The following is a 57,671-nucleotide window of genomic DNA, read 5'->3' as shown; positions in this document are numbered from 1 at the left end:
TTATGAATGCTGATAAAGAGTATATGGATATGTTTGGGTTGAAACTGAAAGAGGGAAGGGAGTGGAATGACAAGGATCGGTTTGCCCAGTATAAAATGATTATCAATGAAACAGCTATGAAGCTATTTCAGATAAAGAATATAAAGGAGGCTTTATTACAGCCGGAATCACGCTTATGGTGGAGTATGGGGATAAATGAAGGGGAAAATCCGCCTTTCGAGGTGGTAGGAGTGATAGAGGACTTTCGGACGGGACATTTGGCGAAAGGAGATGCTCCTTTGGCTATATTATATGATAAAGGAGATAATCCGACCAATCCATTGATAGCGACAATAGTAGAAGGGAAGCGTAAAGAAGCAATTGATTTTCTGAAAGAGTTGCATAGTGAAGTGCTGGGGCAGGGAGAATTTGATTACTCGTTTGTGGAAGATGAAGTTAAAAAGTTGTATGATGAAGACAAAAGAACTACCCGTATCTATGTAACCTTTGCCGGATTGGCAATCTGTGTTTCCTGTCTCGGACTGTTCGGATTGTCATTATATGATATTCGTCAACGATATCGGGAGATTGCGTTACGTAAAGTGAATGGTGCTACTGGCAGGCAAATCACTATGTTATTAGTAAAGAAGTATCTTTATATCTTGGGAGCGGCATTTGCGGTCGCGATACCTTTAGTCTATTATATTATTGATGACTATACTAAAGATTTTGCAGTGAAAGCTCCTATAAGCATAGAGCTTTTCGTGGCAGGCTTTATACTGACATTGGTTGTGTCATTGGGAACATTATTATGGCAGGTTCGTAAAGCCGTTCGTATTAATCCGGCATTGATAATGAAAAATGAGTAAATGATGGCAACCTCATATAGAAGTATAAGTATTCCTTAATACTATGAATTAATGCAATGATTTCACCGTTTTTACTTTAAAAGACAATTGAAAAAATTATCTTTGCACTATTCCAACTTTATTTCAAATAAGAGAATGTATATGAATAGAATGAAAGTTTTTTTATTGTTGGCTGTCGTGATTGGTTTTAGTGCGTGCCAATCGAGGAATAAGCAGAATACAGAACAGGAAATGGAAGCTGACAGCCCAGTTATTGCTGCTCCGACCGAAGAGGTGAAAACATTGACAGGAGTGGTAGGAGATGCTTCAATGCATAACTTTATGCTGGTCACCTCAAAAGGAGATACTATTTTTATCAGTACGATGGATCAGGAGCCTAGCGAAGTGGGCAACTTTGAGTTGGGTGATACAGTGAAAGTCGATTATATAGAAGAGGAAGAAGAGCCGGGAACCAGCAATATCCCTACCGCCCAAAAGGTAACTGTGATAGGAAAAGGAAATCGTTATAAATAAGGAGACAGACAGATTATAAAAGAAAAGCTACTCGCCCAAAATACAGAATGGGAGAGTAGCTTTACTTATTTTATTGCAGTGTGTATCTTCTATAAGATGTCCAAAGCCTTGAATGCTTTAACCAACTTTTCTACAGCACTATCAATTTGTTCTTTTGTATGAGTAGCCATTAATGCCACACGTACCAACGTATCTTGTGGAGCACATGCCGGCGGAATCACCGGATTAATGAATACACCTTCATCAAAAGCCAGTTTCGTAACCATGAAAGTCTTTTCCGTATCACGTACATAAAGAGGGATGATAGGCGATTCGGTAGCACCGATTTCAAAGCCAGCCTCACGGAAACGCTTCAACGCATAGTTGGTAGCTTCCCATAATGCTTCAAGTCTTTCCGGTTCGTTCTGGATGATATGGAGAGCTTCCAAAGCGGATGCAGTAGCAGCCGGAGTATTGGATGCACTGAATATATAAGTACGCGCATTGTGACGCAGCCAGTTGATGATTGAAGAATCTGCAGCAATAAAACCACCGATAGAAGCCAAAGACTTGCTGAAAGTACCCATAATCAAGTCAACCTCATGAGTCAAACCGAAATGGTCACAAACACCGCGTCCTTGTTTTCCGAATACACCCAAACCATGAGCTTCGTCTACCATGATAGTAGCATTGTATTTATGTTTCAAGCGTACGATTTCGGGCAAGTTTGCCAAGTCGCCTTCCATAGAGAACACACCGTCCACAATGATTAGCTTTACTGAATCCGGGTTGCACTTTTGAAGTTGCTTTTCCAGATCAGCCATGTCGTTGTGCTTGTATTTTAATTGCTGGGAGAAGGAGAGACGACGACCATCTACGATAGATGCGTGGTCGCGGTCGTCACAGATAATATAATCATTGCGGTCTGTCAGAGCAGGGATAACGCCGGAGTTTACTGTAAAACCGGTAGAGAAACAGAGAGCTTCATCTTTACCAACGAAAGCAGCTAATTCTTTTTCCAGTTGAACATGCAGGTCAAGCGTACCATTCAAGAAACGCGACCCTGCGCATCCGGAACCATATTTATGCATGGCTTGAACACCAGCTTCAATAACTCTTTCATCTCCTGTAAGGCCAGTGTATGCATTGGAACCGAACATCAACACTTCGTGTCCGCCCATTTCTACCTCTGTACCCTGTTTTCCTTCTATCTCACGGAAATATGGGTAAACGCCTTGTGCCATAAACTTTTGTGGCAGGTCGTACTTAGCTAACTTCTCTTGTAATAATCCCATGAATTATAATTTATTATACTCATACTCAGACCGTTCGCTGACGGTCTAATATCCTTTTATCTTAACAAGTGTTTAAAACAGGGGGCAAAGATAACAAATTTTGCTTTCATCTGTTCTTTTTAAGAGAAAAAAGTTGCTAGCTTAAGATTAGAAACCTCTAATAGATTAAAATTTAAGATATTTATATTACTTTTGTCGTCTACAATCGACAAGAATAGCATGAACGAAAGTATGAGAAAAATAAAATTCGTCGTCAATCCTATTTCAGGGACACAAAGTAAAGAATTGATTCTTAGCTTGCTGGATGAGAAAATAGACAAGACGAAATACTCTTGGGAAGTAGTATATACGGAGAGAGCCGGTCATGCAGTAGAGATAGCTGCCAAAGCTGCGGAAGAAAAAACGGACGTAGTAGTAGCTATCGGTGGAGACGGGACAATCAACGAAATAGCTCGTTCGCTGGTACATACTGATACCGCTTTGGGAATTATCCCTTGTGGGTCGGGCAATGGGCTGGCGCGGCATCTGCATATACCTATGGAACCGAAAAAAGCACTGGAAGTGCTTAATGAGGGATGCATGGATATAATAGATTATGGTAAGATCAACGGAACAGATTTCTTCTGCACCTGCGGAGTGGGATTTGATGCTTTTGTTAGTCTGAAGTTTGCGCATGCCGGTAAACGCGGATTGTTGACTTACCTGGAAAAAACACTGCAGGAAAGTCTTAAATATCAGCCGGAAACCTACGAACTGGAGACTGAAAACGGAGTATCCAAGTATAAAGCCTTCCTCATTGCCTGCGGAAACGCATCACAATACGGAAATAATGCCTATATTGCCCCACAAGCCACATTGACAGACGGTTTGCTGGACGTCACCATATTAGAACCATTCACTGTGTTGGATGTGCCTTCCCTTGCTTTTCAGTTATTTAATAAAACTATTGATCAGAATAGCCGTATCAAGACTTTCCGCTGCAAGCAATTGTGCATTCGCCGGGCTACTCCGGGTGTTGTGCATTTCGATGGTGACCCTATGGAGACAGATGCTCATGTAAATATTGAATTAATTCAAAGAGGGCTTCGGGTCGTAGTACCGCGTGCGGCGGAGAAAGATGCTGCAAACGTACTTCAGAGAGCACAGGAGTATATGAATGGTATTAAATTGATGAACGAAGCCATCGTTGACAATATAACAGACAGAAACAAGAAAATACTGAAAAAGCTGACTAAGAAAGTCTGATAAAATTACGGATAACTATCACGGATTACAAATTATTGCGTATTTTTGCGGAGTTTTGGTTCAGTCAAAATGAAAACGCGAGTGATAATCGTTTAAATAAAAAAAATATGTTCAGAACACACACATGTGGAGAACTGAGAATCTCTGATGCAAATAAGCAAGTAACGCTGTCCGGATGGGTACAGCGTAGTCGTAAAATGGGAGGGATGACCTTCGTTGACCTTCGCGACCGTTACGGAATAACTCAATTAGTTTTTAACGAAGAAATCAATGCAGAACTTTGTGAACGTGCCAATAAATTGGGACGTGAGTTTGTCATTCAAATCACAGGAACAGTGAGCGAACGTTTCAGTAAGAACGCTAACATTCCTACCGGAGACATTGAAATCATTGTTTCCGAATTGAACGTACTGAACACCGCCATGACTCCGCCGTTCACCATTGAAGACAATACAGATGGTGGTGACGATATTCGTATGAAATACCGCTACCTGGACTTGCGTCGTAATGCTGTTCGTTCTAACTTGGAACTGCGTCACAAAATGACAATCGAAGTGCGCAAATATCTCGATAGCCTTGGTTTTATCGAAGTAGAAACACCGGTTCTGATCGGCTCTACTCCGGAAGGTGCACGCGACTTTGTTGTTCCTTCACGTATGAATCCGGGACAGTTCTATGCACTCCCGCAATCCCCGCAAACATTGAAGCAATTATTGATGGTTTCCGGTTTCGACCGTTATTTCCAAATTGCCAAATGCTTCCGTGACGAGGACTTGCGTGCCGACCGTCAGCCGGAATTTACACAGATTGACTGTGAAATGAGTTTCGTAGAACAGGAAGATATTATCACCACCTTCGAAGGGATGGCTAAACATCTGTTCAAGACTCTTCGCGGTGTAGAACTGACCGAACCGTTCCAGCGGATGGCTTGGGCTGATGCTATGAAATATTATGGTAGCGATAAGCCGGACTTGCGTTTCGATATGAAATTCGTGGAGTTGATGGATATAATGAAAGGTCACGGATTCTCAGTATTTGATAACGCCGCTTATGTGGGTGGTATCTGCGTAGAAGGCGCTGCAACTTATACCCGTAAGCAACTGGACGCACTGACCGAGTTCGTGAAGAAACCTCAGATTGGCGCCAAAGGCATGGTCTATGCCCGCGTGGAAGCAGACGGTACAGTAAAATCAAGTGTAGATAAATTCTATACACAGGAAGTTCTTCAGCAAATGAAGGAAGCATTTGGTGCTAAACCGGGTGACTTGATTCTTATTTTGTCTGGTGACGATGTGATGAAAACACGTAAGCAGCTTTGTGAACTCCGTTTGGAAATGGGTTCTCAACTAGGTTTGCGTGACAAGAATAAGTTCGTTTGCCTTTGGGTTATCGACTTCCCGATGTTTGAATGGAGCGAAGAAGAAGGTCGTCTGATGGCTATGCACCATCCGTTCACGCACCCGAAAGAAGAAGATATTCCAATGTTGGATACTGATCCGGCAGCGGTACGTGCCGACGCTTACGATATGGTTGTCAACGGTGTTGAAGTAGGTGGCGGTTCTATCCGTATCCACGATGCACAGTTGCAGGCGAAGATGTTCGAGATTTTAGGATTTACTCCTGAAAAGGCAGAGGCACAGTTCGGATTCCTGATGAATGCATTTAAGTATGGTGCGCCGCCTCACGGTGGTTTGGCATACGGGCTTGACCGTTGGGTATCTTTGTTCGCCGGTTTGGATTCTATCCGCGACTGTATCGCATTCCCGAAGAACAACTCCGGTCGTGACGTGATGTTGGATGCGCCATCTGCAATTGACCAGACTCAACTTGACGAACTTAATCTGATTGTTGATATCAAAGAAGGCGAGTGAAAGAATCTGTACGCATATTCCGTTTTATAGTAATCGGTACGATGAATGCCATCATTATGGCATTGGTTGTATGGTTGATGATGAGAGAAATATCATTTGACGGTGACTATATGGTGGCTAATATAACAGCGTACCTGATAGCTCAGATTCATAACTTTATCTGGTGCAAATATTGGATATTCCCTGTAGAAAATAAAAAGAACAGTCTCTGGAAACAGATACTGCTCTTTTGTTCTGCTTTCGGATTGGCATATACAGCACAATTCTTATTTCTTATTTTATTAGTGGAAGGATTAGATGTAAATGAATATTTAGCGCAATTCTTGGGTTTATTTATCTATGGAGGCGCCAATTTCCTGGCTAATAAGAAACTGACATTTCAATAAGAAAGAATATATAAAGTATATAGAAAGGGCACAGAGTTTAAATTTATAGTTTACTCTGTGCCCTTTCTGTTGTTTATATCCGCGTGCTTTCTAGTCTAATCTAAAAAGCGTTTGGTCAGTCCTTCGTATTCGTCAATGCGACGGTCGCGCAAGAATGGCCACCAGCGGCGTACGTTTTCCGAGCGTTCCATATCAATTTCCACTACTATATTTTCCGGTCGGTTGTTTCCCGCCTGCGCCAGGAATTCTCCTTGTGGTCCTGCTACGAAACTATTTCCCCAGAATAAAATACCATTGGTTTGTCCTGACGGGTCAGGTTCGTGTCCTACACGGTTGACTGAGATAACTGGAAGTCCGTTTGCGACAGCATGGGCACGTTGTGAGATAATCCAGGCATTGAGCTGACGTGCTTTTTCATCGTCCGTGTCGCTGCTTTCCCAACCGATGGCAGTAGGGTAGATTAATAGTTCCGCACCTTTTAATGCCATTAAGCGGGCAGCTTCCGGATACCATTGATCCCAGCATACCAATACGCCCAGTTTTCCTAAAGAGGTCTGAATAGGCTCGAAGCCTATATCTCCGGGAGTAAAATAGAACTTCTCATAATAAGCAGGATCATCAGGAATATGCATCTTCCGGTATTTACCGGCAATACTTCCATCACGGTCGAAAACAACAGCAGTATTATGATAAAGTCCCGGCGCACGCTTCTCGAAAAGAGAAGCTACAAGAACTACTTTATTGGCTGCCGCCAGTTCAGAATAGAATCCGGTGGAGGGGCCGGGGATAGGTTCGGCAAGATCGAACAAGTTCGTGTTTTCAGTCTGGCAGAAATAAAGCGAGTTGTGCAGTTCTTGAAGCACAATCAGTTGCGCGCCATGTGCGGCACACGCTTCAATGCTTTTTGCCAGATTCATCAGGTTTACCCGAATATCAGAAGTGTTGGATTGCTGGATAAGTCCGACTTTTATCTTTCTCATGATGACTATTTTATTTTAATATACCAAATTATTTTAGAACTCCCATCGGATATTGCATGGTAACGCAGTGCAAAGAACCATGCTGTTTGATTAAGGCACGACAATCTATTCCGATTATTTGATGCTTTGGAAAAGCTTGTTGCAATACTTCTCCGGCTTTCCTGTCATTCTCCGGCTGGTTATAAGTCGGGTAAAGGACTGCTTCATTCAGAATCAGGAAATTGGCATATGTGGCAGGCAGACGCTCGCCGTCTTCTTCTATCTTATCCGCCATGGGTAAAGCCAATAATCGGTATGGCTCTCCTGCCAATGTACGGAACGTTTTCAATTGTTCTTCCATGGCAAGCAGTGCTTCGTAATGTTCGTCTGCTTCGTCCGTGCACTTCACATAAGCAATGGTGCCAGTGGAACAGAAGCGCGCTAAAGTGTCAATATGGCTGTCTGTATCATCCCCTGCGAGATAACCATAGTCCAGCCAAAGCACCTTTTGCAGATGGAAAGTCGATTTCAGATATTCTTCTATCTCTACCTGGTTCAGCTTTCCATTCCGTTTGGGCGAAAGCAGACATTCGGAAGTGGTAAGCAATGTGCCCATTCCGTCACTTTCTATGGAGCCGCCTTCAAGAACAAAGTCAAGACAATCTATGTATTGTCCTTTTAAAGCTTCGGCTTCTATGGCTTGTTTAGTGATTTTATTATCAAGTTCAGCGGCAAATTTCAATCCCCAGCCGTTGAAGGTAAAATCAAGTAGCGAGGGATTACCCGTATCTATCATGGTGATAGCTCCGTGGTCGCGTGCCCATGTATCATTGGTCGCGCATTTCAGAAAGCGGATGTTATCCATGTTGGCAACAGCACTTATCTGCTTCTTTACTTCTTCAGGTTCGGGAGTGACAATTAATAATAACTCGCGTTCCGCTATCTCTTTGGCTATCTTTAAGAAACATTCTTGTACTTCTTCCAACATATATGCCCAGTCTGTACCGGCATGCGGCCATGTCAACTGTATGCCGCTTTGCATATGCCACTCGGCAGGCAAATGAGGAGCTCTCATTTCTACTTGTACGGTCATGTTCTTGCCGAAGTTCAATTGCAAATCTTTCTCCGAGCCACTAGGGCTAGGCAGTCCAACCATAATTCCCATCAGACTATATTCTATTTAGTTATTTATATAAATCGGTTTATTCATTCGCCGACAACCGGCATTAATCTTTATTTTCCTGTTTCGGCTTCCGGTCGAAGAACGGATTTTTGGAAGATGCGCTGACAGGAATCGCCATTACCATTTTGCAGTCTTTCAGCCAGTTCAAGCGTTGTGCTGCCAGTCCGGCGGAGAACATCACGCGTGTGTCTACGCGCAAATCGGCTGCTGTGGCACAAGCCGAGCCTACTGCAATACCTACGTCAATGCTATTCAGTGCGCAGGGAACACCTTCTGCACGTCCGGCACAAGTTGCAAACCCGCAGTGACCGCAATTTAATCCTTGTATTTGTTCGCGCGTTCCTATTAATATAACACATTCGGCACTTAGTATGTTGTCGGCATCACGCAGAAAGAACTTCATTCCATGCTCTTCCACCATTGCTATCATAGTGTCCGATAATTGCTTAATCTCTTCGTCAGTTATTAAAGCCACTTCGATAATGTCTATCCCTTTTCCTTTGGGAGCAGTGCGTGCGGCAGTCATTATTTGACGTGCTACCTGCAATATATGCTCATGGCGAGCGTCTCTTTCGTTCAGTATCATAACTTTTCTTGAATTAATTAGTCAGGCAAAGATAAATGAAAATTGCTAAATCTGCACTAAATGATGAAATAAATAGGAATCTAAATATACCCCTCTATCCATCGTAAAACTTATTTTATTATCCAGAATTTTATAAAAACAGAGTGTAAGTAACGATAAGAATTATACTTTTTGTATATTTGTGGCGTTTTCCACGCCGATGCCTTTTTGGGTGGGGAGCGGGAAACTATTATATAAAGAAAGACGTTTACTTGACGTTTTGTCTTTGGCTTATCAAAACTTCGAACACTTTGAGCAGTAGTCAAAACAAAGCAACAGTAGGTGTCTACGGGATATGTGTCTATATTCGTTTAACATGCCTTTTTGTAGAAAGGTGTGTTGGACCTATACATATCGGCGTGGGCTTCTGCGTTGCTCGTTCAGATTACTGCGGGCAGTTCGAAGGCCTTGATAAGCGGGACGAGTAACAGGTACAGATTCCCGCGCTTTTTCTTTTGTAATAATAAATACTTTTCTAATTATGAATCGTTCGATTCGGGAATCTGCGGCGAAAACTAATAAACAAACACAGCTATGCCGAATCCAAAGAACAACAAATGGGCGGGTATTATGTTAATCGTAGTAACCGCTGTACTTATTATCATCATGATTATTCTTACAATTATAGCCAGTTCTAATTTGTAGAATACTTATCAAATTATTTGAGATACATGCACTTTTGATAAGTGCAACTAAAAAAAACGGTATAAATTGAACTGTGCACAGTTCAATTTATACCGTTTTTGAAAGAAAGTTCTTGTATTGTTTTATACGGAAGTAACTTTCAAGTTACCATTCCTCAATAATATATTTCAATGCTTTCTTGGTTTGTCCGCCCGGAAGGGTAAAATCCTTATCTTCATCAACTGCCATATTAGCATTGTCTAGCAGATACCACAACGCATAGTTTTCATTGCCGGTAGTTATCCACTGCACATAATTCGGAAATGCAGTAGCAAAACTTTGCTGCTCCGTAGCATGGCGAGTCAACACCGGTGTCTTAAAGCCCCATACATTGCCGTCTGCGGCACGATATGTTGTTGAAGCGTCTTTCTCTACTGCTACACCTGCGGCTTTATCATTTTTATCAGCATTATAAGTGGTATAGAAACCTGTCGGCTTATAACCGGCCAGATGAGTTTCATACTCTTTTCCTGCTTGTGTAGTAACGATGAAGAAATTCTGCTGACGAGTGTCTGCCACTGCATCGCGGAAATGCTTGACTACCTTATCATGATCAGCTTCCAGGTTTTCTCTAAAAGTCACTGTCAGCGTGAATAGTCCTTTGCCTGCATTCAAATCAGCGTCATTGACGGTGTTATAGAAAAGTTTATCAGTACCTGTTCCATAGGTACTAACATTTAAACCATAAGATGACATAAATGCCTTGTCTCTCAGCTTATTCAATTCTTTCACTAAGATTACCGGGTGATTGTCACTGTCCCATTTTACTTCTACGGGGAATGGTTGTTTTGCATCATTTTCTGTGATGCTCTCATGATTACTCATAGACCAATACATGGCGGGTGTTTCATCGCGGACAAATTCTTTAAGTAGATTCTCCAACTTTAATCCGAAGGTATGTGCATAAGCGCCACCTTTTGCGCGGAAGTGCAGAGTTACTTTTAAATCTCTCCACATTTCTACGCTTTCGATATTATTCTTAATATCATCCAAGCTGCCTTTTACATTCGTTTCCAAATCGTAATCTACTACCAAATCATTATAATCGCCAAAGAACAATCCACCTTCCTGGGCTTTGCCATCCGTATTGGATTTACTAGGCCAAGTATCCTCGAACATCACTACACCGCTTGAATGATAAGCAGTGAATGGTACTCCATTTTCATCTTTATGCTCTGTTACATACGCTGGTATAGCATCTTCCGGTTTGGTGATAATCAGTTCGACATATCTATGACCTTCTTGAAAATACTCATAAGTTCCAGGATCAGATGCTCTTGTCGTCGTCGTTGTAACAGGCATCTTTTTAGTTTTTACACCACTTTTTGTCGGGTAATTTACATACACTTCGTTTAGTCCATAAGCCAAAGGAAATCCAAGAGTAGAAGTTTCTGCTGTCAACGGAGCATTTTCTATAAGCGGCTGAGTTGCGCTTTCATCTGCGTAAACCGAAACATATGACAATACTTCAGTTTTACCATTAGTGGTATTGCCTGAATTCGCAGGTTCTTCCACTATACTTTCGGAGCATGCTGTCATCCCGAAAACCAATGCCATACTGATAATATACCAATACTTTTTCATTGTTTTTATGTTTTAAATGTTAATGAATTATTCAATGTTTATTTTGTTTTCGTTGGCAAATATACGATATATTCACCTGTCTTGCAATAAATATACAACTAATTTAAGCCTTTCGCTCGTAAAATATACAACTTTTATCTATTGGATGCTAGTTACTCGAATTTTATAGAGTATATACTTGCCTTTTTATATTTTCCCACTCTAATATCTATAAGTTTTATTTTTTGTGTACTTTTGACGGGAATATTAAGAAAACGAATCATGTTACATATCAATAACGCTTGTATTGCATTCGGGACAGAGGTGCTCTTCTCCGGTTTTAACCTGAAACTGGAACGGGGAGAAACAGCCTGCATCGTGGGGCAATCCGGCTGTGGAAAGACTTCGTTGCTAAATGCGATAATGGGTTTTGTCCCATTGAAAGAAGGCTCTATCCAAGTAGGAGAAACATTGCTTGATATATCTACCATTGATAACGTCCGGCATCAGATTGCGTGGATTCCGCAGGAATTAGCGTTACCTTTTGAATGGGTGAAAGAAATGGTTGCCCTGCCGTTTGATTTGAAAGTGAATCGCTCCGTGCCTTTCTCGGAAGAAAGGCTTTTCGCTTGCTTTGACGAATTGGGATTGGAACATGAATTATACACAAAAAGAGTGAATGAAGTTTCGGGCGGACAACGGCAACGCATCATGCTTGCAGTGGCTGCTATGCTTGATAAACCTCTCATTATCATAGATGAACCGACTTCTGCTTTGGATTCCGGATCGACCGATAAAGTGCTTTCTTTTTTCCGGCGACAGGCGGAAAAAGGGGCGGCTGTCCTTGCCGTGTCTCACGACAAGGATTTTGCATCGGGGTGTCATTATGTAATAGAACTATAATCCAAATCAAATAGAACAGTAAGAATATATACCGTGGGAACGATTGACATATCATATTATAACTTAGCCATAGGCTTGCTTCTGCTTGCCATTCCGTTCTTTTATCTATGGAAATTCAAGACGGGATTACTGAAACCTGCTGTGATCGGTACAGTACGGATGATTATCCAACTGTTTTTCATCGGCATGTATTTGAAATATCTTTTTTTATGGAATAATCCCTGGATTAATTTCCTTTGGGTGATTATTATGATATTCGTAGCCGGACAAACCGCATTGGTACGTACGCAGTTGAAACGCAGTATTTTGCTGATTCCGATTTCAGTCGGATTTTTTTGCAGTGTCGTGTTGGTGGGGTTGTATTTTATAGGCATCGTTCTTCAATTGGACAATATTTTCAGTGCCCAGTACTTTATTCCGATATTCGGTATTTTGATGGGGAATATGCTTTCGAGCAATGTTATCGCCTTGAATACTTATTATAGCAGATTGAAACGCGAACAACAGTTATATAGATATTTATTGGGTAATGGGGCTACCAGACAGGAAGCTCAGGCTCCGTTTATCCGGCAGGCGATTATTAAATCATTCAGCCCGTTGATTGCTAATATTGCGGTAATGGGACTGGTAGCCTTTCCGGGGACAATGATTGGACAGATTCTAGGCGGAAGTACTCCGAACGTTGCCATTAAATATCAGATGATGATAATGGTAATCACATTTGCTGCATCCATGCTATCGTTGATGATAACCATTTCATTGGCTTCGCGAAAATCATTTGATGCATATGGGAAGCTCCTGGAAGTATCGAAAGAAACTAAGAAATGACAGTAACCGACCATATATTCCAGAAAGTTGCCGAAATATCCATACCGTATTTCTTTGTTACAGTGGAATTTGCGGCGATGGGCAGTGAGATGCCCCAAGGCATTGAAACCTTTTTGCAGGAAAAGCATAAGGCAATTCTTCGAGGCGCGAACGGTCGTAAATTCATCTATCGGGAAGGAGAGTGGCGATTGGTTTTTACTTTTTTTCCTACGGATAGAGTAGTCGACGAACGGTATGCCTTGAAAAATAAAACCTCTATAAAGTTTGAGAAATAAAAAAGTATCTGCCATCTGCAACAAAACAGAGATAACGGTCTGGTATATAAAAGTTTATAGCGTTGCAGATACCGTTGCAGATAGGTGGCAGATAAAGATATCTGCAACACATACCGATGGCACAGTATCCTGCGTCGAAAACGCTTGTTTCTAGGCTGAGAATTCCAGTTTCCGCGGTGGGAAACTGGAGTTTCCAACTGTGGATACTGGAATTTCCTACTAGGGAAACTGTAGTTTCCATGGCGGGAAACGCCAGCAACTCCCGCATGAACAAATTTTCCCCTTATTTCCCCTTGAGTTTTTCATATAAGCAACGAAGCTGAACGAACTGTTCTCCCGGTTGCACATATCCGTTTTCAAACATTTTTTCTGAGACTTGAAATTTAGAGAGATGGTGACGTATATACTTCTCCGCGTCCGGCGATTGCTTTTTGACGAAAGCCTTTAGGGCAACCTTCCCGTTTTCGTAGATGAAAACTTTTGCCTTAACAGTACGAAAACCCCATTCCTTGCAGTTTTTCGTTTCCGCTTTATCAATCCAAAAGATAGCGGTAGCTTTTACTGTATCTGCAACGCATTCTTCTGTATCATCGTTACTCAAATCTTTAGCAACTGACTTTTCGGAGTTCTCATTTGGCTTCAATTGACAGGAAACAGTCAAAATGACTAATAGAAAATAGGATAGAATTGTTTTCATCGTATTCAATTATTATAGTATATGCAACAAAATTACTAAAAAAAGCGGGGCAATGAGCAGTTGTTCCCTTTTATTTTCTTATCTTTGCAACCAAATTTTCTACCAATAATGAAAATTAAGGAAATAGTAAGCGCCCTTGAACGATTCGCGCCTCTGCCATTGCAAGACGGATTTGATAATGCCGGCCTGCAAATCGGATTGACAGAAGCGGAAGCAACAGGGGCTTTGTTGTGTCTTGACGTTACCGAAGCTGTGTTGGATGAAGCTATCGCGCTAGGGTACAACCTCGTTATATCGCATCATCCGCTCATTTTCAAAGGTTATAAATCCATCACAGGCAAGGATTATGTGGAACGCTGCATATTGAAAGCAATAAAGAATGATATTGTAATCTATTCAGCACATACCAATCTCGATAATGCCCAGGGTGGAGTCAACTATAAGATAGCCGGGAAAATAGGATTGAAGAACTTGAAAGTGCTCGAACCGAAAGAGAATAGTTTGGTTAAGTTGGTGACTTTTGTTCCCAATGCACAGGCAGACGTGGTACGCGAAGCTTTGTTTGCCGCCGGATGCGGGAGCATAGGCAACTATGACTCATGCAGTTATAATCTGAAAGGAGAGGGAACTTTCCGGGCAAATGAAGGAGCACACCCTTTCTGCGGAACTGTTGGAGAACTGCACCGTGAAGATGAGGTGAGAATTGAAACCATTCTTCCTATATATAAGAAGGCGGAAGTTATTAAGGCATTATTGTCTGTCCACCCCTATGAGGAACCGGCATTTGACTTATATCCGTTGCAAAATGACTGGCCACAGGCAGGTTCGGGAATTGTAGGTGAACTGGATGAGCCGGAAACGGAACTCGAATTCTTGAAACGCATCAAGAAAATCTTTGAAGTAGGTTGTGTCCGTCATAACAAATTGACAGGCAGAGAAATACAGAAAGTGGCATTATGTGGCGGTGCCGGAGCTTTCCTGCTTCCGCAGGCAATCCGGACGGGTGCAGATGTCTTTATTACAGGAGAAATCAAGTATCATGATTATTTCGGCCATGAAGGTGATATTCTGATGGCGGAAATCGGTCATTACGAAAGCGAACAATATACAAAAGAAATTTTTTATTCTATAATCCGGGATTTATTTCCTAATTTTGCGCTCCAATTGAGTAAAATAAATACGAATCCCATAAAATATTTATAAGTAAAATGGCTAGAGAAGCAAAAAAAGATCCGAATGAGTTGACGGTGGAACAGAAAGTGAAGACTCTGTACCAACTGCAAACTATGTTGTCTAAGATTGACGAGATCAAGACATTGAGAGGTGAACTTCCGTTGGAAGTACAAGACCTTGAAGATGAGATTGCCGGTTTGAGTACTCGTATCGACAAGATTAAAGCTGAAGTAGATGAACTTAGAACAGCTATTTCCGGCAAGAAGGTAGAGATTGAAACGGCTAAAGCTTCGGTTGAAAAATATAAGTCACAACAAGACAATGTCCGCAACAACCGTGAATATGACTTCCTGACAAAAGAAATCGAGTTCCAGACACTGGAAATCGAACTTTGCGAGAAGAGAATCAAGGAATACTCTGCAGACAAAGAAGAAAAAGAGATTGAAGTAGAGAAGAACGAACTGATTCTGAACGAAAGAAAAAAAGACCTCGAACAGAAGAAGAGCGAACTGGACGAAATTATCTCTGAAACCAAGCAGGAAGAAGAGAAATTGAGAGACAAAGCCAAAGATTTGGAAACTAAGATTGAGCCGCGTCTGTTGCAGTCATTCAAACGTATCCGTAAGAACTCCCGCAACGGTTTGGGTATCGTGTACGTACAGCGTGATGCGTGTGGTGGTTGCTTTAACAAGATTCCGCCTCAGAGACAGTTGGATATCCGTTCTCGTAAAAAAGTGATCGTTTGCGAATATTGCGGACGTATCATGATTGACCCGGAATTGGCTGGTGTACAGCTCGAACACAAGGTAGAGGAAGCTCCGGCACCAACAACAAAAAGAGCAATCAGAAGAAAAACAGCAGAATAAGAGTTTGCATTTTTGCTATATTTTTCAAAGCTCCGCGTCATGGCGGAGCTTTTTTTATACTCCTTTCTTAACATTTCCGAAATAAACAAACCAAACCTTTAGTTGTTATCATATCATTTCAATAAAAACCTGAACTGATATGAATATACGAGTGTGGGGCACATCGCTCCTTATGTTTCTTTCGACTGTATCCGTGGTTGGGCAAACTGCCAACCGTTATCTGAAAGCGCCTCTCCCCGGCGAATGGGAAGAGAGCGGAGAAGTGTTCCAACAGACCCTTCCGGTGGACGATCATTGGTGGAAATCTTTCCAGGACAGCAAACTGGATTCTTTGATTGCCCTGGCTGTGGACAGAAATTTCTCTGTTGCGATGGCTATCAACCGTATATCCGCCGCCCGTGCCAATCTTTGGATGGAGCGCAGCAATTTCTTTCCTTCCATCGGGCTGAATGCCGGATGGACTCGCGAGGAAACAAGCGGAAATACAAGTGCCTTGCCCCAATCTACGGAACATTACTACGATGCTTCACTCAGCATGAGCTGGGAAATTGACATCTTCGGCAGTATCCGCAAACGGGTAAAAGCACAAAAAGAAAATTTTGCCGCAAGTAAAGAAGAATACACGGGAGTGATGATTTCTATGGCGGCGGAAGTAGCCTCAGCCTATATCAACCTGCGTGAATTGCAGCAGCAGCTTGAAGTGGTGGAAAAGAATGCCGCTTCTCAGGCGGAAGTGTTGAAAATCACGGAAGTACGTTATAACACCGGACTTGTCGCCAAACTGGACGTGGCGCAGGCGAAATCCGTTTTGTATAATACAAGGGCATCTATTCCGCAACTGGAAGCCGGTGTTAATCAGTATATTACGACGTTGGCAGTTTTGCTGGGCATGTATCCCCAGGAAATCCGCCCGGTTTTGGAAGTGGCAGGAACATTGCCCGATTATATGGAACCCATCGGAGTGGGTATGCCTGTTGATTTGTTGTTGAGAAGACCCGATGTGCGGAGTGCAGAACGGAATGTAAACGCACAGGCAGCATTGCTCGGAGCTTCCAAAGCCGATTGGCTGCCGAAAGTTTTTCTGAAAGGTTCATTTGGATATGCTGCCCGTGACTTAAAAGATTTGGTGAAAAGTAAAAGCATGACTTATGAGATTGCTCCGGCATTGAGTTGGACGATTTTCAGTGGCGGCCAACTGGTCAATGCGACAAGGTTGGCAAAAGCCCAATTGGATGAAACGGTTAATCAGTTTAATCAAACGGTGTTGACTGCCGTGCAGGAAACTGACAATGCGATGAATTCCTATCGAAATTCTATCAAACAGATTGTGGCGCTGAGAGAAGTGCGCAATCAAGGCGTCGAGACATTGAAGCTTTCCTTAGAACTTTACAAACAAGGGCTTTCTCCTTTCCAAAACGTGCTTGACGCACAACGTTCCCTATTATCTTACGAAAATCAACTGGTACAGGCAGAAGGGAGTTCATTGTTGCAACTTATAGCCCTTTACAAAGCCTTGGGCGGTGGCTGGCGAGAATAAAAAGAATTTATAATTAAAATATAACCTAACGGATATGAAAAAACTAATGTATATCTTTCTTGCGCTACCGATATTGACAGGATGCAAGGAGAAAAAAGGCGCAGGAGCGATGGGAGGGATGCCTACTCCTGAAATTAGCGTGACCAAACCAGTAGTAGAAGATATTACCTTGACGAAAGATTACCCGGGCTATCTGACAACGGAGCAAACGGTAAACTTGGTGGCGAGGGTTAACGGGACGTTGCAGTCCACTTCTTACACTCCGGGCGGGAGAGTAAAGAAAGGGCAGTTGCTATTTGTCATCGAGCCTACCTTATATAAAGATAAGGTGGAACAGGCGAAAGCGGATTTGCAAACTGCCCGGGCGCAACTGGAGTACGCACGCAGCAATTATAGCCGTATGAAAGAAGCTATAAAGAGTGATGCGGTAAGTCAGATACAGCTACTTCAATCGGAAGCTAATGTGACAGAAGGCGTTGCGGCGGTGAATAATGCGGAAGCTGCTTTGAGTACGGCACATACGAATTTGGGATATTGCTACGTCCGCGCTCCCTTCGACGGGACTATCACGAAGTCGACTGTGGATATAGGAAGTTATGTGGGCGGCTCGTTGCAGCCCGTTACCTTGGCCACTATTTATAAAGACGACCAGATGTACGCGTATTTTAATGTGGCGGATAATCAATGGCTGGGCATGGCGATGAACGATGAACAATCGGCAAAGAATCTGCCGCAGAAGATTATGGTGCAACTGGGCAAAGACGGGATGAAATCTTATCCTGCCGTATTGGATTATCTGTCTCCGAATGTAGATATGAGCACGGGAACATTGACCGTACGTGCCAATTTTGACAACCCGAAAGGTGTTTTGAAGAGCGGATTATATGTGAGCATTACCCTTCCTTATGGAGAAGCTGAAAATGCCATATTAGTGAAAGAAGCTTCAATAGGAACCGACCAGTTGGGTAAATATCTGTATGTTGTAAATGACTCGGATATAGTTCATTACCGTCATATTGAGGTGGGGCAGTTGATGGGTGATACTTTACGCCAGGTGATGAGCGGAATTTCCCCGCAAGAGCGTTATGTCACGGAAGCGCTGATGAAAGTCAGAGACGGAATGAAGATAAAACCTATACCATAAAGGGCGGGGAGTTCTTTCATTTTAAGTATTAATCCTAAACTCATAGATTTATGTTTTCTAAATTCTTTATAAACCGACCGATTTTTGCCACAGTGCTTGCCTTGCTCATTGTGGTAGCCGGTTTGGTGACACTAAATATATTGCCTGTAGCGCAATTCCCGGAAATTACACCGCCAACGGTGCAGGTATCTGCTGTTTATCCGGGAGCAAATGCCGAGACAGTGGCCCAGACGGTAGGTATTCCTATCGAACAGCAAGTGAATGGTGTAGATGGTATGCTCTATATGTCTTCCAATTCTTCTTCTTCGGGAGCATACTCTCTGACTATCACTTTCGCTGTCGGTACGGATATCGACATGGCAACCGTACAAGTACAAAACAGGGTAAGTATTGCACAGTCTTCGCTTCCCGAACCGGTAGTGGTGCAGGGGGTGACTGTACAGAAGCAATCTTCAAATATTGTTATGTTCCTGACGATGAGTTCGCAGGATTCTGTTTACAATAGCTTGTATCTGACAAACTACGCTAAACTGAATCTTGTTGACCAACTGACCCGTGTGCCGGGGGTAGGCGCGGTGAATGTTATGGGAGCGGGGGACTATTCCATGCGTGTCTGGCTGGATCCCGAAGCTATGCGGATTCGTAATATTTCACCACAACAAGTCTACCAGGCTATCCAGTCGCAGAATGTGGAAGTTTCTGCGGGATATATCGGGCAGCCTATCGGACAAGATAATAAGAATGCGTTTCAATATACTCTCAATGTGCAGGGAAGGCTTAATTCGCCGGAACAGTTCGGCAATATTGTCATCCGGACAGAGAAAGATGGAGCGATGCTTCGCTTGAAAGATATTGCACGGATTGATTTAGGCTCCGCTTCTTATAGTGTAGTATCGCGGCTGAACGGAAAACCTACGGCAGCTATCGCTATTTATCAGCAACCGGGTTCCAACTCTTTGGACGTTTCAAAAGGAGTGAAAGCCAAAATGGGAGAGTTGGCTGCCAATTTTCCATCAGGGGTTGCCTATAATGTGACATTGGATACAACGGACGTGATTCATGCTTCTATCGACGAAGTAATGGTAACGTTTCTGGAGACAACCTTATTGGTGGTACTTGTTATTTTCCTGTTCCTTCAGAACTGGAGGGCGGTTATTATTCCTTGTCTCACTATTCCGGTTTCTTTGATTGGTACGCTTGCTGTGATGGCGGCGTTTGGTTTCTCTATCAATACGCTGACATTGTTCGGATTGATTTTGGCAGTCGCCATCGTAGTGGATGATGCGATAGTGGTCGTGGAGAATGCTTCGAGACTGTTGGAAACCGGGCAGTATTCTCCTCGTGAGGCAGTGACGAGGGCAATGGGAGAGATTACGGGGCCGATTGTCGGGGTGGTGCTTGTATTGCTTGCCGTGTTTATTCCTACGATGTTGATTAGCGGCATCTCCGGTCAGTTATATAAGCAGTTTGCGTTGACTATTGCTGCGTCGACCGTATTGAGCGGTTTTAATTCATTGACATTGACGCCTGCGCTTTGTGCGTTGTTTCTTGAAAAGAGCAAGCCTTCCAAGTTCTTTATATACAGAGGATTCAACAAGGCTTATGATAAAACGCAAGGTGCGTATGACGGGATAGTGAAATGGTTGCTCAAACGTCCGGGCTTCAGCTTTGTTTCTTATGCCATTTTGACGGTTATTGCTGTTCTGCTCTTTATGCACTGGCCTTCTACGTTTGTTCCCGATGAGGACGACGGGTATTTTATAGCAGTGGTTCAGTTGCCGCCTGCTTCCAGTTTGGAACGTACACAAGCGGTGGGTGATAAGATTAATGCCATACTTGACTCGTATCCTGAAGTACAGAATTACATTGGCATTTCCGGTTTTTCTATTATGGGCGGCGGTGAACAGAGTAATTCGGCTACCTACTTTGTCGTATTGAAAAACTGGAGCAAGAGGAAAGGGAAGGAGCATACGGCTGCTGCCGTTGTCAACCGTTTCAATGGTGAAGCATATATGACGATTCAAGCCGGACAAGTGTTTGCCATGGTTCCGCCGGCAATTCCCGGCTTGGGAGCTTCGGGCGGTTTGCAGCTTCAGGTGGAAGACCGGAACAACTTAGGGCCGACAGAGATGCAGCAGGCTGTCAATGCTCTGTTGGCTTCTTATCGTACCAAACCTGCTTTGGCTTCTATATCCAGCCAGTATCAGGCGAATGTGCCACAATATTTCCTCAATATAGACCGTGATAAAGTCCAGTTCATGGGAATTGCCCTGAATGATGTCTTTTCGACATTAGGATATTATATGGGAGCGGCATACGTGAATGATTTTGTAGAATTCGGGCGGATTTATCAAGTGAAAATTGAGGCACGTGACCAAGCCCAACGGGTGATTGATGATGTGCTGAAGTTGAGTGTGCCGAATTCGGCAGGAGAGATGGTTCCTTTCTCTTCCTTTACCAAAGTGGAAGAGCAGTTGGGACAGGATCAGATTAACCGGTATAATATGTATTCTACTGCGGCTTTGACTTGTAATGTTGCGCCCGGAAGTAGTACGGGACAGGCTATTCAAGAAGTGGAAGCACTGTTTAAGGAGCAATTGGGAGATGAGTTCGGTTACGAATGGACTTCTGTTGCTTATCAGGAAACTCAGGCGGGAAATACGACGACTATCGTCCTGATTATGGCTTTGATTGTTGCCTTCCTGGTTTTGGCGGCTCAATATGAAAGTTGGACGAGTCCGGTAGCGGCTGTCATCGGATTGCCGGTAGCACTGTTGGGAGCAATGATTGGCTGTCTGATTATGGGTACTCCGGTGAGTATTTATACGCAGATCGGTATTATCCTGTTGATTGCTCTTTCGGCAAAGAACGGAATCTTGATTGTGGAATTTGCCCGTGATTTCCGTGCCGAAGGCAACTCTATCCGCGATGCTGCATTTGAAGCGGGGCATGTCCGGCTACGTCCGATTCTAATGACGTCTTTTGCTTTTGTCTTAGGAGTGATGCCTTTATTATTTGCGACGGGAGCAGGTGCGGAAAGCCGTATTGCGTTGGGTGCCGCAGTGGTATTCGGTATGGCAATGAATACTTTATTGGCTACGGTTTATGTCCCTAACTTCTATGAGTTGATGCAGAAACTACAGGAGAGGTTCAGCAAAAAGAAAGTGGATGATAATGGGAAGAAAGGCATTATAACGCAGGGGTAAAAAGTGCTTTGAGGGCTATTTGGAAGGGTAGTTGATATAGTGACGCTATCCGTTCATGATAGCGTCATTATAGTAGGCAAATAGCGTCACTATCTTGAACGGATAGTGACGCTATATTTATGCTGTGGATAAAGTGTGTTTTTGAGGATTGAATGAACGGATGATTATAGGGAATTGTAATCAGGAATATCTTTCAGAAAAGCATAGCTCTGATTTTCATAATCCATCCGGCAGCAGTAATGTTGCATCCCATTACTGACAATCAGATATTCTACTTTCAACACCATATTGTATCGGGTAATCTGATCGAAGACCGCTTGTGTGATTTCAATGTGGGGAGCTTTGTATTCCACAATCATCCGGGCGGATAGATCTCTCCGGTATAGCACCGTATCACATCTTTTGGTAGTACCGTTCAACTTTACCATCACTTCATTGGCCAGAAGCGCGGATGGATACCCTTTGTGTGCAATAAGAAAGTGAACGAAGTGCTGTCGTACCCATTCTTCAGGGGTAAGTGCGACATATCGTTTGCGAATCACGTCGAAAATTACATTTTTTCCGTTTCGTACGTTTATTTTAGTGTCGAATACTGGTAGGTTTAACGATAACATTTATTATTTTTGTAAGTTAAATAACGGGTTCCTTTATTTGGAACCACAAATTTAATGAAATTATGAAAACAAAAGAAGAAATCGTCGCTAATTGGCTGCCGCGTTACACAAAACGTAACCTGGAGGATTTTGGAGAGTATATTCTGTTGACTAACTTCAACAAGTACGTAGAGATTTTCGCCAATCAATTTGATGTTCCAATATTAGGCAGGGATGCTAACATGATCTCCGCTACTGCTGAAGGTATTACAATGATTAACTTTGGTATGGGGAGTCCTAATGCCGCCATTATCATGGATTTACTGGGTGCCATTCGTCCGAAGGCGTGTCTGTTCCTTGGTAAATGTGGGGGCATCGACAAAAAGAACCAGCTTGGTGATTTGATTCTTCCTATTGCCGCTATCCGTGGTGAGGGAACTTCCAACGACTATTTTCCGCCTGAAGTTCCGGCATTACCCGCTTTTATGTTGCAACGTGCCGTTTCTTCATCTATCCGTGACAAAGGACGTGACTACTGGACAGGTACTGTATATACCACCAACCGCCGCATTTGGGAACATGACGAAGCGTTCAAAGAATATCTAAAAACGACTCGTGCCATGGCAGTGGATATGGAAACAGCCACTTTGTTCAGTTGTGGTTTTGCCAATCATATTCCTACAGGTGCGTTACTTTTGGTTTCTGACCAGCCGATGACTCCCGACGGAGTGAAAACGGATAAGAGCGACAACCTGGTCACTAGAAATTACGTAGAAGAGCATGTGGAGATAGGTATCGCTTCCTTGCGCATGATTATTGATGAAAAGAAAACTGTAAAACACTTGAAATTTGACTGGTAACTTCCGGTCTGGAAATATATATGGCAAAACAAGAACTGACGTGTGATGACATTCTCAAAGAGTTGAGGGCGAAGCAATATCGCCCTGTCTATTATCTGATGGGGGAAGAATCGTACTATATCGACCTGATTGCAGATTATATTACGGATAATGTGTTGAACGAAACGGAAAAGGAGTTCAACCTGACCGTCGTGTATGGAGCTGATGTAGATGTAGCTACTATTATAAATGCTGCAAAACGTTATCCGATGATGTCTGAACATCAAGTGGTGGTGGTAAAGGAAGCACAGGCAATCCGCAATATGGAGGAATTGTCTTACTATCTTCAGAAGCCGCTGCTCTCTACTATTTTGGTGATATGCCATAAACACGGTACGTTAGACCGCAGGAAAAAGTTGGCTGCCGAAATAGATAAAGTGGGTGTATTATTCGAGTCGAAGAAGATAAAGGATGCGCAACTACCGGCTTTTATTTCTTCTTATATGAAACGTAAAGGAGTGGATATGGAACCTAAAGCGACTGCTATGCTGGCTGATTTTGTAGGCTCTGATTTAAGCCGTCTGACTGGAGAACTGGAGAAGTTGATTATCACTTTGCCCACTGGTCAGAGACGTGTAACCCCTGAACAAATTGAAAAGAATATTGGTATAAGCAAGGATTATAATAACTTTGAATTGCGGAGTGCGCTTGTAGAAAAGGATATTCTCAAAGCAAACAAGATAATAAAATATTTTGAGGAAAACCCGAAAACGAATCCGATACAGATGACGTTATCTCTGCTTTTTAGCTTTTACTCTAACCTTATGCTGGCATATTATGCACCTGATAAATCGGAGCAGGGAATTGCCAGTATGCTGGGATTAAAGACGCCCTGGCAAGCTAAAGATTATCTGGCTGCCATGCGAAAATACAGTGGAGTAAAGACGATGCAAATCGTTGGTGAAATACGATATGCTGATGCAAAATCAAAAGGAGTAAAGAATAGCTCAATGACAGACGGAGATATTCTCCGCGAATTAGTGTTTAATATTTTACATTAGGAAGAACGGGATTTTGATATAAAAAGAAGGCGTATACTTTTACTATATATAGAATAGAGTATATGCCTTTTTTATATTCCCGAAATTACGTTTTTATTCTGATAGTTTGCATCTATGTTTTGAATAAAAAATTGAACAATAAATTCACTCAATTTTTCCTATCTTCTCTTGATTGCTAATCTGTCTTTAGCGAACTTTTAATTTCTTCATTTTAATTCCGTTCAGTTGTTCTCGATATTATTCTTTAGTTGGATGAGGAGATTTCTTCCATTGATAAATTTGGATTCTTATTGAAATGTAGTAGAAGCAAAAATAAGATCAGTCTAAAACTGATTTAGTCCATGACAAAGTGGAAAATCCTTTTTAGATAATGATTTCAAAATATCATTTTGATAGTTTGAAGGTTTTTAGTGGATAATTACTGCTATTTTTCTATTTCAATTAAATAGAAAGCTGGGAAAATATAGCTTAAGTGGCTATATTACAATCTATTATGTGTGATTTAACCTTCTTAGAATTGAAAAAATACAATGAATTGGGAGATGGGACGGAAATATCGCAAGGATTTGATATTTAAGAGTGGAATGTAAAGGATGATTAGATAAAATCATAAAATACATTCGTAAATATTGGTGTTTATCCTTTATTTTATTGCAACTGCAACTTCTTGTATTTACGTTTGTATATTTATGATTATACATTCGTGTTTAATATATATGTGAATACAATACATATGTGTTTAAATAGGTGCTATCACAAATGTGCATTAGTTGATTTACAAAACTAAATTACGTTATATAAATGTAGTGGGAGAGTGTTTAACACTCATATTTATATACGCTATATATTTGAATATCATATATATATACTGATTGTATGATTTGTTACTGTAAATCAGCGATTTATTGACGGTGTATTTTTGTGAATGTAGTAATTTTCTCTATAGTATTTATGCATAATATGTTTATTATCAGATAGTAATAACTATTGATTAAACAGGAAGTGTGATAATGAAATTTGGATTATTATCATACTTACAAAAGTGATATTCTAAATGTGAATAATTAAATACTTTTGTAATATTGATATTTTTATATCTGTAATTTGTTTTTGTGAAATGTAATATTTACCTTTGTATAGTGATTGATTTTATATATATATTTGTGAAATCAACATTTAGTACTACAATTGTAATTCAATAAAGGCGCAGTATGGAAATAAAAGACAGAATTAGAATGATTATGGAAAGGGAAAAAGTTCCCCCCAGAGTTTTTGCTGAAACAATCGGAGTTCAACAGTCTACTCTTTCTCATATTCTAAATGATAGAAACAAGCCGAGTCTGGAAGTAGTGATGAAAGTTCACCAAACCTATAGTTATGTAAATCTTGAATGGTTGCTATATGGAAAAGGTGAAATGCTGGCTTCTGCAGAAGAGCCTTCATTAGCTTCTCCCAATGGTGATTATCAGCCTTCTTTATTCGACGAGAATCCTGTAAATCCGTCCAAAGAGACGATTGCTCCGGAAAATCGCAGGGAAATGGCGTTAAGAAGCACCGAAAATGCACCGAAAGAGATTGTAAAACAGGAGATTAGGTATATAGAAAAGCCTGCCAGAAAAATCACTGAAATAAGAATTTTCTTTGATGATAATACCTATGAAACGTTTAGGCCTGAAAAATAAGAGGTAAAATCGCTGGTTTGAGCAAATTCCTGTATCTTTGCATCCGGAATACGAATTTATACTTTTATATCCATACATGAAGAAATTTATTTTAGATCTGACGGTTACGGAGAATATCAAACTGCATGCTAATTATGTATTGCTAAAACTGACTTCTTCGTCGTTACTGCCCGAAATGTTGCCTGGGCAGTTTGCCGAACTCCGGGTGGACGGTTCGCTTACTACATTCCTGCGTCGCCCTATTTCCATTAATTTTGTAGATAAACAACGAAATGAAGTATGGTTTCTGATCCAAATGGTTGGAGACGGAACAAAGCGCCTGGCAGAGATAAATCCGGGCGATGTAATCAACACGATACTTCCGTTGGGAAATGGCTACACAATGCCGCAAACGCCTTCAGATAAGCTCCTGTTAGTTGGTGGTGGTGTCGGAACAGCTCCTATGTTGTATTTGGGTGAACAATTGGCTAAAAACGGGCATAAACCTATCTTCCTTTTGGGTGCCCGTAGTGATAAAGACTTGCTTCAACTGGATGAATTTGCTAAATATGGTGAAGTGTATACTACTACGGAAGATGGCAGCCATGGAGAAAAAGGATATGTCACCCAACATTCCATATTAAATAAGGTACGGTTTGAGCAGATTTACACTTGTGGTCCTAAACCTATGATGGTGGCTGTGGCGAAATATGCCAAAAGTAATCAGATAGAATGCGAAGTATCTTTGGAAAATACAATGGCTTGTGGTATCGGAGCATGTTTATGCTGTGTGGAAAATACGACAGAAGGTCACTTGTGTGTATGTAAAGAAGGTCCTGTTTTTAATATAAATAAACTACTATGGCAGATTTGAGTGTAAACATTGGTGAATTGCAAATGAAAAATCCGGTGATGACAGCATCCGGTACATTTGGATATGGTGAAGAGTTCTCAGATTTCATTGATATAGCGCGAATAGGCGGTATTATTGTAAAGGGTACTACTCTTCACAAACGTGAAGGAAATCCTTATCCGCGTATGGCCGAAACCCCTTCGGGCATGTTAAACGCTGTAGGACTGCAGAATAAGGGTGTTGACTACTTCGTAGAACATATATATCCCCGCATAAAGGACATCCAAACGAATATGATTGTAAACGTTTCGGGTTCTGCTATCGAAGATTATGTGAAAACAGCCGAAATCATTAATGAACTTGACAAAATTCCTGCCATAGAATTAAACATCTCTTGCCCTAATGTGAAGCAAGGTGGCATGGCTTTTGGTGTGTCAGCAAAAGGTGCGTCAGAAGTAGTGAAAGCCGTGCGTTCTGCTTACAAAAAGACACTTATAGTAAAACTCTCTCCAAACGTCACTGACATCACCGAAATAGCTCGCGCGGCAGAAGAAAGTGGTGCGGATAGTGTGTCATTAATCAATACATTACTGGGAATGGCGATTGATGCGGAGCGTAAACGACCTATTTTATCAACTATAACAGGCGGAATGTCCGGTGCTGCCGTAAAACCTATTGCATTGCGTATGGTATGGCAGGTTGCTAAAGCGGTAAATATTCCTGTCATTGGCTTGGGCGGTATTATGGACTGGAAAGATGCGGTTGAGTTTATGCTTGCAGGTGCATCTGCAATCCAAATTGGTACGGCAAATTTCATAGATCCGGCTGTTACTATCAAAGTGGAAGATGGTATAAATAATTACTTGGAAAGACACGGATGTAAGTCTGTAAAGGAAATTATTGGCGCACTTGAGGTATAACTACAAACATACAATAACCATTCGCACCAGGTATGCAAGAAAAATGCTATTTTCCTTCCAGGTTTTGGAGTGTAGAACTGAACGTGAAATGATGAACAAATAAGATGCTTGTGTTTAGAGGAAAAGGCAATCGGTAAACCTTTCGGACGATGGGCATAATAAAAACGACGGTGAGAATTTGTTTGATTCTCACCGTCGTTTTTATTTACATTATACTTTTAGTCTTCCAGTAAGTCGGGACGAAGCTTTTTGGTGCGTTCCAAGGATTGTTGCAACTCCCATTCTTTAATCTTTGCTTCATGGCCTGATAATAGAATATCAGGAACTTTCCAGCCTTTATAATCAGCAGGACGAGTATATACAGGAGCTGCCAATAAATTGTCCTGGAAAGAATCGGAAAGCGCGGATTGTTCATCGGAGATAACTCCGGGAATAATACGTACGATAGCATCGGCCATAACTGCTGCGGCCAGCTCGCCACCTGTCAGGACATAATCTCCGATACTGATTTCTTTAGTAATCAGATGCTCGCGAATACGATAATCAATGCCTTTGAAGTGGCCGCAAAGAATGATTAGGTTCTGCGCTAAAGAAAGGCTATTGGCTATCGGTTGGTTGAATTGTTCTCCGTCGGGGGTTGTGAAGATTACTTCGTCATACTCCCGTTCTGCCTTAAGAGCGTTGATACAACGCTCGATGGGTTCTATTTTCATAACCATTCCGGCGAAACCACCAAAAGGGTAATCATCGACACGACGGTATTTATCTTCAGTATAGTCACGCAGATTGTGGATATGTATTTCTGCAAGTCCCTTGTTTTGAGCCCGTTTCATAATAGAACAATTGAAGAAACCTTCAATCATCTCGGGTAAAACTGTTATAATATCAATACGCATAATCTTTAATTTTTCGCAAAAGTACAAATATTCAAAGATAAACCTGTATTTTTGCCTTAAACAATCGAAGAAATATGGATATAAAGGAAAAAATAGAGGAATTGCGTGCCGAACTTCACCGGCATAATTATAATTATTACGTGTTGAACGCTCCCGAAATCTCGGATAAGGAGTTTGATGACAAGATGCGTGAGCTCCAGGATTTGGAACAGGCGCATCCGGAGTATAAAGACGAAAACTCGCCTACTATGCGTGTAGGTAGCGATCTAAACAAGAACTTCACGCAGGTGGCACACAAATATCCTATGTTGTCATTGGCAAATACGTATTCGGAAGCCGAGGTGACAGATTTTTATGAACGTGTTCGCAAGGCGCTCAATGAGGATTTTGAGATTTGTTGCGAAATGAAATATGATGGTACATCGATCTCATTGACTTATGAAAATGGGAAATTGGTTCGTGCCGTTACCCGTGGTGATGGTGAAAAAGGAGATGATGTGACGGATAATGTGAAGACGATCCGTTCCATTCCGCTTGTGCTTCATGGTGATAATTTTCCTGCCACTTTTGAAATTCGTGGGGAGATTTTGATGCCGTGGGAAGTATTTGAGGAATTGAACCGCGAAAAGGAAGCACGTGAGGAGCCGCTTTTTGCTAATCCGAGAAATGCAGCTTCCGGTACATTGAAGTTGCAGAATTCTTCTATCGTTGCTTCTCGCAAGCTGGACGCGTATTTGTATTATCTGCTGGGAGATAATCTTCCTTGTGACGGACATTATGAAAATCTTCAGGAAGCTGCGAAATGGGGCTTTAAAATATCTGATTTGACACGTAAATGCCAGACATTGGACGAAGTTTTTGAATTTATCAACTATTGGGATGTCGAACGTAAGAATCTGCCGGTTGCCACAGATGGAATTGTTTTAAAAGTAAATAGCTTGCGACAACAGAAGAATTTGGGATTTACGGCTAAATCTCCGCGTTGGGCTATTGCTTATAAGTTTCAGGCTGAACGTGCTTTGACACGCTTAAATAAGGTGACTTACCAGGTAGGCAGAACAGGTGCTGTCACTCCAGTGGCGAACCTGGATCCTGTACAGCTTTCGGGAACGGTTGTGAAACGTGCGTCTTTGCATAATGCGGATATTATTGAAGGACTTGATTTGCACATTGGAGATATGGTTTATGTCGAAAAAGGTGGTGAAATCATTCCTAAAATCACGGGCGTTGACAAGGATGCGCGTAGTTTTATGCTTGGTGAGAAGGTCAAGTTTATTACTACTTGTCCCGAGTGTGCCAGCAAATTAGTAAGATATGAAGGAGAAGCTGCACACTATTGCCCTAATGAAACGGCTTGCCCCCCACAAATCAAAGGTAAAATAGAGCATTTCATCAGTCGAAAGGCTATGAATATAGATGGATTAGGCCCGGAAACGGTAGATATGTTCTATCGGTTGGGTTTAATTGAAAATACGGCCGATTTGTATAAGCTTACAACTGATGATATCAAGGGATTGGAGCGTATGGGCGAGAAATCAGCAGAGAATATTATAACAGGAATTGCTCAAAGCAAAACAGTTCCTTTTGAACGGGTAATCTTTGCTTTAGGAATACGCTTTGTCGGTGAAACTGTGGCGAAGAAGATAGCAAAGTCGTTTGAAAATATAGATGAACTGCAGCAGGCAGACCTTGAAAAGTTGGTTAGTATCGATGAAATCGGAGAAAAAATAGCTCAAAGTATCTTGCTGTATTTTGCGAATGAGTCTAATCGTGATCTGGTTAGCCGCTTGAAAGATGCCGGATTACAGCTTTATCGCACTGAAGAAGATTTAAGTGGATACACGGATAAGCTGGCAGGACAGTCTATTGTCATCAGTGGCGTGTTTACTCACCATTCACGGGATGAATATAAAGAACTTATCGAGAAAAACGGTGGCAAAAATGTAGGAAGTATTTCTGCGAAAACAAGTTTTATCCTTGCCGGAGATAATATGGGGCCTGCGAAACTGGAAAAAGCGAAAAAACTTGGAATAACCATACTTAGCGAAGACGAATTTCTGAAACTTATATCGTAAGATAAGAAAAATATTCGTACTTTTGCGGCTAAATAAATTAGAGATTATAATTAAAACTCATGATACAGACTAAATTGAAAGGAATGGGGGTAGCACTGATTACTCCTTTCAAAGAGGATGAGAGCGTTGACTATGACGCATTGATGCGCATGGTGGACTATCTATTACAGAATAATGCGGATTTTTTGTGTGTGCTGGGAACTACAGCCGAAACCCCGACTCTTACTGAGGAAGAAAAGAAAACCATAAAAAAAATGGTGATTGACCGCGTTAACGGAAGAATTCCTATTCTGTTGGGTGTAGGTGGTAATAATACTCGTGCTATTGTAGAAACATTGAAAAACGATGATTTCACAGGAGTTGACGCTATATTGTCTGTTGTGCCATATTATAATAAACCTTCGCAAGAAGGCATTTACCAGCATTATAAGGCAATCGCTGAAGCAACGGAGCTTCCTATTGTGTTGTATAATGTTCCGGGGCGTACGGGCGTAAATATGACTGCTGAAACGACTTTGCGTATTGCCCGCAACTTTAGCAATGTGGTTGCTATAAAAGAAGCATCCGGCAATATCACGCAAATGGATGATATTATCAAGAATAAGCCTGAAAACTTCAATGTGATCTCTGGTGATGATGGTATCACTTTCCCTCTCATCACTTTAGGGGCTGTTGGTGTTATTTCGGTTATCGGCAATGCTTTTCCTCGTGAATTCAGCCGTATGACACGTTTAGCGCTTCAGGGAGACTTTGCTAATGCACTGACTATCCATCACAGATTTACAGAATTATTCAATCTGTTATTTGTAGATGGAAATCCTGCGGGAGTGAAATCAATGCTGAACGCTATGGGAATGATTGAAAATAAACTTCGCTTACCGCTGGTTCCTACCCGTATTACTACATTTGAAGCGATACGTAAGGTTTTGAATGAATTGAATATAAAATGCTGATTTAAATATTGTTCTTGGCGAATTAAACGTATTTTTTTATTTCTTTTAAATAAGGGAAGCTCAAAGGCTTCCCTTATTTTTTTTGACATTTTGAAAGAAAAACGCAAATTCACCGTTGGGCAACGAGAAATTTGCCGTTGCCCAACGGTGAATTCATGGTTGCCCAACGGTGAATTAGGCGATGAGGTGCTTTAAATAATAATATTTTCTAACATGATTTATACGAAAAAGCATAAAATAAAGCTAGCATCTTTAGATTCCCCAAATTTTCAGACTGAGCTGCCTTTACAACTGGACCTGCCATGAACCGATTTCTTCGATGAAATGGGGATAAAAAAGAAATCCTCTACAAATAAATGCAGAGGATTTTGTGATCGCGACAGGATTCAAACCTGTAACCGGCTGATCCGTAGTCAGCTACTCTATTCAGTTGAGCTACGCGACCCAATATGTGATTTCTTTTTCAGTGACCGCGACAGGATTCAAACCTGTAACCGGCTGATCCGTAGTCAGCTACTCTATTCAGTTGAGCTACGCGGCCAATCTGTTAATTCAAATAAGTGATCGCGACAGGATTCAAACCTGTAACCGGCTGATCCGTAGTCAGCTACTCTATTCAGTTGAGCTACGCGACCGTTATTTTGTTTTAACGGGTGCAAAGATACGGACTTTTCCCGAACTAGCAAGCATTTCAACGTTTTTTTTGTAGAAAAATTATTCTATGAACCGATAATTGAATAGTTGCCAACCTATGCTTAATCCGACATTCCACTCTCTTTTCGGTGAGCTATAATGATTTACATATGCGGAGATGTCTCCGAATGGTAATTGGCATACAACAGAAATTTCTCCCAAATATTCGAATTTCGAGAAAGCTTTTCCGTAATATGCTTTATTCAGCGAGTTTCTTTCGATTGGATATATAGGCATAAAACCATAAAATTCTCCTCGCAGGTGGAACATTTGATTCAAACGATATACAGGTCGAATACCGGCACTTACGAATTGATTGGCACGGAAGGCTTCGTTATAGGTCATTTTGCTGTGCAGTGTGGGAGAAAACTCTCCGGCTTGCATCATTGTTGCTGTATAGTTCTCCGAGAAGTTCTTAGAGGCATATAATGCTTTCAAATACCACCCCAAAACCCAATGCTCACTCATATTATGATATTTTTCTTTCATATAGGATAATTGCAACCAGGAATGGTGGTCTTTATTGTTACTTCCTGTGGTAGTTACTTCTCCTGGATAGAATCTCTCTCTACCAACGAAAATCTGCGCAACAAGAGCTTCCCTGTATCCACGTGTCGGATACTGCCGGGAGTTAAGTGTACTTCCGTTAAAACTAATCGAACCGCCAAATAAGTCATAGCGGCTTTTATCAAATTTATCATTTCCAAAGTCAATGACGCTTTTTTGAAAATATTTATCCTCTATTTTCGCAATTCCTATTCCGAATTCGGCACGTTTGCTCGAAAGAAAAGGTAAACCGACCTGTAATTTCAGGAATCGTTCGTCTTTTTGGTTAAAAGCAGGCTTGTCATTTCTCGAAAAGAGTTTGTCTTTTTTAAAATAATCGAAAGTACTGATTGAACCTATAAGGCGGTATGAGGTCGGAATGGCTGTGGCAAAGTCTATCTTGGCCATAAACTGGACGTTATTATATACTTTTCCAAGTTGTCCGTCGAGAATAAATTCTTTGGCATAGTAATTTAAATCCTGATAACTCAATCCCAGGTATATTTGATTGGAATTGGAAGTAGATATATTACCGCCCAATCTGACTGCGAAATTATTCTCTAATTTGACTTTCAGGTGTAGATCATATGTATCATCTTCCGGGTTATAAATCGCATGAGGGATAATTTCAGAAATCATTTTATCTGAAAGCAACCGGAAATAGCCCTGTTTTAAATCCTCATAGGTGAATTCTTTATTGTCTGATTTATGAAATTCTTTTTTAATATAAACCTGTTGTTGGGGATTAGCCCCGTCAATAATGATGTTTTTGAAGCGTAGCTCCGGGAGATTACTCCGGTAGACCATTCTCCGCAAACGTATGTTATCATAGTTGACACGCCGATGAATACGGCTTTTAATGGAATCCATCATGCTGATGGTTCGATTATATCCAATGTCATGTAATTCATCGATGCGTTGAAAATCCATAAGATTGACATTATCATATTTGAAGGTCATTGAAATTCCCACTGAATCAGGAATAGAATAATCGGTTTTTTGCATCACCATATTTTCTATTTGACTCATAAGGTCGTCTTCCTTGGGCTTGGTGGGATTGGTTGATACTACACTTCCTATGATAATATCCGGATGAAAATCATCACGCATGACATCTGTGGGAAAATTATTATAAATTCCACCATCGTAGGCTAATACGTTGTCTATTTCAATAGGTTTGAACATGAATGGAAAACTCATTGAAGCTCTGACAGCATCTCCCAAGTCTCCGTTTTGCATTACTAACTGCTTCTTGTTATATACATCGGATGCAATGCAACGGAAAGGGACGAAAAGTTTATCAAAATCCCCTTTGCAAGCGGCTGTAGCACGTGCATACAAATCTACAAAAACGAGATTCATCTGAATTGGATTCACTACACTGGTAGGCAGAAACTGAGGTTTCAGGCTCTTCAGTGAATCTTTGAATGAGAAGCGTATATTGAAAAATTCAGGAGTAGGAAGATTCTTCTTGAAGTGATATACGTATTTTTCTTCCACTTCTCCGGAATACCATCGTTTGAAATCTTCGGATTTCAGCAGTTCTACCATGTCGTCAGGAGAGTATCCCATGGCGTACAAAGAGCCGACGATAGCTCCCATGGAGGTGCCTGCAATATAATCAATGGGAATGTTGTTTTCTTCCAAAGCGCGAATAATACCGATGTGTGTTAATCCTTTTGCGCCGCCGCCACTTAGTACAAGTCCTACCTTTTGGGCGTGGATAGCCGGAATGGTCAGCCATAAAGTAATTAACACTAAAAGAATTTTTCTCATAACCCGAATCAAGCAATTGGTATTTCTGTCTATTAAGTGTTCAAATATATGCAATACTTTTCAATTTATCGATATTTTGCAGGTCGTTTTAAAATGAAAAAGAGCATTGCAACGTGTATTTTAACGTTGAATGCTCTTTTTGTAGTTATATAATGTTTAAAAGGGCGATATTTAAATCAGCTCGATGCTACGTTTTACGAAGTTGTTCAATGCTTCACCTCTCAACATATTGTTTTGCAATAAAGCTAAGTCAATAAGCTGACGGATTACTTTGTTATTACTTGCGTAACCAATGAAGACAGCTTCTTTCTTGCTCTTCAAATCATCCCATTTCTTATCCAAATCATTCAGTTCATCCTTTTCTGCTGTTGGGATATCTTCATCTTTTTTATCCTTGTGCTTGTCTTTCAACTCATTACGCAGTTTGTTGACGCTGTCCATTTCGGACTGTATCGGAGCGACTTCGGCATGACAAGCACCTTCTTCTTCGCTTAACACCTGCTTGATCAGCTTGTGGTCAGAATTCAGTATTAAATTGAACATATCAGGCATTTCACCATAGAAGCTCATTCCGGCCTGAATATTTGCCATTTCTTTCATACGGCGCATATATTCGCTTTGGGTAATCATTACTGGAGCAGAGTTTTCTCCTAATGCCTGTGCCGTTACATTGAATTCAACTTTATCCATTTTGGGTAGTTGGCTTTTGAAGGCTGTTGTGATAGCATCCTGCTTATCGGCTTCCAAGATTTCACCTTTCTTGTCTTCTTTAACAATAAGGTTGTCTACCACATCACTATCGACACGGGTAAAGCGGGATTTTTCCAATTTTTGTTCCAGCATGCTTACCATTGCTACATCCAGTTGGCCGTCCATGAGCAACACATTGTATCCTTTGTTGGTAGCAGCTTCGATGTAACTATATTGTTCATCCTTATTATTGGCATACAGATAGATTAGATTTCCATCTTTATCTGTCTGATTATCTTTAATAAGAGTCTGATACTCCTCGAATGTGTAATGTTTGTCATTTGTATCGGTGAAAAGGGCAAATTTTTGCGCTTTATCGTAGAAATCCTCTTGTGTGAGCATTCCGTAATTGATAAATATTTTTAAATCATTCCACTTCTCTTCAAATTGCTTACGGTCATTCTTGAAGATAGATTGCAGACGGTCGGAAACTTTCTTGGTGATGTATGTTGAAATCTTCTTCACGTTCGAATCACTTTGCAAGTATGAACGGGAAACGTTTAACGGGATATCCGGTGAGTCTATAACTCCATGTAACAAAGTCAGGAAATCCGGCACTATGCCTTCAACTGAATCTGTGACATATACCTGATTGCAATATAACTGAATCTTATTTTTATTTAGTTCGATGTTGCTCTTTACTTTCGGGAAGTAGAGGATACCAGTCAGATGGAATGGGTAATCCACATTCAGATGAATCCAGAAGAGCGGTTCGTCAGACATTGGATACAACTTGCTATAGAATGATTTATAATCCTCATCCGATAGTTCACTTGGTTTACGAGTCCAAAGAGGAGTCGTATCATTAATGATGTTATCTTCAGTTGTTTCTACTTGTTTGCCATCTTTCCATTCTTTCTTTTTTCCAAATGCAATAGGAACAGGAAGGAAGCTGCAATATTTCTTGAGGAGTTCAGAGATACGTGCTTCTTCAAGGAATTCTTTGCAATCATCATCAATGTATAAGATGATGTCTGAACCACGGTCGGCTTTTTCTACATTTTCGATAGTGAATTCAGGGCTACCATCACAAGTCCATTTTACAGCTTGTGCACTGTCTCTATATGATTTAGTGATTATTTCTACTTTCTTCGCAACCATAAAGGCGGAATAGAAACCGAGTCCGAAGTGCCCGATAATGGCATTTGCGTCATTTTTGTATTTCTCGAGAAAATCGTTAGCTCCTGAAAATGCAATCTGATTGATATACTTTTCGATTTCTTCTGCTGTCAGACCGATACCACGGTCAGAGATGGTAATAGTATCTTTACCTAATTCGACATGAACGGTCAGATCACCCAGTTCACCTTTGAATTCGCCAATAGAAGCCAATGTATTCAGCTTCTGGGTAGCGTCTACCGCATTGGATACTAACTCACGAAGAAAAATTTCATGGTCACTGTACAAAAACTTCTTGATGATAGGGAAAATGTTTTCTGTTGTAACCCCAATATTACCTTTTTGCATAATACGTATATTTTTTAGTTTATCTATTGATTGATTTTAATTGATATTTGCTCAGATAGAGACAAAAAAAATGCCAGACCCGAAGGTCTGACATTATGGCATATTTAAGATTCTCTTATTCTGAAAATAATTCTATTCCGCAGCAATAACTTTCATTTCAAGTTCACCTTTTTCTTCATTGAGAGAGACCTGAATATTATCTCCTTCCTTCAAGGATGAAGAAATGATAAGCTCGGACAGGCCATCTTCCAAATAAGTCTGGATGGCTCGTTTCAAAGGACGGGCGCCATATTGTACGTCATATCCTTTGCTTGCGATGAATTCTTTTGCTTTATCTTCAATAACAAGCTTGTATCCAATGGATTCAATCCTGCTATACAGTCCTTTTAACTCTATGTCTATAATCTTTGTTATAGCATCCAAGGAGAGTTGGTCGAAGGTGATGATTTCGTCCACACGGTTAATGAATTCAGGCGCGAATGATTTATTCAAAGCCTTTTGTATTACACTTCGCGAGAACTCTTTATCATCCAGGCGGCTTTGTGTCGCAAATCCGACACCTCGTCCGAATTCTTTCAATTGACGGGTTCCAATATTGGAAGTCATGATAATAACGGTATTTTTGAAGTCTACCATTCTGCCATAACTGTCAGTCAAACGACCTTCATCCATCACCTGAAGCAAGATATTGAATACATCAGGATGTGCCTTTTCTATCTCATCAAGCAATACGATAGAGTATGGTTTACGACGAACTTTCTCTGTCAACTGACCACCTTCTTCATATCCTACGTATCCCGGAGGCGCTCCGACCAATCGTGAAACTGTGAATTTCTCCATATATTCACTCATGTCTATACGAATCAACGCATCGGCGGACCCAAACATATATTTAGCCAACTCTTTTGCTAAATGGGTTTTACCAACTCCTGTCGGGCCCAAGAACATAAATGTGCCAATCGGCTTATTAGGATCTTTCAGTCCTACGCGGCTTCGCAAAATCGCTTTTACCAACTTCTCTATGGCTGTATCCTGTGCAATGACTTTAGACTGCAAGTCCTCTTTCATACCTGCCAGTTTGATGCCTTCAGCTTGCGCCATACGTTGCACGGGGATACCTGACATCATTGAGATGACATTAGCTATTTCTTCCGCATCCACAGTTTGTCTGTTCTCCTTGAGATTAGCTTCCCATTCTTTCTTCATCTCATCCAATTGGAGAGAGAGTTCTTTTTCTTTATCCCGGAAGCTGGCTGCAAGTTCGAAATTCTGTGATTTTACAGCTTCATTTTTCTTGTTTTTAGCTTCTTCGATCAGTTTTTCCTGTTCTTCTATCTCTTTAGGAACATTGACGTTGGTAAGATGTACCCGTGAGCCGGCTTCATCCAAAGCGTCAATGGCTTTATCAGGGAAATTACGATCTGTGATATAGCGGTCTGTCAGCTTGACACATGCTTCCAGGGCTTCATCTGTATAATATACATTGTGATGATCTTCGTACTTATCCTTGATATTACGCAGAATCTGAAGAGTTTCTTCAGCGGTAGTAGGTTCTACTATTACTTTTTGGAAACGACGTTCCAAAGCGCCATCCTTTTCGATGTTCTTGCGATATTCATCCAGGGTGGTAGCACCAATACACTGTATTTCTCCTCTTGCCAATGCTGGTTTAAGCATATTTGCGGCGTCCATAGAGCCTGCTGCCGAACCTGCACCTACAATCGTGTGAATTTCGTCAATAAACAAAATCACATTCGGATTTTTCTGCAACTCATTGAGAATGGAACGGATACGCTCTTCAAACTGTCCACGGTATTTGGTTCCTGCCACGACAGCTGTCATATCAAGGGCTACCACTCGTTTATCAAACAGAATTCGTGAAACCTTTTTCTGGATGATTCGTAAGGCAAGTCCTTCAACGATAGCGGATTTTCCGACACCCGGTTCTCCAATCAGAATCGGATTATTCTTTTTACGACGACTCAAAATTTGAGCCAGGCGTTCAATTTCTCTTTCTCTACCGACTACAGGGTCCAATCTTCCTTCTTCTGCCGCTTTTGTCATATCCGTACCGAAATTATCGAGTACCGGCGTGTCATTGGACGGCTTTTTTGAAGCAGTTTGTGCCTGCTGACGTTCTTCAGAACCGCCTCTGCCACCTGAACGGGGAGAGGACATTTCTTCGTCATCATCATCGTCTTCCGTAAAACCCATACCTGAGTTGATATCAGGCTGTAACGTAGCTTGTTCCAATACTTTTGCGTAATTTATATCATTTGCTTCAAGTACGGAAGCTGCCATATTATTTTTCTCTCTTAAAATTGCTAACAGAACATGTTCTGTATCAGCGATGTTACTTTTCATTCCACGTGCTTCTAAAATACACATTTTTAATATCTTTGCCGCATCATTGGACAACGGCACTTCTGCATCAGGCAGTAACATGTCATCAGCTTCTGCCTTCAATTGAGCTTCAATCTGCTGCTTGATTATAGCCAGATTGGTGTTGAGTTTAGACAATATCTCGATAGCTTTTCCTTCACCGTCACGGAGCATTCCCAGAAGCAGGTGTTCAGGGCCTATGTACCTACTTCTCAACCGATTCGCTTCTTCCTTACTATAGACGATAATGTCGGAAACTCTTTGTGAGAATTGATTATTCATACTTATTCCTTTTCTTCTAAGGGTTATTCACTGGCAAATATACGCATTAAATCAGGTTTGTATTGCAATATTTGCTTTATTTCTTATATCTACAAATGGCGTGCCATAAAAACGGTGTATTTGCATTATATATATAAGGTATAACAAATATCAAGGTGTTTTTTACTGATGTTATACTGGCTTTATACCTAATATTTATTGTTTTTCTCTTTTTGTTTTCGTATTTTAAAGCTTGCCCGGATGTCCTTCCGGTCATAATAAAAGTTTCTTCCCAAAAACTTTCGTATATCCGGGAAAAGTAGTACTTTAGCGTGGTTTTTCACAAACCGTAGAATGTATAATTAATAATCATTTTAAATGCTTGAACAAGACAGAATTATAAAGATTAACATCGAGGAGGAAATGAAGTCATCGTACATTGACTACTCCATGTCGGTCATAGTTTCACGTGCCCTTCCGGATGTTAGAGATGGATTTAAGCCCGTTCACCGTAGAATTTTATACGGAATGATGGAATTGGGTAATACTTCAGACAAACCTTATAAGAAATCAGCGAGAATCGTTGGTGAAGTACTTGGTAAGTATCACCCTCACGGAGATTCTTCTGTTTATCTTGCAATGGTGCGTATGGCACAGGAATGGGCAATGCGTTATCCATTGGTAGACGGGCAGGGTAACTTTGGTTCAGTAGACGGCGATAGCCCTGCAGCTATGCGTTATACCGAGGCTCGTCTTAATAAGTTGGGTGAAGCAATGATGGATGACCTGTATAAGGAAACTGTCGATTTTGAACCTAACTTTGACAATACGTTGGTTGAACCGAAAGTAATGCCGACCCGTATTCCTAATCTTTTAGTAAATGGTGCATCCGGTATTGCTGTAGGTATGGCTACCAACATGCCGCCTCATAATCTTTCGGAAGTAATTGATGCCTGTGATGCATATATTGATAATCCGGAAATTACAGTGGAAGAACTGATGGACTTTGTTAAAGCTCCGGACTTTCCTACAGGTGGATATATATATGGTGTAAGCGGTGTCCGTGAAGCATATCTGACAGGTCGTGGACGTGTGGTTATGCGCGCAAAAGCTGAAATTGAAACAGGACAGATGCATGATAAGATTGTAGTAACCGAGATACCGTATAATGTGAACAAGGCAGAATTGATTAAATACATCGCTGACCTTGTGAACGATAAGAAAATAGAGGGTATCTCGAATGCGAATGATGAGTCAGACCGTGACGGTATGCGTATTGTTATTGACGTGAAACGTGATGCAAATGCAAGTGTAGTGCTGAATAAGCTCTACAAGATGACAGCTTTGCAGACATCTTTCGGTGTGAATAACGTTGCTCTGATTCATGGACGCCCGAAGACTCTGAATCTGAGAGATTTAATTAAATACTTCATCGAGCATAGACATGAGGTTGTTATCCGTCGTACACAGTTTGAACTCCGCAAGGCAAAAGAGCGTGCACACATTCTCGAAGGTTTAATCATTGCTTCGGATAATATTGATGAAGTAATCCGTATTATTCGTGCAGCTAAAACCCCCAATGATGCTATTGCAGGTTTGATAGAGCGTTTCAACCTGACAGAAATTCAGTCTCGTGCCATTGTAGAAATGCGTTTGCGTCAGCTGACTGGTCTGATGCAGGATCAACTTCATGCAGAATACGAAGAAATAATGAAGCAAATTGCTTATTTGGAAAGTATCCTGGCTGATGATGAAGTCTGCCGCAAGGTAATGAAAGAGGAATTGTTAGAAGTAAAAGCGAAATATGGCGATGAACGTCGTTCTGAAATTGTTTATTCTTCAGAAGAGTTTAATCCGGAAGACTTCTATGCGGATGACCAGATGATTATCACAATCTCTCATATGGGATATCTCAAACGTACACCGTTGACTGAATTCCGCGCACAGAACCGTGGTGGAGTAGGTTCCAAGGGTACAGAAACCCGTGACGAGGACTTTGTTGAGCATATTTATCCGGCTACCATGCACAATACTATGATGTTCTTTACACAGAAAGGTAAATGCTATTGGTTGAAGGTATATGAAATCCCTGAAGGAACGAAGAATTCTAAGGGACGTGCCATCCAAAACTTGCTGAATATTGATTCTGACGATAATGTAACAGCATACTTGCGTGTCAAGAGCCTGGAAGATTCTGAATTTATTAATAGTCATTATGTATTGTTCTGTACTAAGAAAGGTGTAATAAAGAAAACACTGCTTGAGCAATATTCTCGCCCTCGTCAGAACGGTGTAAATGCGATTACGATTCGTGAAGATGACAGTGTTATTGAAGTTCGTATGACGAATGGAAACAATGAGATTATCATTGCTAATCGCAATGGACGTGCAATTCGTTTCCATGAAGCAGCAGTCCGCGTAATGGGACGTACTGCAACGGGGGTACGTGGTATTACATTAGATAACGATGGTCAGGACGAAGTTGTTGGAATGATTTGTATCAAAGATTTGGAAACTGAATCGGTAATGGTTGTTTCTGAACAGGGATATGGAAAACGTTCTGAAATCGAAGATTACCGTAAGACTAACCGTGGTGGTAAGGGAGTCAAGACCATGAATATTACGGAGAAAACTGGTAAACTGGTAACAATCAAGTCTGTAACAGACGAAAATGACTTGATGATTATCAATAAGTCTGGCATCACTATCCGTTTGAAAGTGGAAGATGTTCGCATCATGGGACGTGCTACGCAAGGTGTTCGTCTGATTAATCTTGAAAAACGTAACGATCAGATTGGTTCGGTATGTAAGGTTATGACTGAAAGTCTTGAAGATGAAATACCGGCAGAAGAAACAGAGGGAACTATTGTGAGTGATCCAAACGCAGATGCTCCCGATGTTGAAGATGTAGCTGACGTTAATGAAGACGAGAGCAACAATGAAATTGAGGAATAGACATAATATTAATAATTAATCAAACAACAATCATGAAAAGAGTATTATTTTCGATGGTTTTATTGATGGCTGTTAGCTTCTCATTCGCTCAGATGAAGAATGTGAAAGAAGCAAAGAGTATTGCCAATGACGTAAAACCTAATTTTAAGCAGGCTGAACAGCTCATTAAGGAAGCTATGAAGAATCCTGAAACAAAGGATCTTGCTGACACATGGGACGTTGCTGGATTTATTCAGAAGCGTATTAACGAAGAGCAGATGAAAAATGCTTTTTTGAGAAAACCGTATGATACATTGAAAGTCTACAATAGTATTCTGAAAATGTATGAGTATTATACAAAATGCGATGATTTGGCACAAGTTCCTAACGAAAAGGGTAAAATTAAAAACAAATATCGTAAGACAAATGCTTCCAGCATGTTGGCTGAACGTCCGAACTTGATTAATGGTGGTATCCAATATTTCAATTTGGATAAGAATAAAGAAGCTTTGAAATTCTTCGCAACATACGTAGAATCAGCTTCTTATCCGATGCTGGCTGACAAAGAAATTGCTAAAACTGATACTCTGCTTCCACAAATTGCTTATTATGCAACATTGGCTGCTGATAGAGTAGGTGATAAAGACGCAATCATCAAATATGCTCCTGCGGCTTTGGCTGATAAGGACGGTGGTAAATTTGCAATGCAGTTAATGGCTGATGCTTATAAAGCTAAAGGTGATACTGCTGCATGGATCAAGTCTTTGGAAGATGGTATTCTTAAATTCCCGGGAAATGACTATTTCTTTGCAAACCTGGTTGACTATTATAATAGTTCTAATCAAGCTTCTAAAGCAATGGAATTTGCTGATAGAATGTTGTCTAATGATCCTAATAACAAACTGTATTTGTATGTAAAAGCATATCTTTATCATAACATGAAAGAGTATGATAATGCAATCGAATACTATAAGAAGGCTATTGCTGCTGATCCGGAATATGCAGAAGCATACTCTAACGTTGGTTTGGTATATTTGATGAAGGCACAGGATTATGCTGACAAAGCTACAACAGATATCAATGATCCTAAGTATGCTGAAGCACAGGCTGTAGTGAAGAAATTCTATGAAGAAGCTAAACCCTTCTATGAAAAAGCTAGAGTTTTGAAACCTGATCAACAAGATTTGTGGTTGCAAGGTCTTTACCGAGTTTATTATAACTTGAATATGGGTCCTGAATTTGAAGAAATTGATAAGTTGATGAAATAATCATCTTTCTGAATAAAAAAGATAAAGAAGGTTACTTGCAAAATAGTAGCCTTCTTTTTTTATTTCATTTTTTAAGAGGGATCGTTTTTTAGTTTCGGCTTTCCAGCAATTGAGGCTAATATAGGATGAAATAATTTCTGGATGGCACAAAAAACAGAAAAGGAGCAAAGTCTGAATTTGCTCCTTTTATCTATTAAACATAATAATGATTATTCCCTAATCGTGAATAGCTTTTTATATCCGTTTTGATCATCCGTTAATAACAAGTAATGGTGTATCAGAGTGAAATATCATCTTTCTGGCAATACTTGGATTAAATAAGCGAGCGAATATGTTTCTTTTATATGAAGTCAGTGTGATTATATCTATTTGATTCTCTTTGATATATTGATCAAGTCCTTTTAATAAATTATCACTCATTACAACGTCATAATGAATTTCAAGCCCCGGATATTGTTTATGGAAATATTCTTTTATTCCTGCAAGTTTTATTTCATTCCAGGTATCTTTGGATTCGGTAAGATGTATCAAAGATACTGAAAAATGAAATGATTTCCAAGTATTGAAGAATGCTTCAAATGCAATTAAATCTCTCTGGTCGAAATTTGTTATGAAAGCAATATGTTTGACTTCACTGAATTGTTTGAATGGTGTATTTTCAGGAATGGCCAACACTGCAGTACGACTTCTCTCAATAACTTCAGCGGTTACACTGCCAATCAAATCAATATCTTTTTGATTCTTGCCCCGAGTTCCCATTATAATAACAATGGGACGTTGATCTTTGGCATATCTAAGTATTTCTTCTTCAGGAATACCTTCCCGAAGAATACAACTATATTTGATATCCGGAAAATCTCCTGAGGCAATTTTTTCTTTTATTTTTGTTGATAAAGCATTGAGATCGGAATGTACTTTGTGAATAATAGTTTTCACAGTCTCTTCATCTCCAACCTGATAATTGAAAACATCTCCATATGGCAATGACGATGCATATATAGGCGTGAAATAAACGTGCAATAAGATAACTTCTGCATTCTCTGTTTTTGCTAAATTAAAAGCAAATTCACATGCTTTCATCGAATAATTGGAGAAGTCGACAGGGATTAAAATCTTGTTTGATTTATTTTCAACTTTAGGTTCCTTCTCTCCCACTATACTTTCAGATAACCAAGTAGAACTTTCTGTTATTTTTAGCGCACGTGGTAAATCACTTTCCTTAATTCGCAAACGGACACCCGAAGAAACGACAGGCTGTATTTGGTTTACGTTATGAATGTATGTCTCAATACCTTCATTTTCAAGGACATTCTTTAATATCTGAGCTTTGGTATATGTCAGAATGGCTAGGGTTACTAATTTGTCTTCCATAAATGTACATTTTTGAAGGGTGAACAAATAAGAAATCCCAATTGTTTGCTCAATTGGGATTCAGTTTGTTATATTTTAAACTTGCACAGATTCGGTAGCCTGTTCTTTTTGCATTCTCATATTCAATTCATCCAATATCTTTAAAGCCCGATCAAGAACGGTCGTATCATCCAGCATTACAAGCCCACCATCCGGACCGGGCTCAAGATGTATTCCGACACTTTTTCCTTCCTTGAAATTGTGCCCGCCGAAGAAGTTTCGCACAGTATCTACGTGCAAACCAAGTTCATCTGCTATTCTATGCATGCTACCGCTAGGCAATGAATCTTTAATCTTACGAAGTTCATTAAATGTTATTGTTCTCATGTCTCGTAAATTTAATGGTTAATACTATGTGATTTTTTTATCACGCTATAAACTTAAGCAAAAAAAAAGATAAAACAAATTATTTGCTTATCTTTTTTCTGAATTTATAAAATCTTTTATTTGGCTCTATATCACCTCAATAGCGGAGGTCGGCACCCAGCCTACTTTTCCGTCTTCCAAGCGGATTTCTTTCCATTCTTTCATCGAATTGTCCTTGATGCTTACCTTTCTTCCTTCATGGAGAATAAATAAGCTAGTACCACTCTCACTGGGAGTACTTCGAACCGTGACACTTGGATTCATAACAATCGCTTCATTCCGGTTTACTAAATGTTCTTTTTGCTCTGAAGCAAAGAGATTGGTACATATAGTAATAATCAAAAAGATGACTCCTGATATGAAACCGGCTTTCTTCCACATAATCAGTTTAGAGAATATGAAAAAGTAGAGTGCAACAATGAATAAAATAAAAGAGATGATTCCCCACATTGCCCATGCATCTACACTCATACTATTTATCAAAGATTTAGTCCATGAAACAAAGAATACTTCGGGAACTGGTTCTACTTTATCTATTGTTTTGGCACGTGCTACTTCAAGATTAGCACGAATGTCATTATTACCGGGTTGCAATAGTAAAGCACGTTCATAGTTGAGGACTGCTTTTGCTATTTCTCCTATTTTATAATAACTATTCCCTAGGTTATAATAAACGTCAGCAGCTTCTCCATTCTTTAACAGCGTTTCGTATACTTGAATGGCTGTGGCATAATCTTCCTTTATGTATGCAGAGTCCCCTTCAGTTTTTGTAATATCTCCGGGTGTATCATTAGAGAATATAGTAGAACCCGCATGGATAGAATCGTTAACTTGTATAGAATCAATGTTTTGTGAATCCTGTCCAAAACAAGTCACCGACATTAATATTAATATAAAAAATAATATTTTTTTCATAACACAATCTCTTCTTGGTTAATGTTTTATTGAATTCTCCATTTTGCTTATTACTTCTATCGAAGATGAATAAACTTTATCCATAGCTTGATTTTCATCTCCTGGAGCGAAACGGGCAAATTCACAGTCATTCAGTGCATTCAGGAATCCTTTAATTAGTTCTTCATTCACTCCATGATTTCTTAGTTTTTCTTCGATATTATCTTTAGATAAACGAGATACCGGAATATTTAACTTATCACTAATATATCCCCATAATGCTTTCAGAACCTCATCATAAAAAGCATCCTTCTTATTTTCAGAAAGTAGCTTACCTGCTAATTTCATACGTTTTGTAGCGACTTTATTAGCTTTCTTTGTCCGCACCTTAGCAACATTGGCATTCTCTGCTGCTTGCTTGCGATAGATAATAAAGAAGATGATAAAGGCAAGAGCTGGAATAATATAGAATAACCAATAGGTCATTGAACCGTAGAAGAAACTACCTTTAGGCTGAAGAGTTACCTCGTTTTGTTTGATATAACGTATATCTTCTCCTAATACTTTCAAGTCCTCCTTATTAGTGAAATTTGCAATCACTTGATCTGCATTTCCTGCACCCTTCTCAATATTCACTACATACTCTTCCGTTTTTAGAGTTTTGTATGATTTGGAACGAATATCAAAGTAACTGAAAGATACTCCCGGAATCTTATATGTTCCGGCATGTCTGGGAATCGCCAGATACTCAATTACTTTATTACCAGTAAGTCCTTCACGAGTCAACCTAACCTGATTATCTACTTTGGGATCATATACTTCAAAGTCATCCGGAAATTTTATTTCTGGATTAGAAATCAACTTCAAGTTTCCTGTGCCGGAAATAACTAGTTTAATAGTAATAGCATCATTGGTTTTCAACTCTTTGCTATTAATAGATGAAGAAATGGTAAACTCTCCTACTCCACCAGAGAAGTCTGACGGCTTACCAGCTGGAAGTGGATTGACATTTATTGCTATCTTAGGAGTAGCGATATTTTTTTTAATCTCCATCACACTACTTCCACCATTAAAAAATGCATCGAAAGGATCGGCTGATTGTATAGGTTTTCCTACTGTCATCTGAAATTGAGCCGGATCTATATATAGTTTACCTGATTGCTGTGGAAAAAGTACAAACTGACGATAAACTGTTGTATAGTAATTACGTCCCTGATAATGTTCAGGAGTCCACTTAGCATTTGTTGTCATTTCGATTTCCTGTGAATGGAAACCTTTAAAATCAGGGAGCTTGGCATTGTTTAGCTGCAAATTCGACTCTCTGGTATAGATTTTATATGTCAGAACAAATGCTTCCTGTTCGAATACATTGGTTTTGCTGGCAGTTGCAGTGATAAACAAGTCCTGATTAGATACAGTCGTACCGGACGAAGAATGTATGGAAGAGTTGTTATTACTGCTACTGTTTTGACCTCCATTACTGCTTTGATCTTGCGGTAGTACTTTAATTTTCACCGAGTTCGATACCATTTGATTACCATCGGCTACAATTGAAGCACCACCAATCGTGTATTCACCGGCAGTATTAGCCATTAATATATATGTAAATGTAATACTACTGGTAGATGTAACATTACCATTTATAATTTGGGTACTACTTTGCTGTGAACGGCTTGGCCCCATTAGTACATCGAATCCTTTAATTGAGGGAGCCTGAAAATCTTTAATTTTCTGTGTAGTTACAGTGTAAGATAGCCTGAATTGATCGCCTACTACCACTGCATCAGGAGCAGAAGCAGTAAAAGACACTTTATCGGCTAATGCCTGAGTGCTATATGCTATCAATGCCATCAATATAATAATCAGTTTTTTCATTGCTTATGAAATTTATATCGTCAACTTTATATTACCAATCTTTTTCTAAACGACCACCCTGCAGTACTTTCTGTTGTTTCTTTACTTTATCCTGCACGTCTTTTTCATCCTGCATCACAGAATTCAGTAATTGTTCAGCATTCTCCTTTGACATCTGATTATTTTGTTTTTCAGATTTGGGCGGTTGTTGCTGATCTTTCTTTTCATCTTGATTCTGATCTTTCTGTTTATCTTTATTTTGGTCTTGTTTTTGATCTTGCTTTTGTTGATCTTTGTTTTGATCCTGATTCTGGTCTTGATTCTGCTGGTTCTGTTGTTGATCTTTCAACATTTTTTGGGCAAGAGCCAAGTTGTATCGCGTTTCATCATCAGTAGGATTATTGCGCAATGACATCTTATATGCATCCACAGCTTTTGCATAGTCTTTACCAGCCTGGAAAAGTACTCCCATGTTATGGTAAATATGCGCCAGTTTCATTTTGTCTTTTTCTATATTGCCAGCTGCTACATATTGCTCCATAGCATCCTGGAACTTTTGCTGTTGTGAAAGCGTATTACCCAAATTATACATGGATACTGAAGATTTAGGATTTACTTCCAGAGCTTTCCGGTAGTTTACCTCTGCATCTACAAATACGCTATCATTAAACAGGCGGTTTCCTTTACGGATATAGTCACGTTCTTCTTTCTGCGCTGAGACAGCAGCAGCCGATAGCAGAAGCACGACGAATATAATATATTTACTTTTTAACATGCGCATAACTATTTCTTATTAGAAAACAGATGAATGTTCTTAAATAAAGGATTTTTGCGATCCAAAATTAATATTTCTGCCAATAGCAATAGTAGAATAATCCAGGCAATTGCTTGGAATTGTTCGTTGAATTCAGTGTAGACTTTCGACTCTACATCGGATTTTGCCATTTTGTTCACCTCTTGATTAATAGCTTTCTGTGCCGAATTAGAGTTGTCTACCCGTACATATATACCTTTTCCTTCTTTGGCAATCTCCTGACACATCGCTTCATTCAGCCGCGTAACGATTACATTACCTTCCCGGTCACGACGATAATCATTTGTACCTTCAGCCGGTATAGGAGCTCCATCAGGCATACCTACTCCCAATACATTTACTTGTATACCTTTTTCTGCTGCAGCTTTAGCTGCTTCCACTGCACCGCCTTCATGGTTCTCACCATCCGTAATGACAATGATGGCACGCCCTACTCCTTCTTGAGGAGTGAAACTACGGGTAGCTAAATTAATTGCTTCTCCAATAGCTGTACCTTGCTTGGATATTAAAGAAGGATTTATGGACTCCAAGAACATTTTAGCAGAAATATAGTCGCTGGTAATTGGTAATTGGGTGAACGCATCACCGGCAAAAACAATCATGCCGACTTTATCATTATCAAGTTCATCTACCAATCTGGATATTAATCTTTTTGCCTTTTCCAAACGGCTCGGTTGCACATCCTGGGCAAGCATAGAGTTTGAAATGTCTAATGCAATAATCACTTCCACTCCTTTGCGCTTTACCGTTTCCAATTTAGAACCAAATTGAGGACGTGCTAATAGTACTGAAAATAAGCCGATAGCAGCAAATAAGATCCAGAATTTTACATCCGGACGATATTTAGAGACGTCAGGCATTAATTGAGCCAACAAAGCAGGATCACCAAAACGGCGAATATTCTTCCTTCTTTTGTAATTGGAATACAAGTAGAAAGCTGCTAAGAAAGGCAATAGCAGCAATAAATATAAATATGTAGGTTCTCCAAATCGAAACATCTTCTTTACTATTTTATGATTGACAAATTACAATTGACAAACCACCTTATGGAATTTTCTTGAGTATTGAATTACGTAGCAATACTTCCAATAGCACGCAGAGGAAAGCAGCTAATGCAAACCAATGATACTCTTCATCGCGTTTGCTGTACTCTTTTACATTCAGTTTGGTTTTCTCCAGTTTATCAATTTCTTCATATACTTCTTTTAGTTTCGAATTGCTCGTAGCCCGGAAATAGTTACCATCTGTTGTTCCGGCAATCTGCGTCAATGTCTTTTCGTCGATTTCTACCGGCATATTGACATATTGCACTGTATTACCGACTGGATAGGGATAAGGTGCCATTCCATTCGTTCCTACACCGATAGTGTATACACGAATTCCAAAGCTCTTAGCTATTTCGGCAGCCGTCATCGGAGAAATATCGCCTTTGTTGTTAGTACCATCCGTCAACAAGATGATGACTTTCGATTTAGCTTTACTATCTTTCAGACGGGTTACAGCATTCGCTATTCCCATACCCACTGCAGTACCATCTTCGATAAGGCCACATTTGATATTATGAATCATATCCAGCAATACGGCATGGTCTACAGTCAATGGACATTGAGTGAAGGTCTCACCGGCAAATAATGTGATACCGATATTGTCATTGGGACGTCCATTAATAAACTCCGCTGCAACATCTTTTGCAGCTTCCAGCCTATTAGGTTTCAAGTCTTCAGCCAGCATACTGGTAGAAACGTCGATAGCCAGCATAATATCAATTCCTTCTATCTCGCTGTTTTGCCACTTATTAGTCGTTTGTGGGCGTGCAAGAACCAAAATAACCAATACTAATGCAATGATACGTAATAGAAATGGAGCATGCAACAAATAATTCTTATAACTTTTGGGTGTATGCGCATATACCCTGGCATCAGAAATTTGAAGGGTAGCTTCACTTTTTCTTTGCTTCAGAATATACCATACAATATAAGGTATAAGCAATAATAGCAAAAACAGATATTCAATATTGGCAAAAACCATTTTATTTATGATTTAACAGTTTACTATTTAGTATTCAAGTTATACATTCTTTATACAAAAAGATTGTATATCTGCATACCTATATATATAAAGGTACCAATCAATGCAACTGATAAAAGCGTAATTCCACAAATCAGCATTGCTTTAACCCGCAAAGAGCGTTTCTCAATGATGGTGATTTCTGTTGGTTGTGGTTTCTGATTTTCCTCTTCCGGTTGTTTCGTCTCATTGATAAAGTCGATAGCATTAATCAAGTTTGCATCATTTTCATTCATTTGAGGATCATGTTTGGCAAACTTTACTAAATCGGCAGTTTGGAAAAGATATTTCAAATCAGACATAGCCTCTTTATCATTCATTTCCAGTAATTTATCAATGATTTCAGAAGAAGTCATTTCCAATGCATTAAATCCGAAACGATCTTTTATATAAGTACGAAGAGTATCAGTCAACTCTGTATAGTATTCCTTCGGTTGTCCTTTCTGCCATATCTTTTCAGTTTTGATACGTTCTATCTCCTTCATGGCAGCCTGATGTGGCGGCAACTTAGGTTCAACTTTTATCTTACGGATAATTGGCTTATTATCACGGATACGTATGATAAGATAGATCAATAAACCGAGCAGAGGTAAAGCTAGGAATGAACAAGCAATCAAGCCATACCAGTCTTCCCATGCAAAAGGTGCCTTCATTACAGGTTTTTGTCCGAAAAATTGGTCAGGGTGTAATGTGTCTACTGGAATGGAATACACTTTCAATGCCAAGGCTTTTGATTTATACTCTTTGCCATCTACCGTTACAGGCATTGGTGGCAGATAATATAAAGCTGAATCAAAAGAAGTGATAACATATTCCTGAGTAATCAACATTCGCTGGCGATCGTTCAGAAATTGGGTATCCGGTTTGACAGTTTCTATAATTTCTACACCTTTTATTAAAGTATCGGCATAAGCAGGAAAAATAGCGCGCTGCTTAGCATCCATGGCGACTTGCAATTGCAATTTCGCCTGTTCGCCAATCAGTATCTGCAATGAATCTATTTTTGCTTCCACTGTAACAGATTGCGCTGCTACTTTGCCGATAGATAATAGACCTAATAATGCTATCAGAATAATATTTCTATTCATATTTGATTTCATTAATTTCGTTTGGCAAATAAATTCAACAATGCCTTTACGTAATCCTGGTCAGTTTTAACCGACACAGAGTCTACATTACTTTTAGTAAACGTATCGCTCAGTTCAGCTTGCTTCTGTATCCACCAGTCACGATGTGCACGACGTACAGCTTTAGAAGAAGTATCGATCCATTGCTCATGACCAGTCTCTGCGTCTTTTATTCGCATTAATCCTACAGGCGGAAGATCACTTACTCTTCGGTCGTAAACTTGTAATGCTACTACGTCATGTTTCCGATTGGCTATGGTTAATGCATTTTTAAAACTTTCTTGGTCGATGAAGTCTGATAAAATGAATGCCGTACAGCGTCTTTTCATCACATTAGTCAAGTATTCCAATGCAAGACGTATATTGGTACGACGGCTTTCCGGTTGAAAGTCAATCAGTTCACGGATAATATATAGAATATGTTTACGTCCCTTTTTAGGTGGAATAAACTTTTCTATCCGGTCTGAAAAGAAAATCACGCCGATCTTATCATTATTCTGTATGGCAGAAAAAGCAAGAGTAGCCGCAATTTCCGTTACCATGTCCTTCTTTAGCTGTTTAACAGTACCAAATTCCAAACTTCCGGAAACATCAACCATCAACATGACTGTCAGTTCGCGTTCTTCTTCAAACACTTTCACGTAAGGTTTATTGAAACGTGCCGTCACATTCCAGTCTATGTCACGTATATCATCGCCAAACTGATATTCCCGGACTTCAGAAAACGACATACCCCTACCCTTGAAAGCCGAATGATACTGGCCTGCAAAGATATTGTTAGACAATCCCCGTGTCTTAATTTCAATCTGACGAACTTTTTTTAGTATTTCACTTGTCTCCATTTATACAGTAGTTAAGTAGTAAGTAGCTAAAGTAGTCAAGTATAACACCATGACTACTTATTGACTGTATTATAACTACGAATCAGGGCACTTCAACCTTATTCAGAATCTTGCTGATGATTTCGTCCGAAGTCATATTGTTAGCTTCCGCTTCGTATGTCAATCCTATACGGTGGCGAAGAACATCATGTGCAACAGCACGTACATCTTCTGGAATTACATAACCACGACGTTTGATGAAAGCATATGTACGGGCAGCTAAAGCCAAGTTGATAGAAGCACGGGGCGAACCTCCAAATCCTATCATATCTTTTAATTCTTTGAGATCATATTTTTCCGGGAAACGGGTAGCGAATACAATATCTACGATATAACGTTCAATTTTCTCATCCAAATATACCTGACGAACAACTTTGCGTGCTTCAATAATTTCATCAGCTTTTAGAATCGGTTTCACATTGAACTTTTCTCCATTGATATTCTGGCGAATAATCAACTTCTCTTCTTCCAACTTCGGATAGTCGATGACCACTTTCAACATGAAACGGTCGACTTGCGCTTCAGGAAGAGGATAAGTTCCTTCTTGTTCAATCGGATTTTGAGTAGCTAATACTAGGAAAGGTTCCTGCAATTCAAATGTTTCTTTACCGATAGTAACCTGGCGTTCCTGCATAGCTTCCAGTAAAGCACTCTGTACTTTGGCCGGAGCACGGTTTATTTCATCAGCTAATACAAAGTTGGCGAAAATCGGACCTCTTTGTACCTTAAAAGATTCATCTTTCTGACTGTAAACCATTGTTCCTATAACGTCGGCAGGCAATAAGTCTGGTGTGAACTGGATACGGCTATATTTCGCGTCAATCAGAGAAGCGAGTGTTTTAATAGCCAAAGTTTTTGCCAAACCAGGTACACCTTCCAAAAGAACGTGACCATCGGAAAGTAATCCGATAAGCAGTGATTCAACCAAATGTTTCTGACCAACAATAATTTGGTCCATACCTGTCGTAAGATTGGTAACGAAAGCACTTTGTCTTTCAATCCGCTCATTTAGCTCGCGGATATCAATTGATTCAGCCATAAATACTTAATATTTTATTATTTAATTTCCATTATTTTTATGTAAGCCTTGCCTGTGTCATAAGGCTTTTAATTTTGCTCCCAAAAGTACGCCATATAATTAACGATTGCAACTAATTTTTATTAAAAAACTATGCGAAATCTTTAGATTAAGGTACTTTCATACGCTTTTGCACATCCATAACATTTCACCCGACCAATACAGTGTTTGTATGGCCGGGTGAATGGATTATTATTACTTATTCTTTGGTAAGTTCCGGTATTTTAATTGTTGTACCGTATGGCACATTATTGGGATTCTTGATTACGCCCGGATTATGTTTCACAATATATGGCCACATAGCTTTTGTGCCATAGAACTGCAAAGAAACTCTTGTCAAAGTTTCACCCTCTTTGATTGTATATTTAGTTTTGGTTCCTGTAATCTTATAAGATGCCGAATCCAAATAAGCAGAAGCTGAAGGTTGTTGTTGCACAACTTTATTTTCAGTTTTTGGTGGGGTGATCACCTCTTCCTTTTTAGCAACTGGCTGTGGAGTAACAACTGCTTTAGGTATATCAGGCGTTATTTCTTTAATTGTATCCTTATGCTCAATTGTATCAGAGAGTTGCGCTTCCGGTTGAACAGGCTGGGTTGTTACAGGTGGCATATCAAGAGCATTTTTGTCGGATGAAGAAGAAAATAAATCCGGATAATAAATGAATAGAACGACACCGCCGCATAACAGCAAAACAAGGATAATGACAGCAATCAAGTAAGGCACTGGTGACTTTTCTTTCGCCGAATTTTTCTTCTTGGAACTCGAAGAAGCGATAGGCTGTGCTGGCTTGACAGGATTTACATTTTCCTCTTTAGCCGGTATTATAGGAATTTCAGGCTTCAGATTTGCTTTCAGAAGTTCTTTCTCTATAATCTCTTCGGCAGTGAAGCCTTCTTTTTCTTTTATAGGAGTTGGCTGTTGTTCAATGATAGATGTTTCTTTGACAACTTCCTCTTCTTTGGGCTGTTCTATCGGTTCCTGTACAACTACGTGGGCGATTTCATCTGCAATCTGCTCTTTGATAGTCGTTTCTTCAGATTGTTCGGTTACTTGTTCTTCCTGTACAGCTTCCTCTTCCGAAAGATTCTCACTCTCATTAACAGCTTCATTTACTTCTACTACAGTAGAGCTATAATCAATCTCTTGAACTTCTTCTTTCTCATTTGCCGGTGTCTGTACAGGAATTTCTTCTCCTATTTCTTCTTCTTCCGTTTCTTCTACCGGAGTATCTTCTAAAATTGTATTTTCATTTAGAACGACAGTCTCAAAATGCGCAAAAGGCTTGTTGATAATATCTCTTAGACTAGCATCCGGAGAAAAGGAAACTTTTGTATGACCTTTTATCTGAAAACGTTCTCCTGTGTTGACATTGACACTTTCCCTACTATCTACATCAATAAGTTTGAAAGTTCCCAATCCTTTGATTTTTACAGTATTCTCGCTTTCCAAGGCTTGTTCTATCAGGAGAAAAAACTCTTTTACGAACGCCTCGGCATCCTTCTTGGTCATGCTATGTTTGGCAGCCAATAAGTCAGTAAGATCTTGAATTGTTAGTCTTTCATTCATAACGGGGAATATTTATTTAAACTTATCTTTCAGTGTATTGCTAGGTCTATAAGATAATACCAATTTGGGAGGAACCAGCATACGCTGTTTACTCGCCGGATTTATAGAAATGCGCTCCGCTTTCTTCTTTACTTCGAAAGAACCAAATCCCTGGACCGCAATCATATTACCTTCCTCCAGTTCTTGCGTCATGCTGGACAGCAAAGAGCTTATTAATTCGGAAGTATCTTTGATGGTATATCCCAATCTTTCTGCCAGTTCAGATGTAAATTCCTTATTATTCATAGTCATCTATTATCTTTGCATATAAATCAAAATCATCTGCATCTATCACTTCTACCTGATAGAACTGCCCGATTTTAAGTTCTTTTTCTGAGCGATTAATCAACACTTCCGGATCCACCTCCGGCGAATCGAATTCTGTTCGCCCAATATAATAATCTCCCTCTAGTCGGTCGACGATAACTTTCATTTGTCTACCAACCTTTTCGGCACTTAATTCAGCAGAGATTCCCTGCTGAATATCCATCAGTTCATCAAGTCTGGCTTGTTTTACCTCTTGTGGGATAGAGTCTTCATATGCTTCTGCTGCATAAGTCCCCTCTTCTTCTGAATAAGTAAAAGCCCCCATTCTATCAAAACGTACTTTTCGCACAAATTCTTTCAGGTCCTCAAAGTCCTCTTCGGTTTCCCCCGGATGTCCCACCATTAGCGTCGTTCGCAGATGAATACCAGGTACTTCTTTGCGGAATTGCTCAATCAGTCTATAAGTATCTTCTTTGGTAACTTGTCGGCGCATCAATTTCAACATATTGTCGCTGATATGCTGAAGTGCAATATCCATATATTTACATACATTATCGCGTTCGCGCATTACCCGGAATAAATCAGTCGGAAAGTGTGCAGGGTATGCATAATGCAGACGAATCCACTCCACTCCCGGAATATCAGAAATACGTTCAATCAATTCAGGAAGCATTTGTTTCTTATACCGGTCGATGCCATAATAAGTCAATTCCTGTGCAATCACTTGAAACTCTTTCACTCCTTGAGATACCAAATACCGAACTTCATCCAGAATTTCTTCTATAGGTTTGGATATATGACGCCCCGTAATTATCGGAATGGCACAATAGGAACATTTGCGATCACACCCTTCTGAAATTTTCAGATAAGCATAATGCTTGGGAGTAGTCAATGTCCGCTCAATGTACAACTCGTCGTGGTATGTTTTCCCTAAATCCTGCAATAACTCTTTCCAGTTGAATTTGCCGTAGAATTTATCCACCTGAGGTATTTCAATCGCCAATTCTTTAAGATAGCGTTCAGAGAGACAACCCATTACGAAAAGTTTCTTCAGTTCACCTTCTTCTTTCCTTTCGGCAAATTCCAGAATCATATTGATAGATTCCTCTTTGGCGTCACCGATAAAACCACATGTATTGATAACGGCTATCTCTCCTTGAGGTTCTTCTGTATCATGAGTTACGCTGTATCCGACTTCTTCCAACTGACGCATCAATTGTTCCGAGTCAACCAGGTTTTTAGAACACCCTAAGGTGATTATATCAATTCTTTTTCTTTTCATGCATTCTCACCAAACAAGGAATCTACAAATTCGTTTTTACGGAATACTTGTAAGTCCTCCATACCCTCGCCTAATCCAATGTATTTTACGGGAATTTTGAACTGATCGGAAATACCAATCACTACACCACCCTTGGCCGTACCATCCAGTTTTGTGATAGCCATAGCAGTTACTTCTGTTGCCAATGTAAATTGCTTGGCCTGCTCAAAGGCATTCTGTCCGGTAGAACCATCCAATACCAGCAAAACTTCGTCCGGTGCATCAGGCACCACTTTTTTCATTACATTCTTTATCTTTGTCAGCTCATTCATCAAGCC

At 40.2% G+C, this 57,671-nt stretch carries 47 protein-coding genes and 3 tRNA genes (2 of these 50 cut by a window edge); 22 read left to right on the top strand and 28 right to left on the bottom strand.

Annotated elements, in window-relative coordinates; all coding sequences use genetic code 11:
• Positions 1-848, top strand: partial view of an ABC transporter permease gene (locus BacF7301_RS18335; RefSeq protein ID WP_167965063.1) — the final stretch only. The gene continues 1,564 nt to the left of window position 1, outside the view; only the last 848 of its 2,412 coding nucleotides appear in the window; its start codon lies beyond the left edge, outside the window; the stop codon is at positions 846-848.
• A 141-nt stretch (positions 849-989) separates the two neighbouring features.
• Positions 990-1,361 carry a hypothetical protein gene (locus tag BacF7301_RS18330; protein WP_167965061.1) on the top strand — a complete coding sequence of 124 codons (372 nt, stop codon included), beginning with the start codon at positions 990-992 and terminating at the stop codon, positions 1,359-1,361.
• A gap of 89 nt (positions 1,362-1,450) precedes the next feature.
• Here the strand turns inward: BacF7301_RS18330 and spt are convergent, their stop codons facing one another.
• Positions 1,451-2,635 (bottom strand): serine palmitoyltransferase, encoded by a 1,185-nt coding sequence (gene spt, locus BacF7301_RS18325; protein WP_167965059.1) that lies wholly within the window; start codon positions 2,633-2,635, stop codon positions 1,451-1,453.
• 219 nt (positions 2,636-2,854) lie between these two features.
• On the opposite strand from spt, the gene BacF7301_RS18320 reads away from it, so the two are divergent.
• The 3 genes from BacF7301_RS18320 (at position 2,855) to BacF7301_RS18310 (ending at position 6,137) form a co-directional block, all read left to right on the top strand.
• Positions 2,855-3,880, top strand: coding sequence for a diacylglycerol/lipid kinase family protein (locus tag BacF7301_RS18320; protein ID WP_167965057.1), 1,026 nt, complete (start codon positions 2,855-2,857; stop codon positions 3,878-3,880).
• A gap of 107 nt (positions 3,881-3,987) precedes the next feature.
• Positions 3,988-5,751, top strand: a complete 1,764-nt coding sequence (gene aspS / locus BacF7301_RS18315) for an aspartate--tRNA ligase (protein ID WP_167965055.1) — start codon at positions 3,988-3,990, stop codon at positions 5,749-5,751.
• A complete protein-coding gene (locus BacF7301_RS18310) occupies positions 5,748-6,137 on the top strand; it encodes a GtrA family protein (protein ID WP_167965053.1) in 390 nt (129 codons plus the stop codon). The genes aspS and BacF7301_RS18310 overlap by 4 nt, the downstream gene beginning before the upstream one ends.
• A gap of 95 nt (positions 6,138-6,232) precedes the next feature.
• Here the strand turns inward: BacF7301_RS18310 and BacF7301_RS18305 are convergent, their stop codons facing one another.
• The 4 genes from BacF7301_RS18305 to BacF7301_RS18290 all read right to left on the bottom strand — a co-directional run bounded on the left by BacF7301_RS18305 (position 6,233) and on the right by BacF7301_RS18290 (position 11,172).
• On the bottom strand, positions 6,233-7,117 hold the full coding sequence (locus BacF7301_RS18305; RefSeq protein WP_167965051.1) for a carbon-nitrogen hydrolase: 885 nt from the start codon (positions 7,115-7,117) through the stop codon (positions 6,233-6,235).
• A gap of 28 nt (positions 7,118-7,145) precedes the next feature.
• Entirely contained in the window at positions 7,146-8,261 is a 1,116-nt protein-coding gene (locus tag BacF7301_RS18300) for an agmatine deiminase family protein (protein WP_167965049.1), read from the bottom strand.
• Between the two features lie 61 nt (positions 8,262-8,322).
• Positions 8,323-8,865 (bottom strand): ferredoxin domain-containing protein, encoded by a 543-nt coding sequence (locus BacF7301_RS18295; RefSeq protein WP_167965047.1) that lies wholly within the window; start codon positions 8,863-8,865, stop codon positions 8,323-8,325.
• A gap of 828 nt (positions 8,866-9,693) precedes the next feature.
• Complete coding sequence (locus BacF7301_RS18290) at positions 9,694-11,172, bottom strand: LruC domain-containing protein (protein ID WP_167965045.1); 1,479 nt, start codon at positions 11,170-11,172, stop codon at positions 9,694-9,696.
• 261 nt (positions 11,173-11,433) lie between these two features.
• On the opposite strand from BacF7301_RS18290, the gene BacF7301_RS18285 reads away from it, so the two are divergent.
• The 3 genes from BacF7301_RS18285 to BacF7301_RS18275 are packed head-to-tail and all read left to right on the top strand — an operon-like array spanning position 11,434 to position 13,157.
• Positions 11,434-12,054, top strand: coding sequence for an ABC transporter ATP-binding protein (locus tag BacF7301_RS18285; protein ID WP_167965043.1), 621 nt, complete (start codon positions 11,434-11,436; stop codon positions 12,052-12,054).
• A gap of 33 nt (positions 12,055-12,087) precedes the next feature.
• A complete protein-coding gene (locus BacF7301_RS18280) occupies positions 12,088-12,882 on the top strand; it encodes an ABC transporter permease (protein ID WP_167965041.1) in 795 nt (264 codons plus the stop codon).
• On the top strand, positions 12,879-13,157 hold the full coding sequence (locus tag BacF7301_RS18275) for a hypothetical protein (RefSeq protein WP_167965039.1): 279 nt from the start codon (positions 12,879-12,881) through the stop codon (positions 13,155-13,157). Before BacF7301_RS18280 ends, BacF7301_RS18275 begins: the two co-directional genes overlap by 4 nt.
• 283 nt (positions 13,158-13,440) lie before the next feature.
• On the opposite strand, the gene BacF7301_RS18270 is transcribed toward BacF7301_RS18275, so the two are convergent.
• Complete coding sequence (locus tag BacF7301_RS18270) at positions 13,441-13,854, bottom strand: DUF4891 domain-containing protein (RefSeq protein ID WP_167965037.1); 414 nt, start codon at positions 13,852-13,854, stop codon at positions 13,441-13,443.
• A gap of 108 nt (positions 13,855-13,962) precedes the next feature.
• On the opposite strand from BacF7301_RS18270, the gene BacF7301_RS18265 reads away from it, so the two are divergent.
• From BacF7301_RS18265 to BacF7301_RS18245, 5 genes are all read left to right on the top strand, one after another.
• Positions 13,963-15,057 carry a Nif3-like dinuclear metal center hexameric protein gene (locus BacF7301_RS18265; protein WP_167965035.1) on the top strand — a complete coding sequence of 365 codons (1,095 nt, stop codon included), beginning with the start codon at positions 13,963-13,965 and terminating at the stop codon, positions 15,055-15,057.
• Positions 15,058-15,062: 5 nt separating this feature from the next.
• Positions 15,063-15,893 carry a zinc ribbon domain-containing protein gene (locus BacF7301_RS18260; protein WP_167965034.1) on the top strand — a complete coding sequence of 277 codons (831 nt, stop codon included), beginning with the start codon at positions 15,063-15,065 and terminating at the stop codon, positions 15,891-15,893.
• Positions 15,894-16,032: 139 nt separating this feature from the next.
• The gene (locus BacF7301_RS18255; RefSeq protein WP_167965032.1) at positions 16,033-17,430 is read left to right on the top strand and encodes an efflux transporter outer membrane subunit; all 1,398 of its coding nucleotides are present in this window, start codon (positions 16,033-16,035) and stop codon (positions 17,428-17,430) included.
• 34 nt (positions 17,431-17,464) lie between these two features.
• Complete coding sequence (locus BacF7301_RS18250) at positions 17,465-18,574, top strand: efflux RND transporter periplasmic adaptor subunit (RefSeq protein WP_167965030.1); 1,110 nt, start codon at positions 17,465-17,467, stop codon at positions 18,572-18,574.
• A 50-nt stretch (positions 18,575-18,624) separates the two neighbouring features.
• Entirely contained in the window at positions 18,625-21,780 is a 3,156-nt protein-coding gene (locus BacF7301_RS18245; protein ID WP_167965028.1) for an efflux RND transporter permease subunit, read from the top strand.
• Positions 21,781-21,944: 164 nt separating this feature from the next.
• Here BacF7301_RS18245 and BacF7301_RS18240 read toward each other — a convergent pair whose 3' ends face one another.
• A complete protein-coding gene (locus BacF7301_RS18240; RefSeq protein WP_167965026.1) occupies positions 21,945-22,394 on the bottom strand; it encodes a type I restriction enzyme HsdR N-terminal domain-containing protein in 450 nt (149 codons plus the stop codon).
• A gap of 62 nt (positions 22,395-22,456) precedes the next feature.
• On the opposite strand from BacF7301_RS18240, the gene BacF7301_RS18235 reads away from it, so the two are divergent.
• The 5 genes from BacF7301_RS18235 (at position 22,457) to BacF7301_RS18215 (ending at position 27,707) form a co-directional block, all read left to right on the top strand.
• Positions 22,457-23,233 carry an AMP nucleosidase gene (locus BacF7301_RS18235; protein ID WP_167965024.1) on the top strand — a complete coding sequence of 259 codons (777 nt, stop codon included), beginning with the start codon at positions 22,457-22,459 and terminating at the stop codon, positions 23,231-23,233.
• A 20-nt stretch (positions 23,234-23,253) separates the two neighbouring features.
• Positions 23,254-24,273 carry a DNA polymerase III subunit delta gene (gene holA, locus BacF7301_RS18230; protein ID WP_073345382.1) on the top strand — a complete coding sequence of 340 codons (1,020 nt, stop codon included), beginning with the start codon at positions 23,254-23,256 and terminating at the stop codon, positions 24,271-24,273.
• Positions 24,274-25,484: 1,211 nt separating this feature from the next.
• On the top strand, positions 25,485-25,955 hold the full coding sequence (locus tag BacF7301_RS18225) for a helix-turn-helix domain-containing protein (RefSeq protein ID WP_167965023.1): 471 nt from the start codon (positions 25,485-25,487) through the stop codon (positions 25,953-25,955).
• A gap of 76 nt (positions 25,956-26,031) precedes the next feature.
• Complete coding sequence (locus BacF7301_RS18220) at positions 26,032-26,808, top strand: dihydroorotate dehydrogenase electron transfer subunit (protein ID WP_167965021.1); 777 nt, start codon at positions 26,032-26,034, stop codon at positions 26,806-26,808.
• The gene (locus tag BacF7301_RS18215) at positions 26,796-27,707 is read left to right on the top strand and encodes a dihydroorotate dehydrogenase (protein WP_167965019.1); all 912 of its coding nucleotides are present in this window, start codon (positions 26,796-26,798) and stop codon (positions 27,705-27,707) included. Before BacF7301_RS18220 ends, BacF7301_RS18215 begins: the two co-directional genes overlap by 13 nt.
• A gap of 218 nt (positions 27,708-27,925) precedes the next feature.
• On the opposite strand, the gene trmD is transcribed toward BacF7301_RS18215, so the two are convergent.
• Positions 27,926-28,603 carry a tRNA (guanosine(37)-N1)-methyltransferase TrmD gene (gene trmD, locus BacF7301_RS18210; protein ID WP_167965017.1) on the bottom strand — a complete coding sequence of 226 codons (678 nt, stop codon included), beginning with the start codon at positions 28,601-28,603 and terminating at the stop codon, positions 27,926-27,928.
• Positions 28,604-28,677: 74 nt separating this feature from the next.
• Between trmD and ligA the strand changes: the two genes are divergently transcribed.
• On the top strand, positions 28,678-30,678 hold the full coding sequence (gene ligA, locus BacF7301_RS18205; protein ID WP_167965015.1) for an NAD-dependent DNA ligase LigA: 2,001 nt from the start codon (positions 28,678-28,680) through the stop codon (positions 30,676-30,678).
• Positions 30,679-30,737: 59 nt separating this feature from the next.
• The gene (dapA, locus tag BacF7301_RS18200; RefSeq protein WP_167965013.1) at positions 30,738-31,631 is read left to right on the top strand and encodes a 4-hydroxy-tetrahydrodipicolinate synthase; all 894 of its coding nucleotides are present in this window, start codon (positions 30,738-30,740) and stop codon (positions 31,629-31,631) included.
• 371 nt (positions 31,632-32,002) lie between these two features.
• Here dapA and BacF7301_RS18195 read toward each other — a convergent pair.
• The 6 genes from BacF7301_RS18195 to BacF7301_RS18170 all read right to left on the bottom strand — a co-directional run bounded on the left by BacF7301_RS18195 (position 32,003) and on the right by BacF7301_RS18170 (position 39,527).
• Positions 32,003-32,076: transfer RNA gene (locus tag BacF7301_RS18195), tRNA-Arg, on the bottom strand.
• Between the two features lie 22 nt (positions 32,077-32,098).
• Positions 32,099-32,172 (bottom strand) — tRNA-Arg (locus BacF7301_RS18190).
• Positions 32,173-32,192: 20 nt separating this feature from the next.
• A tRNA-Arg gene (locus BacF7301_RS18185) sits at positions 32,193-32,266 on the bottom strand.
• Between the two features lie 79 nt (positions 32,267-32,345).
• On the bottom strand, positions 32,346-34,646 hold the full coding sequence (locus BacF7301_RS18180) for a patatin-like phospholipase family protein (protein ID WP_167965011.1): 2,301 nt from the start codon (positions 34,644-34,646) through the stop codon (positions 32,346-32,348).
• Between the two features lie 171 nt (positions 34,647-34,817).
• A complete protein-coding gene (gene htpG, locus BacF7301_RS18175; protein WP_167965009.1) occupies positions 34,818-36,863 on the bottom strand; it encodes a molecular chaperone HtpG in 2,046 nt (681 codons plus the stop codon).
• A gap of 132 nt (positions 36,864-36,995) precedes the next feature.
• The gene (locus tag BacF7301_RS18170; RefSeq protein ID WP_167965007.1) at positions 36,996-39,527 is read right to left on the bottom strand and encodes an ATP-dependent Clp protease ATP-binding subunit; all 2,532 of its coding nucleotides are present in this window, start codon (positions 39,525-39,527) and stop codon (positions 36,996-36,998) included.
• Positions 39,528-39,884: 357 nt separating this feature from the next.
• Here BacF7301_RS18170 and gyrA point away from each other — a divergent pair, with 357 nt between their 5' ends.
• Positions 39,885-42,461: a DNA gyrase subunit A gene (gene gyrA, locus BacF7301_RS18165; protein WP_167965005.1), complete on the top strand. Its 2,577-nt coding sequence runs from the start codon at positions 39,885-39,887 to the stop codon at positions 42,459-42,461.
• 32 nt (positions 42,462-42,493) lie between these two features.
• Positions 42,494-43,708: a tetratricopeptide repeat protein gene (locus BacF7301_RS18160; RefSeq protein ID WP_167965003.1), complete on the top strand. Its 1,215-nt coding sequence runs from the start codon at positions 42,494-42,496 to the stop codon at positions 43,706-43,708.
• Between the two features lie 249 nt (positions 43,709-43,957).
• On the opposite strand, the gene BacF7301_RS18155 is transcribed toward BacF7301_RS18160, so the two are convergent.
• The 14 genes from BacF7301_RS18155 to ftsY form a co-directional block, all read right to left on the bottom strand.
• The gene (locus BacF7301_RS18155) at positions 43,958-45,079 is read right to left on the bottom strand and encodes a universal stress protein (protein ID WP_167965001.1); all 1,122 of its coding nucleotides are present in this window, start codon (positions 45,077-45,079) and stop codon (positions 43,958-43,960) included.
• A gap of 75 nt (positions 45,080-45,154) precedes the next feature.
• The gene (locus BacF7301_RS18150) at positions 45,155-45,445 is read right to left on the bottom strand and encodes a hypothetical protein (protein WP_022138231.1); all 291 of its coding nucleotides are present in this window, start codon (positions 45,443-45,445) and stop codon (positions 45,155-45,157) included.
• 126 nt (positions 45,446-45,571) lie between these two features.
• Complete coding sequence (locus BacF7301_RS18145) at positions 45,572-46,399, bottom strand: tetratricopeptide repeat protein (protein ID WP_167964999.1); 828 nt, start codon at positions 46,397-46,399, stop codon at positions 45,572-45,574.
• Positions 46,400-46,417: 18 nt separating this feature from the next.
• A complete protein-coding gene (locus BacF7301_RS18140; protein ID WP_167964998.1) occupies positions 46,418-48,253 on the bottom strand; it encodes a BatD family protein in 1,836 nt (611 codons plus the stop codon).
• Positions 48,254-48,284: 31 nt separating this feature from the next.
• Positions 48,285-49,007 carry a tetratricopeptide repeat protein gene (locus tag BacF7301_RS18135; RefSeq protein WP_209319459.1) on the bottom strand — a complete coding sequence of 241 codons (723 nt, stop codon included), beginning with the start codon at positions 49,005-49,007 and terminating at the stop codon, positions 48,285-48,287.
• Positions 49,008-49,015: 8 nt separating this feature from the next.
• Positions 49,016-50,044 carry a VWA domain-containing protein gene (locus tag BacF7301_RS18130; protein ID WP_167964996.1) on the bottom strand — a complete coding sequence of 343 codons (1,029 nt, stop codon included), beginning with the start codon at positions 50,042-50,044 and terminating at the stop codon, positions 49,016-49,018.
• A gap of 46 nt (positions 50,045-50,090) precedes the next feature.
• Complete coding sequence (locus tag BacF7301_RS18125) at positions 50,091-51,074, bottom strand: vWA domain-containing protein (protein ID WP_022138236.1); 984 nt, start codon at positions 51,072-51,074, stop codon at positions 50,091-50,093.
• A 50-nt stretch (positions 51,075-51,124) separates the two neighbouring features.
• On the bottom strand, positions 51,125-52,213 hold the full coding sequence (locus tag BacF7301_RS18120) for a hypothetical protein (RefSeq protein ID WP_440130853.1): 1,089 nt from the start codon (positions 52,211-52,213) through the stop codon (positions 51,125-51,127).
• Entirely contained in the window at positions 52,213-53,082 is an 870-nt protein-coding gene (locus BacF7301_RS18115) for a DUF58 domain-containing protein (RefSeq protein WP_167964994.1), read from the bottom strand. Before BacF7301_RS18115 ends, BacF7301_RS18120 begins: the two co-directional genes overlap by 1 nt.
• Before the next feature lie 82 nt (positions 53,083-53,164).
• Positions 53,165-54,160, bottom strand: coding sequence for an AAA family ATPase (locus BacF7301_RS18110; RefSeq protein WP_167964993.1), 996 nt, complete (start codon positions 54,158-54,160; stop codon positions 53,165-53,167).
• Between the two features lie 238 nt (positions 54,161-54,398).
• Positions 54,399-55,766: an HU family DNA-binding protein gene (locus BacF7301_RS18105; RefSeq protein WP_167964992.1), complete on the bottom strand. Its 1,368-nt coding sequence runs from the start codon at positions 55,764-55,766 to the stop codon at positions 54,399-54,401.
• 12 nt (positions 55,767-55,778) lie between these two features.
• Entirely contained in the window at positions 55,779-56,051 is a 273-nt protein-coding gene (locus BacF7301_RS18100; RefSeq protein WP_073346459.1) for an HU family DNA-binding protein, read from the bottom strand.
• Positions 56,044-57,354, bottom strand: a complete 1,311-nt coding sequence (gene rimO / locus BacF7301_RS18095; protein ID WP_167964991.1) for a 30S ribosomal protein S12 methylthiotransferase RimO — start codon at positions 57,352-57,354, stop codon at positions 56,044-56,046. Before rimO ends, BacF7301_RS18100 begins: the two co-directional genes overlap by 8 nt.
• Positions 57,351-57,671, bottom strand: partial view of a signal recognition particle-docking protein FtsY gene (ftsY, locus tag BacF7301_RS18090; RefSeq protein ID WP_022138243.1) — the end only. The gene runs 639 nt beyond the window's last position; 321 of the gene's 960 nt are visible here — the last part of the coding sequence; the start codon falls outside the window, past its right edge — the gene reads right to left on this strand; the stop codon is at positions 57,351-57,353. The genes rimO and ftsY overlap by 4 nt, the downstream gene beginning before the upstream one ends.

This window comes from Bacteroides faecium, assembly GCF_012113595.1.
Lineage (GTDB): Bacteria > Bacteroidota > Bacteroidia > Bacteroidales > Bacteroidaceae > Bacteroides > Bacteroides faecium.
This window is presented reverse-complemented; position numbering and strand designations above follow the sequence as displayed.

What these genes read in the sequence shown, in the direction of transcription:
- BacF7301_RS18170 (WP_167965007.1), bottom strand. Translation starts at nt 39,527, where the DNA reads ATGAATAATCAATTCTCACAAAGAGTTTCCGACATTATCGTCTATAGT.
- BacF7301_RS18135 (WP_209319459.1), bottom strand. Translation starts at nt 49,007, where the DNA reads ATGTTAAAAAGTAAATATATTATATTCGTCGTGCTTCTGCTATCGGCT.
- BacF7301_RS18260 (WP_167965034.1), top strand. Translation starts at nt 15,063, where the DNA reads ATGGCTAGAGAAGCAAAAAAAGATCCGAATGAGTTGACGGTGGAACAG.
- BacF7301_RS18220 (WP_167965021.1), top strand. Translation starts at nt 26,032, where the DNA reads ATGAAGAAATTTATTTTAGATCTGACGGTTACGGAGAATATCAAACTG.
- BacF7301_RS18270 (WP_167965037.1), bottom strand. Translation starts at nt 13,854, where the DNA reads ATGAAAACAATTCTATCCTATTTTCTATTAGTCATTTTGACTGTTTCC.
- trmD (WP_167965017.1), bottom strand. Translation starts at nt 28,603, where the DNA reads ATGCGTATTGATATTATAACAGTTTTACCCGAGATGATTGAAGGTTTC.
- BacF7301_RS18100 (WP_073346459.1), bottom strand. Translation starts at nt 56,051, where the DNA reads ATGAATAATAAGGAATTTACATCTGAACTGGCAGAAAGATTGGGATAT.
- BacF7301_RS18120 (WP_440130853.1), bottom strand. Translation starts at nt 52,213, where the DNA reads ATGAAATCAAATATGAATAGAAATATTATTCTGATAGCATTATTAGGT.
- BacF7301_RS18115 (WP_167964994.1), bottom strand. Translation starts at nt 53,082, where the DNA reads ATGGAGACAAGTGAAATACTAAAAAAAGTTCGTCAGATTGAAATTAAG.
- BacF7301_RS18285 (WP_167965043.1), top strand. Translation starts at nt 11,434, where the DNA reads ATGTTACATATCAATAACGCTTGTATTGCATTCGGGACAGAGGTGCTC.
- BacF7301_RS18155 (WP_167965001.1), bottom strand. Translation starts at nt 45,079, where the DNA reads ATGGAAGACAAATTAGTAACCCTAGCCATTCTGACATATACCAAAGCT.
- BacF7301_RS18255 (WP_167965032.1), top strand. Translation starts at nt 16,033, where the DNA reads ATGAATATACGAGTGTGGGGCACATCGCTCCTTATGTTTCTTTCGACT.
- BacF7301_RS18330 (WP_167965061.1), top strand. Translation starts at nt 990, where the DNA reads ATGAATAGAATGAAAGTTTTTTTATTGTTGGCTGTCGTGATTGGTTTT.
- dapA (WP_167965013.1), top strand. Translation starts at nt 30,738, where the DNA reads ATGATACAGACTAAATTGAAAGGAATGGGGGTAGCACTGATTACTCCT.
- aspS (WP_167965055.1), top strand. Translation starts at nt 3,988, where the DNA reads ATGTTCAGAACACACACATGTGGAGAACTGAGAATCTCTGATGCAAAT.
- BacF7301_RS18225 (WP_167965023.1), top strand. Translation starts at nt 25,485, where the DNA reads ATGGAAATAAAAGACAGAATTAGAATGATTATGGAAAGGGAAAAAGTT.
- BacF7301_RS18320 (WP_167965057.1), top strand. Translation starts at nt 2,855, where the DNA reads ATGAACGAAAGTATGAGAAAAATAAAATTCGTCGTCAATCCTATTTCA.
- BacF7301_RS18295 (WP_167965047.1), bottom strand. Translation starts at nt 8,865, where the DNA reads ATGATACTGAACGAAAGAGACGCTCGCCATGAGCATATATTGCAGGTA.
- BacF7301_RS18305 (WP_167965051.1), bottom strand. Translation starts at nt 7,117, where the DNA reads ATGAGAAAGATAAAAGTCGGACTTATCCAGCAATCCAACACTTCTGAT.
- holA (WP_073345382.1), top strand. Translation starts at nt 23,254, where the DNA reads ATGGCAAAACAAGAACTGACGTGTGATGACATTCTCAAAGAGTTGAGG.
- BacF7301_RS18265 (WP_167965035.1), top strand. Translation starts at nt 13,963, where the DNA reads ATGAAAATTAAGGAAATAGTAAGCGCCCTTGAACGATTCGCGCCTCTG.
- BacF7301_RS18240 (WP_167965026.1), bottom strand. Translation starts at nt 22,394, where the DNA reads ATGTTATCGTTAAACCTACCAGTATTCGACACTAAAATAAACGTACGA.
- BacF7301_RS18145 (WP_167964999.1), bottom strand. Translation starts at nt 46,399, where the DNA reads ATGAAAAAAATATTATTTTTTATATTAATATTAATGTCGGTGACTTGT.
- BacF7301_RS18290 (WP_167965045.1), bottom strand. Translation starts at nt 11,172, where the DNA reads ATGAAAAAGTATTGGTATATTATCAGTATGGCATTGGTTTTCGGGATG.
- BacF7301_RS18130 (WP_167964996.1), bottom strand. Translation starts at nt 50,044, where the DNA reads ATGTTTCGATTTGGAGAACCTACATATTTATATTTATTGCTGCTATTG.
- BacF7301_RS18160 (WP_167965003.1), top strand. Translation starts at nt 42,494, where the DNA reads ATGAAAAGAGTATTATTTTCGATGGTTTTATTGATGGCTGTTAGCTTC.
- BacF7301_RS18125 (WP_022138236.1), bottom strand. Translation starts at nt 51,074, where the DNA reads ATGGTTTTTGCCAATATTGAATATCTGTTTTTGCTATTATTGCTTATA.
- BacF7301_RS18250 (WP_167965030.1), top strand. Translation starts at nt 17,465, where the DNA reads ATGAAAAAACTAATGTATATCTTTCTTGCGCTACCGATATTGACAGGA.
- BacF7301_RS18245 (WP_167965028.1), top strand. Translation starts at nt 18,625, where the DNA reads ATGTTTTCTAAATTCTTTATAAACCGACCGATTTTTGCCACAGTGCTT.
- BacF7301_RS18300 (WP_167965049.1), bottom strand. Translation starts at nt 8,261, where the DNA reads ATGGGAATTATGGTTGGACTGCCTAGCCCTAGTGGCTCGGAGAAAGAT.
- BacF7301_RS18235 (WP_167965024.1), top strand. Translation starts at nt 22,457, where the DNA reads ATGAAAACAAAAGAAGAAATCGTCGCTAATTGGCTGCCGCGTTACACA.
- BacF7301_RS18150 (WP_022138231.1), bottom strand. Translation starts at nt 45,445, where the DNA reads ATGAGAACAATAACATTTAATGAACTTCGTAAGATTAAAGATTCATTG.
- ligA (WP_167965015.1), top strand. Translation starts at nt 28,678, where the DNA reads ATGGATATAAAGGAAAAAATAGAGGAATTGCGTGCCGAACTTCACCGG.
- BacF7301_RS18215 (WP_167965019.1), top strand. Translation starts at nt 26,796, where the DNA reads ATGGCAGATTTGAGTGTAAACATTGGTGAATTGCAAATGAAAAATCCG.
- BacF7301_RS18105 (WP_167964992.1), bottom strand. Translation starts at nt 55,766, where the DNA reads ATGAATGAAAGACTAACAATTCAAGATCTTACTGACTTATTGGCTGCC.
- gyrA (WP_167965005.1), top strand. Translation starts at nt 39,885, where the DNA reads ATGCTTGAACAAGACAGAATTATAAAGATTAACATCGAGGAGGAAATG.
- spt (WP_167965059.1), bottom strand. Translation starts at nt 2,635, where the DNA reads ATGGGATTATTACAAGAGAAGTTAGCTAAGTACGACCTGCCACAAAAG.
- BacF7301_RS18180 (WP_167965011.1), bottom strand. Translation starts at nt 34,646, where the DNA reads ATGAGAAAAATTCTTTTAGTGTTAATTACTTTATGGCTGACCATTCCG.
- rimO (WP_167964991.1), bottom strand. Translation starts at nt 57,354, where the DNA reads ATGAAAAGAAAAAGAATTGATATAATCACCTTAGGGTGTTCTAAAAAC.
- BacF7301_RS18110 (WP_167964993.1), bottom strand. Translation starts at nt 54,160, where the DNA reads ATGGCTGAATCAATTGATATCCGCGAGCTAAATGAGCGGATTGAAAGA.
- BacF7301_RS18140 (WP_167964998.1), bottom strand. Translation starts at nt 48,253, where the DNA reads ATGAAAAAACTGATTATTATATTGATGGCATTGATAGCATATAGCACT.
- htpG (WP_167965009.1), bottom strand. Translation starts at nt 36,863, where the DNA reads ATGCAAAAAGGTAATATTGGGGTTACAACAGAAAACATTTTCCCTATC.
- BacF7301_RS18275 (WP_167965039.1), top strand. Translation starts at nt 12,879, where the DNA reads ATGACAGTAACCGACCATATATTCCAGAAAGTTGCCGAAATATCCATA.